At 55.4% G+C, this 56,797-nt stretch carries 46 protein-coding genes; 16 read left to right on the top strand and 30 right to left on the bottom strand.

Going from position 1 to position 56,797, the window contains the following annotated elements; translation table 11 throughout:
• Positions 1-210: 210 nt before the first annotated feature.
• Complete coding sequence (locus tag IGS16_RS13785) at positions 211-2,196, top strand: DICT sensory domain-containing protein (RefSeq protein ID WP_297086327.1); 1,986 nt, start codon at positions 211-213, stop codon at positions 2,194-2,196.
• On the opposite strand, the gene hpsN is transcribed toward IGS16_RS13785, so the two are convergent.
• Entirely contained in the window at positions 2,171-3,130 is a 960-nt protein-coding gene (gene hpsN / locus IGS16_RS13780) for a hormogonium polysaccharide biosynthesis glycosyltransferase HpsN (protein ID WP_297086325.1), read from the bottom strand. The genes IGS16_RS13785 and hpsN overlap by 26 nt on opposite strands.
• 73 nt (positions 3,131-3,203) lie before the next feature.
• Between hpsN and IGS16_RS13775 the strand changes: the two genes are divergently transcribed.
• Complete coding sequence (locus IGS16_RS13775) at positions 3,204-3,593, top strand: hypothetical protein (RefSeq protein WP_297086324.1); 390 nt, start codon at positions 3,204-3,206, stop codon at positions 3,591-3,593.
• Between the two features lie 208 nt (positions 3,594-3,801).
• Positions 3,802-4,455 carry a Coq4 family protein gene (locus IGS16_RS13770; RefSeq protein WP_297086322.1) on the top strand — a complete coding sequence of 218 codons (654 nt, stop codon included), beginning with the start codon at positions 3,802-3,804 and terminating at the stop codon, positions 4,453-4,455.
• A gap of 25 nt (positions 4,456-4,480) precedes the next feature.
• On the opposite strand, the gene IGS16_RS13765 is transcribed toward IGS16_RS13770, so the two are convergent.
• Positions 4,481-4,876, bottom strand: coding sequence for a VOC family protein (locus IGS16_RS13765; protein WP_297086320.1), 396 nt, complete (start codon positions 4,874-4,876; stop codon positions 4,481-4,483).
• 52 nt (positions 4,877-4,928) lie between these two features.
• Between IGS16_RS13765 and IGS16_RS13760 the strand changes: the two genes are divergently transcribed.
• The gene (locus IGS16_RS13760) at positions 4,929-5,054 is read left to right on the top strand and encodes a hypothetical protein (protein WP_297086318.1); all 126 of its coding nucleotides are present in this window, start codon (positions 4,929-4,931) and stop codon (positions 5,052-5,054) included.
• 139 nt (positions 5,055-5,193) lie between these two features.
• On the opposite strand, the gene IGS16_RS13755 is transcribed toward IGS16_RS13760, so the two are convergent.
• The gene (locus IGS16_RS13755; RefSeq protein WP_297086316.1) at positions 5,194-6,282 is read right to left on the bottom strand and encodes a redoxin domain-containing protein; all 1,089 of its coding nucleotides are present in this window, start codon (positions 6,280-6,282) and stop codon (positions 5,194-5,196) included.
• A gap of 97 nt (positions 6,283-6,379) precedes the next feature.
• Positions 6,380-6,952, bottom strand: coding sequence for a gamma carbonic anhydrase family protein (locus IGS16_RS13750; protein WP_297086314.1), 573 nt, complete (start codon positions 6,950-6,952; stop codon positions 6,380-6,382).
• Between the two features lie 169 nt (positions 6,953-7,121).
• Here IGS16_RS13750 and IGS16_RS13745 point away from each other — a divergent pair, with 169 nt between their 5' ends.
• The gene (locus IGS16_RS13745) at positions 7,122-7,634 is read left to right on the top strand and encodes a TIGR02652 family protein (RefSeq protein ID WP_068515812.1); all 513 of its coding nucleotides are present in this window, start codon (positions 7,122-7,124) and stop codon (positions 7,632-7,634) included.
• A 12-nt stretch (positions 7,635-7,646) separates the two neighbouring features.
• Positions 7,647-8,090, top strand: coding sequence for a VOC family protein (locus IGS16_RS13740; RefSeq protein ID WP_297086313.1), 444 nt, complete (start codon positions 7,647-7,649; stop codon positions 8,088-8,090).
• Here the strand turns inward: IGS16_RS13740 and IGS16_RS13735 are convergent.
• Positions 8,009-13,375, bottom strand: a complete 5,367-nt coding sequence (locus IGS16_RS13735; RefSeq protein WP_297086311.1) for a caspase family protein — start codon at positions 13,373-13,375, stop codon at positions 8,009-8,011. The two genes, IGS16_RS13740 and IGS16_RS13735, sit on opposite strands and share 82 nt — an antisense overlap.
• Positions 13,376-14,710: 1,335 nt before the next feature.
• Here IGS16_RS13735 and hflX point away from each other — a divergent pair.
• The 5 genes from hflX to IGS16_RS13710 all read left to right on the top strand — a co-directional run bounded on the left by hflX (position 14,711) and on the right by IGS16_RS13710 (position 21,762).
• Positions 14,711-16,474 (top strand): GTPase HflX, encoded by a 1,764-nt coding sequence (gene hflX / locus IGS16_RS13730; RefSeq protein WP_297086310.1) that lies wholly within the window; start codon positions 14,711-14,713, stop codon positions 16,472-16,474.
• 173 nt (positions 16,475-16,647) lie between these two features.
• Entirely contained in the window at positions 16,648-17,667 is a 1,020-nt protein-coding gene (gene galE / locus IGS16_RS13725) for a UDP-glucose 4-epimerase GalE (RefSeq protein ID WP_297086308.1), read from the top strand.
• A 320-nt stretch (positions 17,668-17,987) separates the two neighbouring features.
• Complete coding sequence (locus IGS16_RS13720) at positions 17,988-18,395, top strand: hypothetical protein (protein ID WP_297086305.1); 408 nt, start codon at positions 17,988-17,990, stop codon at positions 18,393-18,395.
• Positions 18,396-18,449: 54 nt separating this feature from the next.
• Entirely contained in the window at positions 18,450-21,023 is a 2,574-nt protein-coding gene (locus tag IGS16_RS13715; RefSeq protein WP_297086303.1) for a CHAT domain-containing protein, read from the top strand.
• Between the two features lie 85 nt (positions 21,024-21,108).
• The gene (locus IGS16_RS13710; protein ID WP_297086302.1) at positions 21,109-21,762 is read left to right on the top strand and encodes a type I restriction enzyme HsdR N-terminal domain-containing protein; all 654 of its coding nucleotides are present in this window, start codon (positions 21,109-21,111) and stop codon (positions 21,760-21,762) included.
• 151 nt (positions 21,763-21,913) lie between these two features.
• Here the strand turns inward: IGS16_RS13710 and IGS16_RS13705 are convergent, their stop codons facing one another.
• A complete protein-coding gene (locus tag IGS16_RS13705; RefSeq protein ID WP_297086300.1) occupies positions 21,914-24,022 on the bottom strand; it encodes an FAD-dependent oxidoreductase in 2,109 nt (702 codons plus the stop codon).
• A 138-nt stretch (positions 24,023-24,160) separates the two neighbouring features.
• On the opposite strand from IGS16_RS13705, the gene IGS16_RS13700 reads away from it, so the two are divergent.
• Complete coding sequence (locus IGS16_RS13700) at positions 24,161-25,969, top strand: tetratricopeptide repeat protein (protein WP_297086287.1); 1,809 nt, start codon at positions 24,161-24,163, stop codon at positions 25,967-25,969.
• 104 nt (positions 25,970-26,073) lie between these two features.
• Here the strand turns inward: IGS16_RS13700 and IGS16_RS13695 are convergent, their stop codons facing one another.
• From IGS16_RS13695 to IGS16_RS13620, 16 genes are all read right to left on the bottom strand, one after another.
• Complete coding sequence (locus IGS16_RS13695) at positions 26,074-26,937, bottom strand: FkbM family methyltransferase (protein WP_297086285.1); 864 nt, start codon at positions 26,935-26,937, stop codon at positions 26,074-26,076.
• A 16-nt stretch (positions 26,938-26,953) separates the two neighbouring features.
• Positions 26,954-27,313 carry a hypothetical protein gene (locus tag IGS16_RS13690; protein ID WP_297086283.1) on the bottom strand — a complete coding sequence of 120 codons (360 nt, stop codon included), beginning with the start codon at positions 27,311-27,313 and terminating at the stop codon, positions 26,954-26,956.
• A 49-nt stretch (positions 27,314-27,362) separates the two neighbouring features.
• Positions 27,363-28,241 (bottom strand): glycosyltransferase family 2 protein, encoded by an 879-nt coding sequence (locus IGS16_RS13685; RefSeq protein ID WP_297086280.1) that lies wholly within the window; start codon positions 28,239-28,241, stop codon positions 27,363-27,365.
• Positions 28,242-28,313: 72 nt separating this feature from the next.
• A complete protein-coding gene (locus IGS16_RS13680) occupies positions 28,314-30,533 on the bottom strand; it encodes an FkbM family methyltransferase (protein ID WP_297086278.1) in 2,220 nt (739 codons plus the stop codon).
• Positions 30,534-30,605: 72 nt separating this feature from the next.
• Complete coding sequence (locus tag IGS16_RS13675) at positions 30,606-31,577, bottom strand: GDP-mannose 4,6-dehydratase (protein ID WP_297086276.1); 972 nt, start codon at positions 31,575-31,577, stop codon at positions 30,606-30,608.
• Positions 31,578-31,582: 5 nt separating this feature from the next.
• Positions 31,583-33,394 carry a glycosyltransferase family 4 protein gene (locus tag IGS16_RS13670; RefSeq protein ID WP_297086275.1) on the bottom strand — a complete coding sequence of 604 codons (1,812 nt, stop codon included), beginning with the start codon at positions 33,392-33,394 and terminating at the stop codon, positions 31,583-31,585.
• Between the two features lie 95 nt (positions 33,395-33,489).
• The gene (locus IGS16_RS13665; RefSeq protein ID WP_297086273.1) at positions 33,490-36,186 is read right to left on the bottom strand and encodes a polysaccharide pyruvyl transferase family protein; all 2,697 of its coding nucleotides are present in this window, start codon (positions 36,184-36,186) and stop codon (positions 33,490-33,492) included.
• A 103-nt stretch (positions 36,187-36,289) separates the two neighbouring features.
• Complete coding sequence (locus IGS16_RS13660) at positions 36,290-37,501, bottom strand: sulfotransferase domain-containing protein (protein WP_297086271.1); 1,212 nt, start codon at positions 37,499-37,501, stop codon at positions 36,290-36,292.
• A 79-nt stretch (positions 37,502-37,580) separates the two neighbouring features.
• A complete protein-coding gene (locus IGS16_RS13655; RefSeq protein ID WP_297086269.1) occupies positions 37,581-38,270 on the bottom strand; it encodes a glycosyltransferase family 2 protein in 690 nt (229 codons plus the stop codon).
• Positions 38,271-38,502: 232 nt separating this feature from the next.
• Complete coding sequence (locus tag IGS16_RS13650; RefSeq protein ID WP_297086267.1) at positions 38,503-39,282, bottom strand: DUF4058 family protein; 780 nt, start codon at positions 39,280-39,282, stop codon at positions 38,503-38,505.
• Positions 39,283-39,382: 100 nt separating this feature from the next.
• Positions 39,383-40,843, bottom strand: coding sequence for an ATP-dependent DNA helicase RecQ (locus tag IGS16_RS13645; RefSeq protein WP_297086265.1), 1,461 nt, complete (start codon positions 40,841-40,843; stop codon positions 39,383-39,385).
• A gap of 293 nt (positions 40,844-41,136) precedes the next feature.
• Complete coding sequence (locus IGS16_RS13640; protein ID WP_297086263.1) at positions 41,137-42,006, bottom strand: hypothetical protein; 870 nt, start codon at positions 42,004-42,006, stop codon at positions 41,137-41,139.
• Between the two features lie 46 nt (positions 42,007-42,052).
• Positions 42,053-42,868 carry a hypothetical protein gene (locus tag IGS16_RS13635; protein WP_297086261.1) on the bottom strand — a complete coding sequence of 272 codons (816 nt, stop codon included), beginning with the start codon at positions 42,866-42,868 and terminating at the stop codon, positions 42,053-42,055.
• A gap of 288 nt (positions 42,869-43,156) precedes the next feature.
• Positions 43,157-43,552: a hypothetical protein gene (locus tag IGS16_RS13630; protein ID WP_297086260.1), complete on the bottom strand. Its 396-nt coding sequence runs from the start codon at positions 43,550-43,552 to the stop codon at positions 43,157-43,159.
• 13 nt (positions 43,553-43,565) lie between these two features.
• The gene (locus tag IGS16_RS13625; RefSeq protein WP_297086258.1) at positions 43,566-43,709 is read right to left on the bottom strand and encodes a hypothetical protein; all 144 of its coding nucleotides are present in this window, start codon (positions 43,707-43,709) and stop codon (positions 43,566-43,568) included.
• 422 nt (positions 43,710-44,131) lie between these two features.
• Positions 44,132-44,839: a DUF2232 domain-containing protein gene (locus IGS16_RS13620; protein WP_297086256.1), complete on the bottom strand. Its 708-nt coding sequence runs from the start codon at positions 44,837-44,839 to the stop codon at positions 44,132-44,134.
• Between the two features lie 143 nt (positions 44,840-44,982).
• On the opposite strand from IGS16_RS13620, the gene IGS16_RS13615 reads away from it, so the two are divergent.
• Together IGS16_RS13615 and IGS16_RS13610 are read left to right on the top strand one after the other, a co-directional pair.
• On the top strand, positions 44,983-45,219 hold the full coding sequence (locus tag IGS16_RS13615; RefSeq protein ID WP_297086254.1) for a hypothetical protein: 237 nt from the start codon (positions 44,983-44,985) through the stop codon (positions 45,217-45,219).
• Positions 45,198-45,530, top strand: a complete 333-nt coding sequence (locus IGS16_RS13610; RefSeq protein WP_297086253.1) for a type II toxin-antitoxin system VapC family toxin — start codon at positions 45,198-45,200, stop codon at positions 45,528-45,530. Before IGS16_RS13615 ends, IGS16_RS13610 begins: the two co-directional genes overlap by 22 nt.
• A 115-nt stretch (positions 45,531-45,645) precedes the next feature.
• Here IGS16_RS13610 and IGS16_RS13605 read toward each other — a convergent pair whose 3' ends face one another.
• Positions 45,646-47,157, bottom strand: coding sequence for a UbiD family decarboxylase (locus IGS16_RS13605; RefSeq protein ID WP_297086251.1), 1,512 nt, complete (start codon positions 47,155-47,157; stop codon positions 45,646-45,648).
• A gap of 170 nt (positions 47,158-47,327) precedes the next feature.
• On the opposite strand from IGS16_RS13605, the gene IGS16_RS13600 reads away from it, so the two are divergent.
• Positions 47,328-47,723, top strand: coding sequence for a hypothetical protein (locus IGS16_RS13600; protein WP_297086249.1), 396 nt, complete (start codon positions 47,328-47,330; stop codon positions 47,721-47,723).
• 143 nt (positions 47,724-47,866) lie between these two features.
• On the opposite strand, the gene IGS16_RS13595 is transcribed toward IGS16_RS13600, so the two are convergent.
• From IGS16_RS13595 to IGS16_RS13565, 7 genes are all read right to left on the bottom strand, one after another.
• Positions 47,867-48,535 (bottom strand): hypothetical protein, encoded by a 669-nt coding sequence (locus IGS16_RS13595; protein ID WP_297086247.1) that lies wholly within the window; start codon positions 48,533-48,535, stop codon positions 47,867-47,869.
• Between the two features lie 260 nt (positions 48,536-48,795).
• Entirely contained in the window at positions 48,796-49,062 is a 267-nt protein-coding gene (locus IGS16_RS13590) for a DUF1816 domain-containing protein (RefSeq protein WP_172356790.1), read from the bottom strand.
• A 353-nt stretch (positions 49,063-49,415) separates the two neighbouring features.
• Positions 49,416-50,372 (bottom strand): 23S rRNA (guanosine(2251)-2'-O)-methyltransferase RlmB, encoded by a 957-nt coding sequence (gene rlmB / locus IGS16_RS13585; protein ID WP_367185794.1) that lies wholly within the window; start codon positions 50,370-50,372, stop codon positions 49,416-49,418.
• Between the two features lie 630 nt (positions 50,373-51,002).
• Complete coding sequence (locus IGS16_RS13580; RefSeq protein ID WP_297086243.1) at positions 51,003-51,452, bottom strand: ribonuclease III domain-containing protein; 450 nt, start codon at positions 51,450-51,452, stop codon at positions 51,003-51,005.
• Positions 51,436-51,780 carry an STAS domain-containing protein gene (locus IGS16_RS13575; protein ID WP_068508265.1) on the bottom strand — a complete coding sequence of 115 codons (345 nt, stop codon included), beginning with the start codon at positions 51,778-51,780 and terminating at the stop codon, positions 51,436-51,438. Before IGS16_RS13575 ends, IGS16_RS13580 begins: the two co-directional genes overlap by 17 nt.
• A 476-nt stretch (positions 51,781-52,256) precedes the next feature.
• On the bottom strand, positions 52,257-52,451 hold the full coding sequence (locus tag IGS16_RS13570) for a hypothetical protein (protein ID WP_297086240.1): 195 nt from the start codon (positions 52,449-52,451) through the stop codon (positions 52,257-52,259).
• Between the two features lie 754 nt (positions 52,452-53,205).
• On the bottom strand, positions 53,206-54,753 hold the full coding sequence (locus IGS16_RS13565) for an NAD(P)/FAD-dependent oxidoreductase (protein ID WP_297086238.1): 1,548 nt from the start codon (positions 54,751-54,753) through the stop codon (positions 53,206-53,208).
• Positions 54,754-54,966: 213 nt separating this feature from the next.
• Between IGS16_RS13565 and IGS16_RS13560 the strand changes: the two genes are divergently transcribed.
• Positions 54,967-56,797, top strand: a 1,831-nt coding sequence (locus IGS16_RS13560; protein WP_297086237.1) for a cadherin repeat domain-containing protein, incomplete at its 3' end; no start/stop codon positions are given.

The raw sequence follows: 56,797 nt of genomic DNA, 5'->3' as shown, positions 1-56,797 counted from the left end.
CGTTCTTCCCTCTTCGTTCTTCCCTCTTCGTTCTTCCCTCTTCGTTCTTCCCTCTGCTAGCCAGACGACTTCATTCCATCCCCCAATCCTGCTTTAATCTAGCTATTCTCTAGATCTAAGACCGCAAGTTTATCCGAAAATAGGATCACTGCACCCTGCTTTAGCGGTCACCGCTGCTGGATTGTCCGGATTGGATTAAGCAAGCCCTGCATGAGCATTTCTGAATCCGTGCTGGATGCGCTATTGAAGCGATCGCCCCACTTGCGCCCCCAGCTTTATTTCAAATCGTCGCTCACTGCCCTCTCTCACGCGATGGAGGATCAGGTTCTGGCATCCTCCGGCCAACCGCTCATCATTGCCAGCTTCCAGCGCGAACGGTTCTATCGACAGGAATCTCACCGCTACCTCCGCATCGCCGCGCTCACACCCCAGGTCTACGTCCTGGCTGCGCCCGAAACGGACTTCATGAACCGTTCAGAAGAATATGAAACCGTCGCCTTTGACCCCTCTGACCAATTGAGCCAGGAATGGCATCTGGTGGTGATTGGGCAGCAGTATTCCGCTTGTCTGGTCTGTCGCGAGCGCACCAGCCTGCCCAGCGCCGCCGACGCCGCAGAAACGACGATGGATCAAACCCGCCGCTTTGAAGGCGTGTGGACGTTTGACCGCCAGGTGAGCTATCACGCCGCCGAAATTTTGCTGGATCGCATCCTGACCTATCGCCCAGAACTGGCGGAAAAAATCGCCGCCGCCAAGGCCGAAATTCTGCTGCCACAGCCCACCAAGCTGGAAGTAGACCCCGACCCCTTTGCCCAGCGCCTGGTGACTCATTTGCAGGCAGGGCAATACAAGCTGCTCAAGGCCTACCGCTCCATCGCCACGCAGGAGCGCAAAGAGCGCCTGGTGAACTCCATCACCACAGCCATGCGCCAGTCTCTCAACACCGACGACATCTTCCGCGTGGCGGTGCAGGAGTTGGGCAAAGCGATGCAGGTCTGTCGCTGCATTATTTACCGCTGCAAAGACACCGACACTAGCGCCAAAATCACCTACGAATATCGCCGCGATAAGCGCATTGCCTCCCTGGTGGATCAGGACTGGCCGCTGCGAGACAATCCCTTGTTTCAAGCCGTGGCCCAGCAGCAGACCTCAGTGGCGATTCGCGAAGTAATCCCTGCGGGAATCGCCAACACCAGTACCGACCCGCCGTTTGACCTGTCGCCGCTGAAGCCAATTTTGAAGCGAGCATCCATCCGCTCCTGGCTGATGGTGCCCGTGGTGAACCAGGGACGACTGCTGGGCATGGTGGAGCTACACCACTGCCAGAAGGAGCCACACCCCTGGACAGACGAAGAGCGATCGCTCGTAGAATCCGTCGCCTCGCAGTTGGGTGTTGCCATCATCCAGGCAGAGTCTTACGCCAACCTGGAAGACCTGAACGAGCAGCTCGAAGCGCTGGAGCGCACCCGCAGCAACCTGATCGCCATCACCGGACACGAACTCCGCACGCCGCTGTCCACCATCCAGGTCTGTTTAGAAAGCCTGGCCAGCGAACCCGACATGCCCACGGAACTGCGCCAGGTCATGCTCAGCACGGCCCTGTCCGATGCAGAGCGAATGCGGAAGCTGGTGCAAGATTTTCTCACGCTGTCGCGGCTAGAGAGCGGTCGCGTCGAGTGGCACTTAGAACCGCTAGCACTGCAAGAATGCGTCGATCTGGCCCTCAGCAGCCTGCGAACCCGCCAAGCCGACGAACCATTGCCCAAAATCCAAACCAACGTGCCGGGGGAACTGCCGCTGGTCAGGGCTGATGGGGAATGGCTGGTGGAAGTGCTAGCCAAACTGCTGGACAACGCCTGCAAATTTACCGAATCCACCGGAGAAGTGGTGATTGAAGCGCACCAAAACGGCGGCAAGATGCTGGAAGTGACGATCGCCGATACGGGGCGCGGCATCGAGCCAAACCGCCTAGAGGTCGTGTTTGACCGCTTCTATCAAGAAGAAGGGGCCCTGCGGCGGACGGCGGGCGGCACGGGGCTGGGGCTGGCCATTTGTCGGCAAATCATCCTGGCGCTGGGCGGACAAATCTGGGCGGAGTCGGGTGGGCGAGATAAAGGCAGTCAGTTTCACTTTACGCTGCCGCTGGCGCAAGAAGTGACCAGCACCTCTGCTAGGGCAAAGGGCGATCGCTCCTGAGGCTTGAAAACTTTGCGGCGGCGGCTGTGCCGAATGCCATCAGCAAACCCGCCAGATAAAACACCAGCCGGGTAGCGACTTTGAGCGGGTGGCCGCTCTTGTTGCAGGGCGGATTTCCCAAAACGTGGCAGTCAAACAGCTTGGCAAAAAAACGGAGGCACTGGGCCGCCGTTAGGTTTTTCAGCCCCAGCCAGAAATGATTGTGATAGAAGCTGATCTGATAGCGGGGCGATCGCGTCGAGAGGTCATGACAGCCGCCCGTTTCCTCGCCCAGATGCACCAGCCACGCTGCCGGGTCGTACCAGATCATCAGCCCCGTCGCCCGCAGCCGCAGGCACACATCCGATTCCTCTCGCACCGCGCTACCCCGAAACCGCTCGTCGAACCAGAGCTGGTGCTGGGTAAAGAGCGATCGCCGAAAGGACATATTGCAGCCCCGCGCCGACAGCACCCGCTGCGGCTGCACCGTATGCACCAGATCCAGGTGATACCAGGCGATCGCCGGATCGTTTGCTTGCGGCGGCAGTTGCTCGATTAAAAGATCCGGGTCGTCCGCCAGCTTCAGCCGATCCAGCACCCGGCCAGCGATCGCCCCAATTTCTGGCTTTTGATAATGCCGTGCGTGCCTTGCCAAAAAATCTGGCGGCATCTGCACGTCGTCGTCCACAAACACCACGATGTCGCCCTTAGCCTGCTGAATTCCGACATTCCGCGCCCTGGGCAGGCTGGCCCAGTCCACCCGCAGCCAGGTCATTTTGCCTGCTGCGCTGAGTTCTGCCAGCATTGCCTCGGTTTCGGGTTCATGCGCCGCCGTCTGATCCACCACGATGATTTCGTAGGCGGGGTACTCTTGCCGCAGCGCATCCCGCAGTGTGGCCCGCAGCACCGCCTCGCGCCGATAGGTGGGAATGATCAGGGAAACGAAAGGAAGCATCTGGAGAGAGGCGCATCAGCCTCCATCCTGTCGCATTTTGCGAATCTTCGGCTATCCTTCGGGTATATGAGCGTTGGAAATTCAAGGGTTTCGCAGAATGCAGGTGTGGGTGGCAGGCGTGGTGCTGTTTTTTGTAATGGCAGAGCTATATCCCTGGGTCGGGGGTCTGAACTTACCGCTGCCGCTGATGGTGGTGGCCGGGCTGGGGCTGGCGATCGCCTCCAATTTGCCTGCGCTGAAGGGGGGAGGGCGATCGCCCCGCCTTGCGCCGAAGCCTGCACCAAAGTCCGCGCCAAAAACCGCCTCCACGGAAGCCGCTCAACCCGCCAACCCAGCCTCTACGTCGCCCGCAAACCCAATGCCACAGCGCCCGCCTACCCAGCTTCCCAACGTCCACCCCGCGCCACCCGCACCCCCGCCGCGCCCGATTTCCTTCACCATCCGCAAACCGGGTAATTCGTAGTGGTAACTGATGTCAATTTTGGATTTTAGATTGGCGATTTTGGATGACCAGCCTAACCCTTTGCCAGGCTTCCAGCGATTATCCGTAGCGCTGTTTGAGAGAACAGAAAGCAGCCAAAATTCTGGAATCTGGCCCAGCCTTACTGTAGTCTTCCCCATTCCTCTCCCTGTGGACCCCTCTCCTCACCCAAGCTCTCCAGGAGGCTGCTGTGCTGTTTCAAAAACTTCGTCAGCTCAACATTGATTTGCTGAGCGTGGGCAAGGGCACCATTTCTCTGCTGCGGAATGCGGAAAATACAGACTCGGTGTATGACATTGAAGACGGTCTGCGATCGACCAAAGCAATGGCGCTGGCGGTGGAATATGTCAAGCGCGACGAGGCGATCGCCCGCCTGTTTGCAGAACGCTACATCGCGCCGCCCCCCGATTTGGATGCCCTGCTAAAGCTGCCGCCCGACTCCCTCGGCTACATCTACGCCGCCACCCTGACCGCCGCTGGGTTCGACCCCAACTTTTATCGCAAAGTCGAAGTCACCGACGACATCACCTACATGCTGCTGCGGCTGCGGCAGACGCACGACATCTGGCACTTGGTGACGGGCTTTGAAACCAGCGTCTTTGGTGAACTGGGGCTAAAGGCCTTTGAACTAGCGCAGACCCGTCGCCCCATGTCAATCGTGCTAATTTGCGGTGGGCTGTTGAAGACCCTCACCGATGCGCCAGAGTCCCTCGATGGCATCCTCAACGACCTGTCGAAGGGCTACCGCATGGGCATCACCGCCAAGCCATTTTTGGCGCAAAAGTGGGAGGAACATTGGGAGCGTCCGTTGGCTGAATGGCGGCAAGAACTGGGCATCGCATAGGCGCTGGGTCAACCCGAAACCGTGACTATCGCAGCGCATAGTCGGGCTGATACTCTACCAGTTCCACCTCGTTGCCGTCGGGATCGCTGACGTAGAGCCGCAGTCGCGTTTCGGGCGAAGTGTAGGTGTAGTATTCAATGCCGTGCTTTTCCAGGTGCAATCGCATCGCTTCGGCATCTTCGATCACAAAGCCGACGTGGTTGAACCCGGCGCTGGCATAGGCGCGATGAGCCGCCGCAGGCTCGTGGGCATTGTTCAGCGACATGTAAAACTGCTCATTGCCCAGGTGAATCCAGCGATCGCCCTCGTAACTGCCCTCCGCCCGCACGTACCAATCGGGAAACAGCGTTTGATAAAACCGCTGGCTCGCTTCCAAGTCCTGGCAAGATAGATTGACGTGTTCCATCCGTTTGAAGTTCATGACTGCCTCCAGCCATTGGTGTAAGGAGTGTAGTGCGAGGCGCTTTGTGGGGATGGGCGATGAACCGAATCTGACGCTCTGGAATCTGACGCTCTGGAATCTGACGCTCTGGAAGGGGGCGATCGCCAAAACCAAAAAGCCCTCACTTCTTAATCATACTCGTAATGAGTACGGATAGACCCTCCCCGGATGGGTACTTACTCGATAGGCGCTCCTGGATGGGGACTCAAAGGTCAACTAATCCCATAAAGGGCATCAGGCTCTGGACTCACGGTCTGACAAGCCATATTACGAAATTACGAGCTACCCATTACGGACTACTCGACGGCCAAAAACTGCCGATTCTCCTCGCGGATTTGGGCAGCGGCATCGTCGTAGAGGAAGGGCAGGTAGGCGTAGCGGAGTCCCTGCGTAACGGGCGTAGCCTCATGCAGCAGCGAGCAAGAGAAGACGACCGCGCCGCCCGCAGGGGCTTCATAGGTTCGCCTGCCAAATTCGGGAAAACGCAGCTTGCCGCCTTCGTATTTGCCCGTGTTGAGGTTGAGCGACACCGCAAAACGGCGGTGGGCCGTACCTTTGGTGGTGTTGTCGCGATGAGGCTTGAAAAAGCCGCCGGAGTGGCTATCGTAGCAGGCGACGATGTGGCGCTCGATGCGCGTGGCCCGAAACTGGAAGGCTTTGGCGATTTCGGGGACGAGGCGATCGTGAATCCGATACATCGCCGCATTCCGCAGGGGTTCGTCCAAAATTTCCTGGTCTTTTCGCCGCTTGAAGCTGTGGTCGAGTGCAGCAACGGTGCGCCCGCCCACCTCCCGCATAAAGCCCGACTCTTCGCCGCCGTGCTGATTGTAGTAGTCGATTAAGGCTTCGCACAAATCTGGCTCGAACACCCGCGGCACCACCAGCACGGGCGCTTGCACGGCGGCGGGTTCGGCAGGGTTGAGCGGCGGCAATTGTTCGAGGATTTTCACCAGCAGGGCGACGTGTTGTTCGGGCTGGTCGCCAAAGGGCAGCACCCCCAGCACCCGCAGCCGCTCATCCAGGATATACGTGCAGGGCGTGTAGCTCTGGGTGGCTTCGTCCAAAACGCCGTATTGGCGGCTTACCAACTGGTCAAAGTCCCAAAAGAAGCGAATGCCGGGAATGGCTTCCTGCACTCTGGCTTGCGCCTGATCTTCCGGGTCGATGCTGACTCCAAAAAAGCAGCAGTGGGTATCGTCGAACAGCGCCCGATGTTGGAACAGCAGCATCAGCACTTGCTGACTGACGGGGACGCTGGTGGAGGCGAAAAAGCACAGCACCACGTAGCGGCCGGCTACCGAGTCGAAATGATAGCGAGGGTTGCTGGGGGAAGGGGCGGTGAACCAGGGAGCCGGTTCGCCCACCGTGAGCAGTGACCTGGCCATGGCAACGCGTTTATTTTTCCATGCAAAGAACCTTACGTCGATTTTAGGTTTTGGATTGGGGATAGGTCGTCCAAAATCCAAAATCCCTAATCCAAAATCAAGATGACGCGGACGGCAAACGCTCAAACCCCAACTCTGTCCCTGTGCCTGCGTGAACCTGGGCGAGCTTTTCGTATTTTTTGGCGTGGTCGATCAGGTCGGCCACCTCTTCGTCGCTGAGGGAGCGCACCACTTTTGCGGGAATGCCCACCACGAGCGATCGCCCTGGCACGTCTTTCGTCACCACCGCGCCTGCACCCACGATGCTGCCCGCCCCCACGCGCACCCCATCCAGCACGATCGCCCCGATGCCGATCAAACAGCCCCGCTCGATATGGGCACTGTGGATGACAGCCCGATGCCCCACCGTCACGTAGTCTTCCAGCACCGTTGGCTGCCCTGGATCGCCATGCAAAATTGCACCGTCTTGAATATTAGTGCAGCGCCCGATCTCAATCCGTTCCACATCGCCGCGCACCACCGCGCCATACCAAACGCTTGTGCCCTCTGCCAGCAACACCTGGCCGACCACCGTGGCCCCCGGCGCAACAAACGCCGCCCCGGAAAGATCTGGGGCTGGCCAACCGCTGGTGCGATTTTGCTGTGAATTTTCCGTGAAACCCGTAGACAAGCTGTAAACTCCAGTCAAATTTCTTAAGATTGCCAGGATTCGCGCCCTTGCTTCCAGCGAATACCCGTAGAATTGTTTCTAGCTTTTAACTGAGAAAAGCCTAAGAAAAACCCAAAGTTATAATAGAGCCTTGCTGATGCTAGATGGAGACTACGCGGGTCGCGATTTCATGATGAACCCAGCCCTACAGTACCCAATCTTCGGCCCGGAGATTCAGTGTCCCCACTGTCGTCAGACAATTCCGGCATTGACCCTGACCGACACCTATCTATGCCAGCGCCACGGAGCTTTTGAAGCGAATCCCAAAACGGGCGAACTGATCCACCTCCAGTCTGGCCGACACTGGCGGCAGTGGGATAACGAGTGGTATCGCCAGCATACGCATCCCGACGGCATCCGATTTGAAATCCATGAAGCGCTCGATCGCCTCTACACCCAGGGCTATCGTGCGACCCGCGTAATCATTGCTCGTCGCTACCAGGATTTGATTAGCACCTACCTCGACCGCAGTGCCCCGTGGCGCGGACAGGCAGACGCTAGCACTCGCCCCCGCCTCTACGGGCTGCCCGTAGAGTTCAGCCCTGATCCAAAGGAAGAGCCGTGCTGGGATGTGATTAATTTTGACCTGGAGAAAGAGCCGGGTGCGCCCGTGCGGTATCCCTACTTTCGGCTGTTTGAATAGCCTGCGCCAGCCATGCACCACGCTTCGATTCGCACTGCCGATATCTTTCGGGCGATCGCCTTTTACGAGCGGCTGGGCTTTGCGGTATGTGAGCGGTTTACAGCGGGCATCACGCTGGGCTGCTGGATGGAGGGACTGGGCGGACGAATCGAGCTATTGCAAGTGCCCCAGCCTAAGGCCGCAGCAGATGCCTTTGAGGATGAGCATTACACGGGCTACTATCACCTGTCGTTTGACCTGACGGAAGCGGTCGAGAGTTTGCCGGATTGGTTGGAACAGTTGCAGCGGGACTTTGCCCAGGCTGCTGCCGCAGGCGAGGGCGATGCGCTGAAGGTGCTGCTAGAACCGACGCAGCAGATGATTGGCGATCGCATCTACGAAGTCGCATTTATCGCTGACTCAGACGGGTTGCCGCTAGAGTTTATCCGGGTGCTGGGGGAACGGGTAGGCGCGTAGTCGCTACCCAAGTCCACCTGGGGGCACTCGTTGGATGAAAGGCGCAGATAGCGGCGGCACTCGTCGGGGCTGAGTTGGCGAAACGTGCGATCGCGAGCCAGCTTCAGCAGCACGTCCCAGGTTGCCGCCCATAGATACAGGCGGCCGTTGCTGGCTAGCGTGGCGACGTAGTTGCCATCGGGCGTAAAGAACACCCGCTGAATGGTGACGGGCGACTCGGTGGCGGGCCGCAGTTGAGCCTGCTCTGCCCCTGTGTGGGGATTCCACAGGCGAGCCGTGCCGTCACTGCCTGCGGTGACGAGCGATCGCCCGTCGGGGCTGAACTGGGCATCTAGCACTGGACCTTGGTGGCCGCTCAGCACCATGCGCGGATCGCCCGTGGTGGCATCGGAAATTCGCACCGTGCCATCGCGAGTGGTGGTGACAAGGCTCAACCCGTCGGGGCTAAAGCTGGCGCTGGTGAGCGGGGCCGTGTGGCTGAGGATGCCCTGTCGCCGCCCGGTTTGGGCATCCCATACAATCGCGGTGCGGTCTGCCCCGGCGGTAACAATTCGCGTGCTGTCTGGGCTAAAGCGGGCCGTGGCGATTGCCCCCTGATGCCCCTCTAGTGCTGCCACCATCTCGCCCGACTCGACTCGCCACAGGCGCACACGGTCGTCGTTGCCCAGTCCCAACAGCAGTTGGTTATTCGGACTCAGCGCCAGGTGTTGAATCGTAACGGGAGCCGAGGATGAATTATCAGATGAGACCGTAGAACCCAGTGAAAGCTGGTGCAGCCGTGTGGCGGCGGCTGAGCCGGGTAGCGGTTGCTTATCAGCCGACTGAACCCGACGAATTTCAACCTGCCCTTCGCGAGTGGCGATCGCCATCAGTTCCCCATCTGCACTCAGCGCAAAACTGGTCAGCCCCGATGTGCCCCCTGCATCTGCCACCCGCGTAGCCAGCGCTGGGTTTTGCTGAAACCGGGACAGAATCTGCTGGGTGATGCTCGGCTGCTCTTGCGTCTCTTCGGCAACGGTTCCAGAAGGAGCGGGCTGAGATGCAGTTGCGTCAGCGCTGGAGGTTGGGTTCGCAGCAGGGCGATCGGGCGGCATCCAGGTTTTGATCTGCTGCCAAAGCGCTTTCGGATTGAGCCGATGCAGGTGGATCGCGTCGGGCATTTCCTGAGCCACAGTTTCAACGTAGGGAGTCATCGAGCGATCGGCGTAAAACGCCCAGTTTTGCAAGATGCCCTCAGCGGTGACCAGTGCCAGACCAAGTGTTCCAGGCAGGGGAGCCGTCGAGTCGAGCAGGCTGTCTGCGGATTCCGCCATCAGCGCATCGGCAGCGTCCTCCGCCCGTTTTGCGGCCAGGGTGAACTTGGGGGGTTGGCGCAAGCTCTGGGGAGCCGTATCACGCCGAATCGACAGCAGCGCCCCATTTGCCGGAAGCCCGATCTGTCGTCCGCTGCCCCGTTCGTCGCCAGAAGAGGCGGTTTTACTTTGCAACGCTGGCGCGATTCGCGAAGCGATCCCTGCGGGAATCGCCAGCTGCACCCCGCCATCGGGCAGAAACGCCAGCCAGGACACAGCACCTTCTGGAATAGCGATGCTGGGGAGTTCCCCGCCTGCCTCAGCCGACCACAGGTAGACATCACCTGCGTCATCTCCGGTTGCTAGGTGGGTTCCCCCAGGGTTAAATTGCAGGCGGGTTACAGGGCCGCTAGGATTTTGCAGTAGCGCCACAAGCTGCCCCGTGTGCGGGTTCCAAAGCTGCGTGGTGGCCCCGCTGACGGCGGCCAACAGATTTCCTCGCGGACTAAAGGCGATCGCCCGCACGATGGGCTGCGGAGTCTTCCCCTGCCCCACCGAGAGATCTTGCTGCACCTGGCCAGTCCGCAAGTCCCACACTCGGATGGGCTGCCCAGGCGACACCGCTGCCAGCAGGGTTTCATCGGGGCTGAACTGAAGCTGGCTGAGGGCGGGCGGCCGCTGAGCAGTCTGGGCAAACCCTGTGAGCGTCATTTCCAGCGTGCCCGTTTGGGGGTTCCACAGACGGGCAATGCCATCGGCTGCCGCCGTTGCAATCCACCGGCCGCTGGGGCTATAGGTGGCGTGCAAGACACCGCCCGTGTAGGGCAGAGCCACGTGCTGCTGGAGGTCGATGCTGCCTGTGAGCGTCAGGGTGGCCGGGGCTGGGGGCGTGGGTTGCGCTATGTCACCTGCTGCGGCAGCCGCTTCTGCTTCTGGGAACCCAGGCTGAGCAGGCATAATTTTCCAGATCTGCACCATGCCCGACTGTCCTGCAATCAGCAGGGATGGCTCCTGGGGGCTAAACTGGAGCGTCTGGATCGGCCAATCCTGTGTGAGTTGTGCCACCTGCTGGCCAGTTGCAACGTGCCAGAGGGAAAGGGTGCGATTCCCGTTGGGATCGCTTCGCGCACCGCCCACGGTGGCCAGCCAGTCGCCATCAGGACTAAAGCGAAGCTGAGTCGCAGGCTGGGCCATCGGCAGGGTTTGCGCCAGGGTTCCCGTGTCCACGTCCCAGAGGTAAAGCTGCATAGAGGATTTGGCAATCGCCGCTAGTGTCTTTCCATCTGGGCTAAAGGCTATTTCAAGAATCTCTGCCTGAGCGTCGCCCGGCCAGGTCAACACCCGCAGCGGCTCGGCTGTGGTATTGGCATAGATGACCTGATCGGGGCTGGCCCACAGGCGAATGCTGCCGTCGGCACTGGCTGTGGCGAGATAGCGGCGATCGGGACTGTAGACCAACTGGCGAATTGCGCCGCGATGCCCTGGCAGCCAGATTTGCAGCCGCAAGTCTTGGAGCGCAGCCCGCAGGCTCGATTCGGCTTCGTAGGTTGCGCCCTGGGCCGCTGCCAGTCGGCTGACCACGAGGGCCGCCATCGCGTCTTGGTCTGGCTCTTGCAACATCGACTGGGCGATCGCCGCCCGCGCCCGCGAGGTGGCCACCATCGTCTGGTAATCTTTCTCGGCCTGCGTTTTCACGGTGGTGCGATATTGCCCCAACGACAGCGCCACCGCCAGCGCCACGGCAGACGGCACAGACACCTTTACCCACAGGGCCTTGCGACGAACTCGACGGTTTTCGGCATCGCTGACGCTGAGAAATTCCCGGGCCAGGGTCGAAAGCTCCTGGGGATAGGTCTTTTGGAAGCTGATGGCATCCTGGAGGCGATCGCTCCCTAGCAAATACTCGTACCGGGTGGGTTTGCCCAGCTTTGCCCACTCTAGTGCCGCCTGCTCAATCCGCCGCTGGCGACGCAGCATCTCGCGGCTCTCATCCAGCCAGCCCCGCAGCAGGCTCCAGTTGCGAATCAGCGCCTCATGCACGACATCTAGCAATTCTGCCGATGGACGGTTCCGCGCTGCATCTTCCCCCCGATCGCCCTCGCCGCCCCGACTGGTGACCACGAGCTTGCTGGCGACTAGCTTTTCCAGCGTGCGCTCGATCAGCGGTCTGGGAAACGCGGGGCTAACTAACTCATCCTTGGCAGCCCGACGGCGCGTGTCTTCGGTGCCTTCGCCCAGCCGAGTCAGCGTCAGGAAAATGCGCCGCGCCGCCGCCTGCTCATCCGGCTCCAGGCAGTTGTAAATGTCAGTCGCCCGCTTTTGCAGCGTGCCGCGCACACCGCCCAGTTCTGTGTAGGCATTGAGGGTCAGCTTGGAGGGTGCGCCCTGGGGCGATCGCTCGCGTTGTTCCCACAGTTCCCGCAGCGTATATTGCAGCAGCGGCAATTCCCCCGGTGCCCCAATCACATCCAGCAGTATGGTGTAGACGAGATTGGGTTCGCAGATCAGCCCGGCCCGCTTGGCAGGGCGCACAATCGTATTTTTAATCTGCTCATAGCTCATGGGCAGCACCTTGAGAATCTGCCGCTTGATCTGAGCCGCCAGCCCCGCATATTGCAGGCACTTGCCAAAAAAATCCGCCCGCAGCACGACGACTATACTGAAGCAGTCTTCGGACTGGGCCAGAGCGCTGGTCAAACACTGGAAAAACTGCTGCCGCAGGGTCTCCGCCTGAGAGCCACAGCAGAGCGTAAATACCTCCTCAAACTGGTCGATAATCAGCACTAGGCGCGGACGGGCGGCCCCAGAGGGAAGCGTGGAGACTGGGCTGGAAGTCGGACTGTTGGGCAAGCTAGCCCGAACCAATCGCGCCAAACCCGTGCCGCCGCTTTGCAAAAAGGTCTCTGCCCGCTGGATTTGCTCTGCCCGCTCGATCTCTGGTGCATTTGGATCGACAAAAGCGCTGGCCAGGCTCCGCAGGGGGTTTTCGCCCGGCGTAATCAGCTTGAGCCGCCAGCGATCGCTGCCTGCGAGCCGCTGCCCTCGGCGCAGTTCATGCATCAGCCCGGCCCGCACCAGCGACGACTTGCCGCTGCCCGACGCACCCAGCACCGTGACAAAAGGACTCGTGCGGAGTCGTTCGACCAGTTGATGGGTCAGTTCTTCGCGCCCAAAGAAGAAGTCGGCGTGTTCTTCCTCGAAGCACTCCAACCCGCGAAAGGGGCAGATCTCCGGCTTTTCCGGGGTTTTGGGGAGAAGGGGGGAAGTAGCCGTGCCGCAGCGCGTCAGAATAATTTCGCTGCCAGAGTTTTCAAACAAGGGCTGCTGGAGTTCGTGCTTGAGGCGATCGCTCACCCAGGCCGTCAGGTAATGCGCCGTCACAGTGCCCGTGCTGGCGTGGCGCGGATCTAGCCCTTCCAGCAGCGCTTGGGTCAAAACGCTGTAGTCGCTATGGAGCGATTCGTAGGCGGCTTCATATTCCCGCGAGGCCGCAATGAACAGGCGATCGGTGCCGGCCCGTGCGCCGGGGTCTGCCTCCAACATGTTGAGCAATTCGCCGCTGTGGCAGCAGTCCAAAATCACAATTCGCTGCCGCACCGGGCTTTCTTGCAACAGCCGCCGCAGCCAGTAGAGCGACAGTCCGTAAAATCCCGCATCGGGGTGGGCATCGCTGACCGCGAGGTAACCTTCGTGAATCCCCGCTTCTTTTTGGATGCCATGTCCAGAGAAGTAAAACAGCGCAGTCTGGGGAATATTGCTGCCTTTGGGCTTGAATAAATTGACCAGCGCAGTTTCTAAATCTCGTAAGAAAACGGGAGTAGATTGACCGATTTTGGGTTGCCCCGCCTGCACAACCTCTGGCAACCGCTGCACTCGAAATTCGCCGTAGGTTTGCAACATTTGGGCGATCGCTTCTGCATCTCTAGCGGGGGCTTTGAGCGGCTGCAAGAACTGATAAGCATTAACTCCAACAACGAGTGCATCCCGAGACATGACCCAACTCCTCACACACAACAAACAAGGCTAGCTGTAGTAACTTCGACGGTGAATTTGACGATTGATGCTGCTATCCATAGACATGGAAAATAAGATGACAAGAAATAGGTGAAGACAGATGAAAGGAGAATTCTGGCGCTGTCAACCCATAGGTGATTCCAGACTTTGACTGATTTGAAACTGCTTGAGCCAATCAGGATAATTGAGGTTGAAAAATCAAGAAAACGCTCGAAAAGCATGACAGATTAGCAGTCATCGTGCCGCACGATCTCTGCATCTGGATATTCTCGGTTTCTAAAGTAATCTAGAAGGTAGTTATAAACTTGCGTAGCCCAGTTGCGATCGCAACCCCCACAGAGATTCCTTGTAGGATGAGGCGCGTTTGCCCAGGATAGACAAGGGTTGCATGATTACCCGCATACCTCACTCGCTTTAGAAGCGATATCAAAAGGCCAATCTAAGACAGTCAGTCAACACAGACGCTCAATAGAGTCGGATAACCTTGTCAAACGTCAAACTCTTCTCAAACTTAAGTCAATTCAGGAGGCCGAATTCAAATCATCAGAAACGATTTCACAACTCAGCTTCTTCGAGGCGGTCTTTGGAAACTACGAGGAACCCCTGATCCTCGAACAGCTTGAGTAGCTTTTGGGCACAGAAGCCTGCTTTTTCAAAGCTTGCTTGCCAAAATACCCCAAAGCTTTTAGGTTTTGCTGTTTATTGTTTCTTTATTTTTCCCTACCCGTATTTGTTTTTTTGTTTCATTGGTCAACACTGCGCTACTCTCAAGAACAAGATCAACTAGAATTGAAAAAACCTGAATCAGCTTTACTAATCCAACTATAATCAAAACCAAGTTTTAATAAAAAGAGGGCAAAACCCCTCATTTGAAAGCACTTCAACCCTTTATTAGTCGATATTAATTAGGTCTTTAAGGCGCAAAAAACATTACGTCAATCCGCCAAGACGCTGAAGGTTTTAGAACAATTTAGTTGATTACTATCGATCGTAAGATTAGTCTTGATGCGTTTATGTATTATCCCGGAGTTTCTCTCTTGAAACCTGGTGCGATGGCGATCGCCCTGCGTATTTTCTCTGAATTTACTTGCGTGGTATCCGTGAAATATGGCGAAATGAGTCAAGCTTGAATCTTCACAAAAGATTTGCACAACGCCTACACCACGCCTGATGGATCGTTTTGCTCCGCCATTTGCCCGAAGTTCGACTCAAATCGGCACGGATCTCAACTCTTATTAACCTCCACACAGCCATCCCAGACCTGCCATGTAAAATGAGGGAGTCGAGCTAAGGGGATCGGACTGCCGATCCGTTGTGCCTATCGAAACGATTTTTGGCAACTTGCAGGGACTCAAGCCCAGCCAGATCAAGCAGTTGCAGCGGCTCTATCACCAGCGACTTCCGGGCGATCGCCTGACGACCCCCGAATTTGCCCAGCGCCTCGCTGCCGTCAGCACTGAGATTGGTCAGCCCGTTTGCGCCTATATTAATCGTCGGGGACAGGTGATTCGCGTCGGAGTGGGCACTCTGCGACAAACTCAAATTCCGCCACAAGAGCTCCCGCGATATGGTGCAGAGCGTCTCAGCGGCATCCGCTGCGTGGCCACCAAGTTCAAACCCGAACCGCCCAGCAGCGCGGCCCTTACCGCAATGGCGCTGCAACGATTAGATGCACTGGTGCTGCTGGTGATGACGGGCGAAGGCTTTGAGCGACGCGGCGGCGGCGCAACGGGCTATATCCGCGAAGCCTATCTGGCCCACCTGATTCCCCATCCGGAGGCCAACTGGACCGTTTCGCCGCCTCTCAGCCTCGATCGGGTCAGCCAGCAAGACTTTCTGGAGCTAACCGAAGGGCTAGAGTCAGAATTTCGCCGCGAGTTTGTGGCGCAGCAGGTCGAAGTCGATCACGATCGCGCGTTGCTGGTGGGCGTAATGACCGACAACCTTTCGGCTCAGCAGTTTCAGGCTGGGCTGGAGGAACTGGCGCGGCTGGTAGAAACGGCAGGCGGCGACGTGGTGCAGGTTCTCTCGCAAAAGCGGGCCCACCCCCATCCCCAAACCGTTGTAGGGGAAGGAAAAGTCCAGGAAATTGCCCTAGCCGCCCAGACCGTTGGCGCAAACCTGATCGTGTTTGACCGGGACTTGTCGCCTGCCCAAGTGCGAAATCTGGAGGCGCAAATCGGCGTGCGGGTGGTCGATCGCACGGAAGTGATCCTCGATATCTTTGCCCAACGCGCCCAGACGGGGGCTGGCAAGCTCCAGGTGGAACTGGCGCAGTTGGAATACACCATGCCCCGGCTAACCGGACGAGGGCGCGACATGTCTCGACTAGGCGGCGGCATCGGCACGCGAGGCCCGGGGGAAACCAAGCTAGAAACCGAGCGACGCGCGATTCAGCGGCGGATTGCCCGGCTGCAACAGGAAGTCAACCAGCTCCAGGCCCATCGGGCCCGGCTGCGACAGCGCCGCCAGCATCGGGACGTGCCTTCGGTGGCGGTGGTGGGCTATACCAACGCGGGCAAATCTACCCTGCTGAATGCGCTAACCAATGCGGAGGTCTATACTGCCGACCAGCTCTTTGCCACGCTCGACCCCACGAGCCGTCGCCTGGTGGTGACGGATGCCGAAACTCAGGAACCTGTGGAACTGGTGCTGACAGATACGGTGGGCTTTATCCACGACCTGCCGCCGTCGCTGGTGGATGCCTTTCGGGCGACGCTAGAAGAGGTGACCGAAGCAGACGCGCTGCTGCACTTGGTGGATTTGTCGCATCCGGCCTGGCAAAGCCAAATCCGCTCGGTGATGAAGATTTTGAGCGAAATGCCGATTACGCCAGGGCCGGCGCTGCTGGTGTTTAACAAGATTGACCAAGTGGATGGCGAGACGCTGGCGCTGGCTCAGTCGGAGTTTCCGCAGGCGTTGTTTATCTCGGCGGGCGATCGCCTCGGTTTGGGCACCCTCCGACAGCGCTTGCTGCAACTGGTTCATTACGCCGTGTCGATGAACGCAGAAATGGGCGAACTTCCCGCATCGGATTCCCCCGCTCAGCAGTCTCGCCGCTCCTACGACTTCCCCTAGCGATAGGCTGAGATTGGAAGAATCAAGCCCGGATGACTCCTGATCCAGGCTTGATTCTTTCCGTAAAAATCGATAAATTCACTAAAACTTCATAAAAAAAATTAAACTTGCCTGGTGCTTTCCCAGTAGACATAGGTAAGTATCAGATGGCACTTCGCGTTAGGGGTTTAGTCATGGGTTCAACCAATCGACCGACGATCTTGGTGACGGGGGGTGCGGGGTATATCGGCTCCCATGCGGTGCTATCGCTCCAGCAAGCGGGATACGAGGTTCTGGTTCTGGATAATCTGGTGTATGGGCATCGGGAACTGGTCGAAGACGTTCTGAAAGCGGAACTGATTGTCGGAGAGATTGGCGATCGCCCTTTGCTCGACCAAATCTTTGCCAGCCGCACCATCGACGCAGTGATGCACTTTGCCGCCTATGCCTATGTGGGCGAATCGGTCAAAGAACCCGCGAAATATTACCGCAACAACGTAGTCGGCACGCTGACGCTGCTAGAAGCAATGCACGCCGCCGGGATCAACAAGCTGGTGTTTTCTTCCACCTGCGCCACCTACGGCATTCCCAACGTCGTGCCCATCCCTGAAGACTATCCCCAAAACCCCATCAATCCCTACGGCGCGACCAAGCTGATGATTGAGCGAGTGCTGAAGGACTTTGGCGCAGCCTACGGTCTGCAATCGGTAATTTTTCGCTATTTCAACGCAGCGGGGGCTGACCCAGACGGACGGCTTGGCGAAGACCACAACCCCGAAACCCACCTGATTCCCCTGGTGCTGCAAACGGCACTGGGGCTGCGCGATGCCATTCAGGTGTTCGGCACGGACTATCCCACCCCCGACGGCACCTGCATCCGCGACTATATCCACGTGACGGATCTGGCGTCGGCCCATGTGCTGGGGCTGGAATACCTGCTCAACGGCGGCAGCAGCAATATTTTTAACCTGGGGAATGGCAGTGGCTTCTCGGTGAACGAGGTCATTGAGGCGGCTCGTCGGATTACGGGCCGGGACATCCCGGTGAAGGCGTGCGATCGCCGCCCTGGAGACCCCCCCGCGCTCATCGGCAGCGCCGACCGGGCCCGGGACGTTCTGGGCTGGCAGCCGCAGTATAGCCGCATTGACGACATTATTTCCCACGCTTGGGCCTGGCACCTGAAGCGGCATGGAAGCACTCTGGTTGCCTCATAGCCAGGGTTCCAGATTATAGGCAGGACTTACGCACTTGCGGTAAGCTCCTTGGGGTTTGGACAACTTCTCGCGGGCACAGCCCGCGAGAAGTTGTCCAACTGCGTAAGTCCTAATAGGGTTCATCAGGTTTCCAGAAGCAGGGCCCAACGTCTTTGAAGCCAGATTGCGATAAATCTACTCGTCAACCCGGTATTCTAAGCAGCAAGGGGCAACTGACCGTTTGAGTGATGCCTCTCGGAGTGATACTACTCGTGGCGATCGCCCTCCGAGTGACAAGCCTTTTGTAAGGCTAGCAAGGTATGCAGGCGGCGGCGAAGCCCTTGTCTTCTCCGGACAGCGCCTACCCTACCCTGCAAAAAAATGTTACGTCCGGGGCGATCGCCAGCAGCTTGTTAGACAAATCGGTGTGGGAACCTGTGAAGTATTTTTTTCTATCGGACGGTTGGACGGTGGGGCGCGTGTGGGAATTTGGCGGGCTTTGGGATGAGCGGGCCTGGCGGCGACCGCCCCACATCCAGCGGATGCAGCTTTCTATCGTGGAGCGGGGCGAACGTCTCTGGCTGCACCAAGTTGAAGAGTCGGTGCTAATGGTAGAAGTCTGTCCATCGCCTACGATCCAAGCAGACGGATCGAGTGCATCGATTGGGCAAGTGGTGCTAAAGCGGCTGATCACAGCAGAGCAGGTGCTAGAACTGTTGTGTGGAGCCGATCTGGAGGCAAAATCCTAGTCTCCACTGGACTGCGGTCAACTGCGGTCAACGGTCAACTTTACGGGTTCAGCCATGACGCTTCCGTCCATCGATTCCCACGATTCCCAGTCCAGATCCCAATCTTGGCTGCTGTTGCTGCTATTCACCAGTTTGATCGGCGGTCTGAGTTTGCTATCTGCGCTGGTGGGGCAGAGCGCTCAGGCTCAAACCCCAGACCTGTCGCAGACGCTAGAAGCGGCAACCCGCCAGGATGAGGCCGATCGCCTGCTGCGAGAGGGCGTGCAGGCCTATAGCGCCAGTCAGTTTGCCGTTGCGCTAGACAGATGGCAGGCGGCCCTGGCGATCTATCAGGAGTTGGGCGATCGCCCCGGCCGCACGGTTGCGCTAACCAACATTGGCGAAGCCCACCGCAGCTTGGGGCAATATGTCGAAGCCATCGCTGCCTTTACCCAGGCGCTCCCCATTGCCCAGGAAACGGGCGATCGCCGTCGGCAAGGGCTGATTTTGGGCAATTTGGGCGTGACCTATTATTCCACGGGCGACTATACCCTGGCCCTAGAAAATTTGCAGCAGGCGCAAGCTATTGCTCAGGACTTGGGCGATCGCGAGGGCATCGCCACAGCGCTGCTAAATCAGGCGGTCGTCTATCGGGCGCTGGGCCAGCCAGAGGAGGCCGATCGCCGCGTGCAGCAAGCTCGGACGGCTGGCGGCGAGGGAGAGGTGGCTTCGCAGCCCACTGGGGACACGATGACTCAACTGGAACGAGAACTGCGAATTGCCCAGGAACAGGGCGATCGCCAAGGCGAGGCTGCGATTCAGGGCGCTATTGGCGTGCTGTGGCTCAACCAGCGCCAGTATGACCGGGCGATCGCCGCCATGCAAAGCCAGTTGGACATTGCCCGCGAGATTGGCGATCGCTCCCTCGAAGCCACTGCCCTCAACAACCTGGGACTGGTGCATGTCGAGCTTCAGCAATATCCCCAGGCGATGGACATGCTGCAAGACTCGCTGCTGGTGAAGCAGGAAATTGGCGATCGCGAGGGTGAAGCCCGCACCCTGGCAAATCTGGGGCGGCTGTTTCTGGAGCAAGACCAGCCCGCAATGGCGATCGTGTTCTTGAAGCAGGCGGTGAACCTGTGGGAAGCGCTGCGGGCCGGGCTGCAACAGACCAACCCCGACATTCAACAAACCTACACCGACCGGGTATCCAGCACCTATCGCCTGCTCGCAGATTTGCTGCTGCGCCAGGATCGGGTGCTGGAAGCGCAGCAGGTCTTAGATTTGCTCAAGGTGCAGGAACTGGACGACTATCTGCGCGACGTGCGCGGCAACGAGCAGACGGGGCGCGGCATTGCCCTCTCTGAGGAAGAGCGAAACATGCTCAACCTCTATGATCGGGCGATCGCCCAGGGGCGAGAACTGGCCAGACTGCGGGCGATCGCCCCCGACCGCCGCACCCCCGCCCAGCAGCAGCGCCTCGCCGTGCTGGTCGCCGCTGAGCAAAATTTGGCCCGCACCTTCGACGATTTCCTCAATCGTCCAGAGGTGATCGCCGCCCTAGATCAGCTTAGCCGCACCACGCGCCGCCAAAACATTGACCCGGTGCAGTTCACCGCGCTGCAAAACAATCTGCGAAACCTAAATCAAAACGCCGTCTTGCTCTATCCGCTGGTGCTAGACGATCGGCTAGAGCTAATTTTGGTTACGCCCTTTTCGCCGCCCATCCGCCGCACGGTGAACGTCCCGCGCAGCCAGCTCAATCAGGCAATTTTGGAACTGCGGCAATCCCTGACCGACATTCGGGTCAACCCCAGACCCAGCGCTGAGCGCCTTTACAATTGGCTAGTGCGGCCGCTCGAAGCAGACCTGGCCCAAGCCAACACCCAGACGATTGTCTATGCCCCAGACGGGCAACTGCGCTACATTCCGCTGGCGGCGCTGCACGACGGCACGCAATGGCTAGCCCAGCGCTATCGGGTTAACTACATCACTGCCGCCTCCCTCACAGAGTTTGATCGACGGCCCCAGCGCGACTTGCGGGTGTTGGCAGGGGCGTTTGTGCAGGGTGAAGTCAGTGTGCGAGTGGGGATGCGAGAACTGCGGTTTCCGGGGCTGCCGTTTGCAGGCATCGAGGTAGAGAATATTGCAGCCCAGATCCCCAACACGCAAAAGCTGATTGATGCCCAGTTCAGCCCCCAGGCAACCATACCCCGCATGAATGACTATACGGTGGTTCACCTGGCGACCCACGCGCAGTTTGTGGCGGGTTCGCCGGAGGAAACCTTTATTGTGTTTGGAAATGGCGATCGCGTCACGCTACAAGATGCGTCGCGCTGGTCGTTGCCCAATGTGGAACTGATCGTGCTGAGCGCCTGCCAGACCGCCGTCAGCGGCGAGAGCAATGGCGAAGAAATTCTGGGATTTGGCTTCCAGATGCAGCGCACCGGGGCCAGAGCGGCGATCGCCTCGCTGTGGCGGGTCAACGACGAAGGCACCGAAGCGCTAATGACCCAGTTTTACCGACTGCTGAATCAGAAAACAATCTCCAAAGCAGAAGCCCTCCAGCAGGCCCAGATCAGTCTCATTCAAGACAACCAGCCGCCGTTTTTCTGGGCCCCGTTTATCCTGATCGGCAATGGACTTTGAAGCGAGATTTTGATATCTGATAAAAGATTTGTTTGATAAAAGATTTGTCCCTAATGAGATAGGATTCCGGTGAAGGGAACCCATAATGGCAAAAGTCATTGCAGTCACCGACGCGGTTAAAAGCTTATCTGAAATGGAAGCCCGGTTTGGATTACGCCGGGTTGAGGATGAGCAATTTTTTACCGAATGGCAGCAAGAGTTGCCGGAGTTGAATGATGCTGAACGGGCAAAGCTGCAAGTTTTGCGTCAACGATTGCTTTATCATCGGGCTGAAGGGGATTTGCTGGAAGGCTTGGTGATGCTGCTAGTGGCTTCGCCTCTTCTGGAGCAAACCGGATTCTATGATCCGCCCTTTCGGATGCAGGCAGAAGCAGGCGTGGAAGTGACGGTTATAGATGGCGAAGAGATTTTGCGGGGGCGCATTGATGTTTTGATTATGCAGCGGCAGTTTTGGGCGCTGGTGTTGGAATCGAAGAAAACGACAATCTCAACGCGATCGGCATTGCCTCAGGCATTAGCCTACATGATGGCAACCCCTGAGTCAGACCAGCCCCAGTACGGAATGTTGACCAATGGGGATGATGTGCTGTTTATCAAGCTAGTGCTGCGACCAGAAAAACAGTACAGTTTGTCGTGGGTATTTTCGCTCTATACGCTCACTCAAGAGTGGCAAGGGGCATTACAGGTACTAAAGAAGCTAGCGCGGATCATGGAATCGGCCCAAGGTACTTCTGGATGATGATTTCGCAGGGTTGAAGAGAGCGAGCGGGAAGCCTCCCCAATCACTTGCAAGTTTTGAGTGAACAAGCTTGGATTGGTTTATTTTGTTCAAATGCTTGCCTGCCCGGTGCAGCATAGCGATCAATCCGGGCGATCGCCCTCATGATTTTCTAATTCTTCAACACGACTTTCATCACTTCGTACAGCACCCGCGATAGCTCTCGGCGGCGCAGGGATTGTTTGTCAATGGGCGTGTGGGCAAAGGCCCGGTCATAGGCCTCGGGTGCGGCTTTTTTCACCAAAAAGGACAACTGCTCGCGGGTGATGGGCGACTCTGGCGCAAAGCGGCCGCGGCCGACTCCGGCGATCAGTCCGGCTGCGGCCAGGGCCTCGATATAGGGATGGGCCCAGTGGTTCTTAGGCACGTCGGAAAAGGTGGGCTGGTCGGGCGTGGTGGGCGACAGGTTGAGTAGCTTCACCATTGCGGTAGAAACGACGGCGCGGGTGATGGTGTTTTCGGGGCGGAAGTGCAGGTCGGTGGCGGTTTCGCTGCGGACGATGCCTGCGGTCGCCATCACCTGAATCGGCTCGAAGTCGGGGTCGCTGTGGGATACATCGTCGAACCAGAAGATGGGAATGCCGTTGCGGGTGATCAGCCCTTGCAGCTTGCGGAGGAGGGGTTCTTGCAGGGCGATCGCCCTCGGCTGCACCCCCGCCCACACGGCCAGCGCCGCCAGATAGCCGCTGGCTTCTCCGATCGCCCATTCCACCGGATGCATCCGGTAGGCCGCATTTGTAATATGCGTTGTGCCGATACTTTTGGAGGACAGCACCAGTCCGTCGGTGTCGATGGGTACGAGCGACCCCACGGGCAGGGTGAACGGCAGCGCGATGACCTTGTCTCCCGGCAGGCTGGCGTGGCCCTGGCGGTCGTTGCCGTGCAGGTCGAGGTAGTGATACTGCCCAATGCCCACGCTGTCGGCAAAGCAGCGGGCCCGCGCTTGGTTGGGGAAAAAGGCCTTGGCTACATCTTCGTGAATGATGGGGGTGAGGGCGATGCCTCGCCTCGCCTCGCGGATGTAGGGTTCTAGGGCGATGCCGTCGGCGGTCCAGGTGAGGTCGCCCCGGGGTTTTAGCGGAATGCCGCGCTGCTGCAAATAGTGGACGTAGGCCCGAGCGCGATCGCGCCCTTGCTTTAGATGCAGCTTGCGCTCCTCCCGGCTCACGCCGACCAGTTCCCCCACGCGATAGTCATTGCCGCAGAGCATGGGGCCGCCCTCGCCGTGCTGATGCTGGCCCCAGTTCAGCACCGACACATCCCCCGGCTTGACCAGCTTTTCCTGGGTAGACACGCGAATCAGGCGGCGATAGCGAAAAATGCCAAAGGGATGTAAAAACGGGCGCGGGTGTGGCTCCCATTGGCCGCCGGACTTCGTCCAAAAGTCGCCTTCAAAGTCTTTTGCCAGCAGCCAGGGAGCGACGTTATATCCCGGCGGTGCGCCAATGGGCTTGCCTTTGCCCGGTTCTGCCAGTTCGATGATCGCGCCGTAGGTAAAGGACTGCTGACACTCCGGCAGGGGCCGTTTAGGAAGCGCCTGTTCGCCGGTTTCTTCGCGGGTTTCCTGCCCCACGCGGGAGGGAATGTTGCCGACTTCCAGCAGATCCCCCAGATCGGTTGCCTCAATGGTGATCTGTGCCAAAACCGTGAAGCGATGCCCCTGCTGGAGGTCTTGAAACACGACACCCGTCACCCGCCGCCGCCCATCTGGAGGGGTGGCAAACCGCACCTCGACGGGTTCTGCAAAGGGGATGAAGCGGAGGGTGCCCCGTTCTAGACAGGGGGCGATCGCCTCATTCAGGGCCGTTGCAGCCACCACCGGACTGGTGCAAATTGGGCTGACCCAGCCACCGCCGGGGTTTTGCAAAATTTCGCCCTGCACGGGTTGGAGCTGTCGCTGGCGATCGCGAAACCAGCGCTGCAACGGCGAAATCGCAAATTCTTCGCCCGCTCGATGAAATGCGCTTGCCCGTTCTTTCAGCAAGTCGCCATCGTCCGACGCGGGCAACGCCTGTACGGTGAACTGTCCCCCCAAAATCTGCGTCGGCTGCACTAGGCACACAGACAGATTAGCCCGCGCCGCCACCAGCGCCGCCGTGTAGGCCGCCGTCGATCCCCCCACAACCAGGATGGCGCAGGAGAGTTCGCTGTCTCGCAGGGGACGGGTAAAGGCGCGGTCTTCAAAAATGCCGTTGTGCTGGCGCAGGGGAGGGGTGAGCATGGATGGATGGAAGCAAGGTAATCTAATCATCGCATTCCAACCGTCTAGCCCTTCAACCCGCCAAAACCTCAACCTAAAATAGAGGCATTGCCAAGAAATAGAGGCATTGCCAAGCCGTCCTGCCGTTGAGTATGTTGCATGTACGCTGATTCTGAGTTTGATTCTGAGTTTGATTCAGATTTTTCGGATTTCTCGTTGTTTGGTGATGATTTGGCTCGATTCACTCCGGCAGAATGTGGGCAGCGGCTGAGGAATGCTGAGTTGCCAGAGGCAGAGCGGGCGGGATTGCTGTGTCGGTTGGGCTGGTGGCAGTTGCAAGAAGGGCAGTTTGAAGGGGCGATCGCCCAGTTTGACCAGGCGTTGCTGCTGCGGCCAGACCTGGTAGCGGCCTATCACGGGCGGGGGCGGGCGCTGGATGGGCTGGGGCGGTTTCGGGAGGCACTGGCAAATTTTGACCAAGCGATCAAGCTGGCGGCCAAGCCGAGGGCAAGGCTGTGGCGCGATCGCGGCTGTACGCTCCGCAGTCTGGGGCGCTATGGCGAGGCGCTGACCAGCTTTGGCAACACATTGGAACAACAGCCCCAGGATGCCCTATCGATGAGCGCGAAGGGGTCTTTGCTGGCGGTGCTGCGGCGACAAAAGCAGGCGGCGATGCGGCTTTGCGATCGCGCCTTGCAGCTTGACCCAAACCTGCCAGAAGCGTGGAATAGCAAGGGCGTGGTGCATTCGGTGGCGGGGCAATATGCCGAGGCGCAGCGGTGCTATGAGCGGGCGATCGCCCTCGACAGCAGGCTAGACCGGGCCTGGAGCAACCGGGGGATTGCGATGCTGCGGCAGGATCGGGTGCTGGAGGCGATCGCCAATTTTGAGCAGGCCCTGGCGCTGGCTCCGCATCGGCAGGAGGCGTGGAAAGCGGCTGCCTGGGCGCATCACGGGCGGGCGCTGATGCGGCTGGGGCGCTATGAGCGGGCGATCGCCAGTTGCGATGAGGCGCTGCGGCTGCAACCCGGTTACGCTCCGGCGGCGCTGAACCGGCTGCTGAGCCTGGGCATGGCGGGGCAGGGGTGGAGGCACTTGCGGGGGGGGGAAACGCGCTGGGAACTGCTGCGAAATGTGGGCGCAGTGCTGAATGCGGCTAAGCTGCGGCTGCTGATTGTGACGGCGGCGGTGCTGCTGCTGGCGCTGGGGCAGGGGCCGGCGGCAGAATTGCTGCGGCAGGGGGTGTCGGTGCTGCTGTCGCTGGGCGTGCTGGGGCTGATTGTGGCCGATCTGTGGCGGCATCGGTCGCGGCTGGGCTTCGTCTGGCAGACCTACTTTGGCACCCACTGGCTGACCTACGGACGGGCGCTGGGCATTGTCGTGGCGACGCTAGCGACCTATTCGATTGCCGATGCGATCGCCCCGCCGATTTTGCGTCTGGGCTGGTCGGATCTGGTGTTTGGGCGACCGGGCAACGTTATGTTTCAGCCGTTCAACCTGATCAAAGATGCCGCCCCTGCCCCGTCGCCTGTGCCAGACCTCCCCGCCCCGCCAGTGCCAGGATTGGAGCCGCCGCCCGTGCCAGAAGCGGTGTCCCATTTCAACTGGGCAACGCTGCTGATTCTGCTGTTTTGGCTGGCGCTGCTGCTGGGCATTCCCTTTTGGGCGCGGCTCGAGGAACGCCTGTTTCGGCGTGGGGCCAATACTTGGCGGCAAATCGGCATCCGCTCTACCTGGTTTGGGCTGGCGCACCTGCTGGCGGGGATTCCCCTAATCGGCGGGCTGGTGCTGATCTTGCCGGGGTTCCTGTTTGCCTGCCGCTATAAATATGTGCGCGATCGCCATTTGCGGCAAACCGGCAACGCCTTCCAGTCGGAAGAGGCAGGCGTGCAAGCCAGCACCGCCGACCACGCCGCCTACAACGCCATTCTGATCACGCTAGCCGCCGCCGTGATGATTTTTCTTTAGCAATAAAGCTTTTCGATTTTTCAGGCCTTGATTGATGCGGTCAGGTTTGCCTAATCTGTTGAATCGGGCACCACTTTCCAAATCTAAGATAATCTATGCCTCTGCTATGGAAGAGGATGCCAGTGGGCGGGATCAAACATGGGAGGACGTAGTTTCTCATTCATCAGATCATTCCTTAGATAAACCAAGTCACACTGCCACAAAACTTGTCCATACATGACCCGATCCACAATATCAATCAGCTCAAACCCGTATTCCTCAAGAATCTTTCCTCTAGCCGTCAATGCAGCCCAATGTGCCTCCACAATCACAACGGAAGCATTGCTGATGCAGCCAGAGGCTCCTTTAAGAACTTCCAAATCTTTTCCGTCAACATCAACCTTGAGCAAGTAATCCTTTTCAAGTAAATCAGAATATGAGTCAAGTCTGTCTACCTTGATCTCCTCACAGGAAACAATCTCTTGCCCATCCGGTATTACTGGTACTTCGCTGATTCTTGCGTGAGTGGCAACTCCATCCTTCAAAAGCGCCGTCTGAATAAGCCACGCAGATCCTATTTCATCTGACAATGCAACAGGGTAAAGCGTATTTCTGATGGCGGAATAGTTCTTCTCTATATCTCCATACCACAAGGAAACAGGCTCAAACAGATGGTGATGTCTTTCCCGAAGTGGCTCCATCAATTCTGGAGTACCTCTTTGAACACCCACATCAACCACTGCATTGATAGGAACGCCTAATGCAAGTAGCGAAATCACCCTATCTTTCTTGTTAGCAACTAGCTGCTGAACAGGAAGCGTTTGATCTGGGGTTACTTGAGACACTGTAGATCCTTGAGCAGAAGCTCCTTGAGCAGAATCAACGTCAGCAAGCACTTCTTGAACAGACTCAGTTCGACGGAGCATCGATCTTAAGCTTCTGAGCATATTTTCTGAACCTACAGACTCAAGTTCATCAAGTTTGGTCACAAAATTGATTTAAACCCTACCCATGTACATGACTTTTTTCCGAACTCTTCTCAAGCCGATCGATCCTATCTTGGAGGGCGCTAACTTGCTCTCTTATATCACGGATTTGAGATATAGCCTCGCTCAGCAACTCATGCTGAGCCATCCCTTGGCGGTGAATTGTATTGATCTGATGTAAAAGCGTTGTTTGAAAATCTTGATTCAGCTTTTCCTGGCGCTGCATCGCGTCTACTAAAAACACTGAAGAGCTTAATAGGGCAGTCTCATTTTCAGAGGTGGCAGAAGAAACCTGCTCAAACTGCTCAACCTTCGATTGAATCAGATCTAATTTGTTTAGAATTAGGTCTTTAATCGTTTTTAGTCTACCAACTACCATTGCTTCCTCCGTACCTCTAAGAACCCGTCAATTGAATCTGAACCTTGTACTAAAACTGCTTTCTAAGCCGTCTTGGATTGATTTGGCAATAGTAAACCCAATTGTCTATTGGCAGGCATTCAAAGATTCTCGATTCAAACTCAGCATAGTTTCTCCAAGACTCATACAATCTAGAAATGAGTGCCTGATTGCTAGAACCAAAGGTGTACTCTGCAAAATAAGCGTACATTTTATCTTGGGGAATTGTGGAACCGTTATAACGCTGATGCAGTTTGGCAATCTCAGGAAGTCCTACAGTTTCCCAGCGGGACTTTGTTTTTTGATCAGGATAGTATCGAAAGAAGCCAAAGGTCTCAGGTGCGGCGTAAAATCGAGCATCATGTTCCAGAAACCTAAACCAAAGCTCATAATCCATCGCGAAATCGAACTCTTCGTTTATCCACTCGCCTGCTTTCCTAAAGATATCTCTTCCCCAAAAAACACACTCTTGAGGGATATAGTCTGTCCAAACTAGATACTCTTTTGAATACTCTCTGTAAGGATGAAAATTTGTTTGATAGCCATCTTCTGAAATGAACTTCCGACAACCATAAACAACATCTGCTTTGGTTTCCTGAAAGTATTTGATGACCGTAGAAACAACATTTTGATCTGCGTATACATCATCAGAATTCAGATAGGCTAGGATATCCCCTGTAGCCAATCTAAATCCCTTGTTTAAAGCATCGGACTGACCCCGATCTGGCTCAATGATTAGGTGATCAATAAAATCCCTGTAGTATTCCAGAATTTCAATGGTTCCATCGCTTGAGTTTCCATCAACCACGATGTACTCTATGTTGGGATAATTTTGGCATAGGACACTAAGCAGAGTCTTCTCAATAAATTTCCCTTGATTATACGAAGGGGTGATAATGCTAACCTTCATGTTAAGTCTTGACTCTGTAGGTTTCTGTAATCCTATTGCCGCCCCAACTAAGTACACCTCAAGCAAGAGGAATCAATACATAAAACGCTTCTTTAGGTCATCTAAATCTTGCTTCATCGCAAGCAACTCATCGTGGACAGTCAGTGTATATTTTGCTTGATAATCAACGTAATATCGATGTAGACGCTGGACTTCGTTGATGAGTTCGCCAAACATCTTGCTATAGATCATCTCGCCTTCGTAGTAAGAAGGTAAAGCAGGAGATGATTCGCCCAGGCGAAAGCCTTCATCCTCAGAGCGGACTGAGGGTTTTATGAAGGATTTCTCGTCTAGAAGAATGTCGCTGGTTTCTGAAGGGATCAGCCCTTCGCGAACGAAGACAATGTCTTTTTGGAGTAAGGCTCCATCAACGGGCGATCGCCATTCTCCAGCATCATCGTAGTAGCGAAATCCTAAATCCGAGATGATGCCTACCATTTCGGTAAGTGTTTTAGCATCTGAATCATACTGAACGAGGGATAACTCTACAACCAGAATATCGACTTTGGACAAAAACTGGGTTGCTCCTTCTAGAACCAAATGCTCAGCGCATTGGACATCAATCTTTAGAACACCCCGTCCTTCAATCGACAGTTCCTCAGAGACTTGATCGAGAGTTTTGACTTCGACTTCAACAGACTCGTAAGAGCGAAAGTCAGCAGGCTTTAGTAAAGAACTGCCGTAGAGATCTTGAGATACTTGCAAGTGTGTTTTCCCAGACTGATTGGAAATTGCTGCTTCTACTAAATCATGATGTCTTAATGATCCAGCGAACTGACGCAATAAGTTAGCATCATGTTTTGCCAACAGTGGATCAATGAGGATGTAGCGAACGCTGGGATATAGCTTACTGATGGTAAATGACCAAACACCAACAGAACAGCCTACGTCAATGACAAAATTAGGTTCATACCCTCGCCGCTTTAGCCGACGAAATGAATTGAATGACGGAACAAACTCCGGAAACAAATCTCGTGGGGTGGGTGGTTCAATGAAATAAAGCAGGTCGCTAGGGCGATGCGGGCAGAGTTCCTCAAATCTAAAGTCGATTGGCTGTCCTGCTTCTAGAGATTTCCACAACCAGGTGTCAAATTTCTTATCTGAAAATGCGTCAGCTAACATAGCGGCCCGCTGCCGCATTTCACGCTGATTGTCGGGAGCAGTAACGTACTCCACAGCTTGATTGAAGCTGGCAGGATCATAATCTGAAACTACTCCTACACCAAAGCGCTCAATGAACTTGGCGGCTGCGGTTTTTGGGCTGCCTACCACAATCATTGGGATATTTGTGGTGGCCAGCAGGTAAGGAATGCGACTGGGCAAGCTAAGATAACCAACCGGAAGATGTTCATCTTCCTGATCGAGCGTGCTGGAGGGTATGACGGCATAGGGGTATTGCCGCAGCTTTTGCACGAATTCAAACTCATCTTCAATGAAGTTTTGCTCACGAAGAATGCCCTGTTGCAGAAAAGCTTGTTTATCAGCAAGCCATTCAAAATCTTGAACCTGTCCGCTGCGGAACCAATCAATGTGATGCGGGAAACCAGTCAGAAGCTTTTGCAGATTGTTGAACCATCGCTCATTCCAGACGTTCCCAATTAGTACGCCCGTCTTGTCATTGCTTTTGTCATCGGCGGCGGGTTTGAAGTAGTTCTGAATTAGATCACTAGGTACAACGGGTGGAACGAACCAAAACTTTAGGCGATAGCGCTGTTCGTAAGCATCTCTCATTTCAGGAGAAACGGCTAAACGAAGTGAGGACTTTTCTAATAACTCGCGCATCAAGCCATCTGGAATATTCTTAACGTATATGTTCTGATCGTCCAGAATGTAAGTGCAAAGTTGGACGTTGAATATTTCCTTAAGGGCGATCGCCGTAATTAGGTCATCCTTGAAGAAGGGGATGCAAAGAATTCGACGAATGGTTACGTCCTCTAGTTGCTTCAGTAGCTTCTTAAAAGACTCTGGTCGAGAACAGCCTCGATGAGAAATTGACAAGCTGAGATCCCCAAACTGATGATCGCCAGCGTAGGTATCCGCAGAGCGAATTGAGATTGTATTCGCCCCTGTGCCAAAGATTCGTTTTACGAGAAGGCCTGTGCCGTGTCGAGTATTGATCTCGTTTGGTGTGATAACAACATCCGCTTTTGTCAGCGTTTTGCCCTTAGGAAATGCAGAGTAACCAGTTAGTAAAGTCTCTAAGCGTCGGCGAAGTTTAGCCTGTTTTGCTGGAAAATTAACCTTCTTCTGCATCTCAAACTGCCGCCTTACGGAATCCTAAATCTGCGATCGCCCAAGATTTGCTTTGATTCGCTCCGTCCTAGCTTACGCATCTGGACTAGTATCGCACAGAATGGCATCAACCATTCCCCGCGCCACGTCTTTCATCTTTTTCTGGGCCCGCCAGCCTAGCTTCTCATGCGCTTTTTGGGGGCTGCCTCGGTTGACGGCAATTTCAGACGGTCGAAACAGGGACTTGTCTACCTCAACATAGGCTGTCCAATCTAACCCCACATAGGAAAAAACTTCGGTCACGAAATTTTCCAGGCAATGGGTTTCGCCTGTGGCAATCACATAGTCTTCGGGCTGTGGAGCCTGCAACATGAGATACATGGCTTCGACATACTCTGCTGCCCATCCCCAGTCCCGCCGAATTGAGATATCGCCCAGGTACAGTCGCTCTGCGCGACCTTTTGAGATTTCGATCGCAGTGGTCACTACCTTTTGAGTGACGAAGCGTCTGGGACGGAGCGGAGATTCGTGGTTGAACAAAATGCCAGAGCAAGCAAAGAGGTTGTAGGCTTCCCGATAGTTGGCAACCTGCCAGTGGGCAGCGGCCTTGGCAATGGCGTAGGGACTGCGTGGAGAAAAGGCAGTGGTTTCATCGGCTGTGCGATCGCCCGTGTTGCCAAAGCATTCACTAGAGCCAGCGTTGTAGAACTTGATGGGCGCATTGACAAAGCGAATCGCCTCTAGCAGATTGAGCGTGCCCAGCGTGATGCTTTCCATCGTTTCTACGGGCTGCTCAAACGACAGCCCAACCGAGGTCTGCCCAGCCAGGTTATAGATTTCGTCGGGTTTGACCCGATGAATCACTTGCAGGACGCTGCGGAAGTCATTAAGCGCCATTGAATGCAGCACCAGGCGATCGCGGATGCCCAACCGATCCAAGTTTTTAAACGACGAAACCTGGGCATCGCGGGAGGTTCCATGAACCTCATAACCCTTTTCGAGCAAAAACCTCGCCAGGTATGCTCCGTCTTGCCCCGAAATGCCGCAAATCAGCGCCGTTTTCATATCCGCTATGAATTCAAACGCAATCGGTTTTTCAAAGAAACCCATGCTGTGCGGAGCTTCCAAAACTTGCTGCTTTGCATAGCTTCGACCTGTTGCTGCAAGTTGCTGATCTTGAGCTTCGCTTTTTGTAGGCGATCGCCCAATTTCTTCTTGTCTGCCCTCAGTTGGTCGATCCGCGATTGTCGTTCGGATAGTTGTGATTGCAGTTGTTCCGATTGCGATCGCAGTTGAAGCGTTTGCACCTCTAGAGTCTTGGCATAAGACTGAATTTGATTCAGATACAGTTGTGTTTCGTAAAGTTTTTCCTGCTGTTGCTGAAGCTCTTGCTGGAAATGGGCCTGCTGCTGTTGAATTTGGGCTTGCTGCTGTTGAATTTGGGTGTTGGCAGCCATTAACTCAGCAGTTGTTTGTTGTAACTGAGTTTCTAAAATAGGCCGGGCGATCGCATCCAGCACAGGCCGACTGTGGAAACCCAAACTAGTCTCAGCAGAGGCAAAGGCAAGGTCGGCCGCTGAGAGAAGATCTGGGGCAGAGGGTTGTTGAAACTCATGACCTAGCAAGTCTTGATACAGCGCCAGATAGCGAGTTGCTTGCACCAATAATGAAAACTGGTCTTCCATCAAATGGCGACAGTCAGCCCCCATCGATCGGGCCGTTTCTGGATGCAGCGCAATTTGCAACAGCGCTTCTGCAAGCTGGTCGATATCCTTTTCTGGCACTAGCCATCCCGTTTTTCCCGGAACCACGACATCTGGAATACCGCCTACATTAAACGCCAACACAGGAGTTCCACAACTCATCGCCTCCAGCATGGTATTGGGTAAATTGTCTTCTAGCGAGGGTAAGACAAACACATCCGCTGCCGCATAAAGCACGCGCAGCATATCATCTGAAGCGACTTTGCCATAGGCCTGTACTGGAATGGGCAAAGACTCGAGCGACGAATCGGGATCACCAAAACAAAGCAGTTGCAAACGCTGGTTTTCTGCTAAATCGCGGAACTCAGGATTCGCCAAACACTGCTGGGTTGCCTTGAGGAGATGTGCAAAGCCTTTGCGATGTTCCTCAGTTGTAAACGCGCCAAATAGCAGCGTTACCGTCTCAGGAGCGATATCTAGCTTCTGCTTGGCGATCGCCTTTTCTACCGGAAAGAACACATCTGTTTCCAAGGAGTTCGGAATCACCTCAATTCTCAAATCACGGAACAGGCGACTTCTTCGCGCACAATCTGCCAGCCACCGGCTTGGGGTCACAATCGTTAAATTCGCCTCAGCAAAAAACTCAAGCTTGTCCTGCAACGCCGCCGTGGCCAACCCGTATAGATCGGGAACCAACTGGGGACAGTTGCCGCAATCCGTCTCATAGTTCGAGCATCCCGCCGAATAGTGACAACCGCCCGAAAAGGCCCACATATCGTGTAGAGTCCAGACCACTGGCTTGCCCAGGTCGAACAGCTTTTTCAGAGTGACAAGAGACTGAAATCGTGCAACCCAGTGCAAGTTAATCACGTCTGCGGATTGAACGATGGGTAAGCCGCTCACATCCCAGCCGGGATAGGGAAACGAAAATAAGGTATTAGAAAGGGGAGTACGCCCTTCGTTGATGCCATACCTTTGAATGAGGTCGCTCGATAAACTGTTGGGTTGATGGTCAATAGGCTCCGCTGCAATTTCTAGAACTGCATCATCCTCCGAACTTTTTGCCAGACAAATCAGCGTGTCTTGGTGTCCCTCCAAAAGCAGTCCCTTGTGCAAGCGATAGGCCGCTCTAGCAGCCCCGCCATCAATATCCCAAGTGTTGAGTTGAACGATATTCATGGCGTGATCTGCACCAAAGGCGGGATAGCAGTGGAATCAAAAGCGTGCAAGCTATTAACGCACAATGCGGCGCACAATGCAAAGGAATCAACTTTCTAAAACTTGTCGAGAATCGCCTGGAAACGGGCTTCCCACGCGCCAGAAGCAATTTCTCGCAAAGAAATCAGTTGATCTAGCTTTGATCGAGTCTTTAGGAAGGCAGCAATCTTTCCTCCAGAGGTGTAATCGATCGCAACATAGGGAATGCCCAGGGTTTCTGCAAACAAGACAGAATGAAACCTCATGCAGAGATTTAGCCTTGAGCGCTGCATAACTTGCAGAATCTCCACTGGAGAGACAGGCATTCGTTCAACGTCAATCGATAACTCAGGCAATAACTCAGGCATAGCCTGATCAGACTCCGGAACCTCACTAGCAATCAATCGGGAAAAGCGTCGATTGAAGCAGCGATCATCCCAACCCACATGGAAAGTGTGCATCGGGAAAAGCCCAATATTGGATATTCCCAAGCGTAATGCAGCAGTCGAGACGAGACGAGCGAGTTGCATTTCAAAAGCGCATTTTGTCGGCTCATAATCTGCCGGATCTACATCAGCCAAATATTCGGGAGTCCACTCCCTTAAGAAACAAGAGATCTGTGGCTGACTAGAAGCTCTATCGTCTTGTCCTGTAAGCCGGGATGACTGATATAGCACATACTCAACAGCCGGGTCAGCGATTTCAACCGCGTCTTTTCTGCCAAACTCTTCGTGGCATCGTTCAACCGAAGGCAAATCTCTTAGAGAAATATGGTCTGAAAGCCTGAAAATTTCGGAAACAACCTGAGTATAGAGCGGAGATTTCAAAGGGCCGATGCCGCAACCTTCTACGCGGGCGATCGCCCGTCGCTTTGCCGCCCTAGAAAACGCATAAAGGATATGGTTCAGTGGCTCAATATCCATCAGCGGGCCACCCCCAACCACAACCTCATCAACTTGATCACAAACGTCTTCAAATTCTTTTGAATAGGTTTCTAAAATCGCAATTTCTCCTAGCTCCATTTCACGAATCGTCCAACGCGAAACGAAGGGATAGAGACTCGCCAGATAAACCCTATTTGGCGGCTGAATCCGATTCCTAAGGCGCTGGATCACAGACCAGAGAATTGCTTTGTCTCCGACCGTCTCGGTTCCATACCAACCCACGATCAGCACTGACTTAGAGGTCAAAGCAGCAATATCCCTAATAGGTTGGACAGCTTTTGAAACCTTTCTAACTGCTTCTAGTAAAGAAGAACACTCATATTTCTTTCGTCTGCGGGTTTCTCGCCGACTCGCAAGGGTTTCGCGGATAGTAATGGGCTGGTGATAGTCGTGAATACAGTTATCGCAATGATTTTTGATAACTTCGACCCGCTTAGCAATATTAGAGAAGTACAGAGAGCTAGCGGGCTGCTCTAGCGCATTTCCTAAAATAGGCGACTTTGGCGAGCAATAGAGCAAGTCACCACGCGCCGTCAGCACTGCTCCCCTTGTTTGATACTGACATCCAATTTGCCGGGGCTTTTGTTCGCCTAGCATCGCCCGAATATTTCGATAGGTCTTCTGAAACATGGGAGTTGTTTCATAATCATGCTCTAGGCGAAAGAAGAATAACGCTAGGTGATATGCGGTTCTATCATCAAAGGCGCGAATAAACTCCGATTGTGGCTCGTTATAAAGACGATCGATAAACTCTGCAATTCTAAATCGACCGTATAAGCCCTGCTCTTTTACATAATCAAGAAATTCATCCACATAGGGAGCATTGGATGAGGTAATAGTGCAGCCGAAGGAAACCGGAATATCAGTCTCTTCCTTAAAAAAATGAATAAGAGACAGAGCGCTTTTGAAGTTATTTTCGCGTCCTCGGACGGCATCATGAACGTCGCCGATGCCGTCTAGCGAAATCATGACATTAAACGGTACACCCTTCGATCTGCAAATTTCTGCCGACTTCAAAACCTGTTGCCTGACAGTTTCTTCAATGATTCCGTTGGTAATAATCCCTGTACCAAGAATCTTGGGTTTCTTATTGCAGATGACTTCAAATAGCTCAGGCAGGTCTTTTCTCAGCGTTGGTTCTCCTCCGCTGACCCCAACGTATTGCAGGTTAGAAAAGAGGTTTTCATTGAGAACTTCTGTTAGTTCGCTTGGACTAAACTCCTTATCTTTTTTGTTCTTCCAAATCAAGCACATCTGACATCTGGAATTGCAGACATCATTCACCATTAGGTTTAGAATCGTTGGCTTTATGGGCAAAAGCTGGCTAAAATACTCTTCTCTAAGTTCTTCCAGAAGCAACTTAGAAGTTCCCCGGTACGCTTTTATCTTAGACTTGAGTCCAGCTTCTTGCTGCTGGAACGAATGAAGCTTTGACTTCAGCAGAAGCTTGGGAAACTTTGTAATGATTGACAATCCCTGACGAGCCTCTATCCACTCAATAGAGCGCAACAGAGATTTCAGATTGGGGTGTTCGGGATAGATGGCTACAGCATTGGGATTGCTAGTGAAAACAATATAAGTTTGATTGGTATAAACAGGCAGCATTCTTTTTGGAATGCTTGATAAAATTCGAGGGCTAATCTGACCCAACTCGCTTTCGCTAAGAATTGCCCATTGAAATTTAATATCCTGACTTTTTCGGCTAGCTGAATAGGTCAGGAGAGTTTTAAGGTGACCTGAGAATTTATCAGACGCAAGAACAGTGTCACTAGGAGAACTATATTGCTTTACGAAGCTCAGCACTTCCAATAAGTCCTGCTTGGAACTCATAGCCAGTTCTCGCTATTGTGGAAATGAACAAGGTGCTGGACCGAGAAGCAAAAACAAGAAAATCTCATAAAATCCCTCACCTAGTAGAAATCTTTACAGAAAGCTAAATGTCTATCAAGCTTTTAAGATGTAGAGTTTTCAACCTCATCCAAAGCTCCTTAAGTTTCCAAAACTTGCTATTCCTCATGTCCTCGATAATATCTCTAGCCCTCTGCAATCTGAGTTCTCTGTCGTCTAACAACTCCCTATGACGTAGGAGTTGCTTCTTCACACTTTGCAGTTTCTTCTGTCTTTGAGATAAAAGCAGTCTCAAAGTTTGCACTTCATTTTTATACTCTTCTAATTGTTGATTAGCTTCGGATAACTGCTGACCAAGCTCAGCACACTCCTGATCACTTCTAAATAGCCTATCTCTGGTATCTCTCAAATCGGCTCTAACACACTCTAACTGGGCTTCGGTACTGGCAAGATCACTCTTGGCTTGTTGCAGATTTTCCAGATTCCGAACTGAGAGATCATAATAGAGAGATACATGCTCCCTCAGAAGTTCATCTTTTGACTTATACCCAAACCGCTGAGGTAAGTCCCCTGCAATCTCCTCAAAGACTTCCAATAGTTCATCGTCAAAAAAGTTGACCCAATCTCCTTCAATACCTTTTCTCAAGTGAGAGTTCTCATCTGCAAAACCACGCTCTCTTCCTGTAAGCCTCTTAAAACTGTAATCTTCCAGAACAGACCTTAAAACTTCCTCGGAAATTTCTATCTCAAAATGCTCAAACAATCTCCTAAAGCTACTTAAGCTAGCTTTTCCCGTCAAGTCCTCATACTTAACTAGAAGGATGTTATTATTTTCGCTTGGTGCATCAGCCCAAGAGCCTAGAGCATTAAAAAAACCAGCTCTGCTGACCCTATGAATGGCTTCCTTCAATCCCTCTTTTTCGGGGATAGAACGAAAGTATTCTCTATCTCTAGCAATGTAGTCAGCAATAACAGCATGAGAATACTTTGTTGAGAAGTACCAAGAGATGACAATATCTCTCGGATCTCTTGTCACAAAAAAAGCCTTATAGCTTGATCCTTTATCAATTTCTTTGAAAGCTGGATAGCTAATGTAGAGCGGAGTGACAAACGTATTATCCTTCAGCGGCTTAGGAAACAGTTTTTTGTTGAGTGCCTGAGGTCCTATTCTGAAAAATGCATCTCTCTCGTAGTCATATACACGCAATTTAGAAAACTCAGTAATCCTTGGATCTGAAAATATTGACTTAACCCATTGGCTAGCAGTTTTGTAAATACAACAATGAAAGATATTCATAACGAACCCTATAACTTCAGACATTCTTGTAATCAGAGGCTCGAAAATCGGATGCTTAAAGCGTGCATCGCCTCAGTATTTACCCAAACAGGTTATATCTCAAAATGCAGTAAATCGCGCGGAAGCCGTCTTTCCAGCCGATTTTTTTGCCTTCTTTGTAGGTGCGCCCGTAATAGGAAATGCCCACCTCGTAGATGCGGCAGCCTGCCTTGGCGACCTTGGCGGTGATTTCTGGCTCAAAGCCAAAGCGGTTTTCCTGAATGCGGATAGACTGAATCACCTCGCGGCGGAAGGCTTTGTAGCAGGTTTCCATATCGCTGAGGTTAATATTCGTCAGCATGTTCGACAACAGCGTCAGGAACTTGTTGCCCACCATGTGCCAAAAGTAGACCACGCGGTGGGGACGACCGCCCATAAAACGAGAGCCAAACACCACATCCGCTTTGCCATTCAAAATCGGCTCTAGCAACAGGGGAAACTCCTGGGGGTCGTATTCCAGATCAGCATCTTGCACCACGACGATATCGCCCGTTGCCGCCGCAAATCCGGTTCGCAGGGCGGCTCCCTTGCCGCGATTTTTGGGATGATAAACCACCTGGTCTACAAGTGGTTCGATTTGAGATTGCAGCAAGTCTCGCGTGCCGTCAGTGGAGCAATCATCCACAATGATGATTTCGAGATCTTGGATGGGCGATCGCCTCACTGCCGCCACCACCTGCCCGATGGTTCCCAACTCGTTATAGCAGGGTATGACAACCGACAGTTTCACGTTGTTTGCCCTCCTTCCCCACAAACCTGACTCTGCTAATCATTAGCAATTTGCTATCTGAATATAAGTACCACAAAAGCGGGGGCTTCTGCTGCGGGGTTGAGAATTGCTGGAGAATTGCCGTGGAGATTTTAGCGATTTTGGGTTTTAGATTGCCGATTTTGGATATTGAGCCGAAGCTTTGTCAGACTTCTCGCGATTCTATGGATGGCGCTGGCTCGATGAATGACAATTATTCCCGCGATCCAGGTTCCGATGAGATCAGCGTTTGCAGCCAGCGCTGGTCTTCCTCTGGTAGCGGCGGCACTGGGGGCTGATCATAGGCGATCGCCAGCGCCAGCGCAGCTTCTGTATAAACCTGATTCAAAATCGCCTCCAGATCCACGACTGGCTCTTCGTCGCTCGGTTTCAGCGGAACTGGGAATCGGGGAATCCGATCTCGCAGATTAAACGCATACAGAGATGCCGCAGGCCGCTCGTCCGCCCGACTTACCAAGATTCGATAGTCCGATGGCACGCCCCCCAACATTGGCTTTGGCTCTCCTGTCCGCAGCAGATCGATCTCAACCAGATTGGCGCTGCTGCTCAGCAGGGCTTGACGCTTGCGGTCATATTGAGTCTGTCCTTCGCCCGGTCGCTTGTTCTTGGGCGACAGCACTTCCACCACAGTCACAACCGTTCCCGTACCCACTTCCCGAATTTCCAGAAACCGCTCCGTCACCTCTTCCAGCATCGGCACGGCAACCTGAATTGGCTCGCTGGCTGGCACAGCGGTTTGTATGCGCGTCACACTTGGTGAAGCTGGTTCTGCTCGACGAGTGGCGATCGCCACATCGGGAATGCCCACCAGAAGTGCATCCTGATAAACTCGCTTTTCCACCGCTGCTCGATATTTCGGCGTAATGATCCCATTCAAAAACCGCGCCAACCCCCCAATCAGCCCAAAGTGAACCTCTGTCCACAGGTCTGGGTTTTCCAAGTAGGGATTCATGCCGGGGAAATGGGGCAGCATGAGAGGGGTTAGGGGTTAGGAATTGGGGGTTTAGGGGTGCTGATCAGCGCCTCTTCCTTAAATCTTAAATGGCTTCAGTTTAGCAAGGGCGACTCAAAGATTACGATCGCCCCCGACAACGATCGCAGGTTCCGCAGCCCATCCCTAGTGCGTCTTGGGCAAAGCCGAAGCAATGCAGCAACACCTTCCAGCGACACTCGTGAGTATAGAGGTAGTCCTGCATTTGGCGGATGGCGGGGTCTGCCCGGAAGGGCTGCGGTGTCGCGCCAGGCAGGATGCGGTAGTGAAACGGATCGTCCCAGACCAGCTGACCGTTGCGGTGGAGCAGGGCCAGGGCGATCGCCCCATCGGGAAACTGGCGGGCCACCCCGGCCACGGGCCCCGCTTTTGGCAGCTTGCAGATCAGCGATTGGGCAGTTTGGTGCTGCGATCGCGCTTTTTCGGTGAAAAACTGCTGCCGCTGGCGATCATCCGGGTTCAGCCAGCCGGGGCGATCGCTCACCAGGGTTAACGCTTCGGCGGGTTTGCCGTCGCGCCCGGCCCGCCCCACCTCCTGCACATACTCACTCAGCAACAGCGGCGCGTGATAGTGAATCACCCAGCGGACGTGGGGATGATTAATCCCCATGCCAAAGGCGCTGGTGCAAACCACAAACGGCATTTCTCCACCCAGCCACGCCTGCTCAATCCGTCGCCGCTGCGCCGGAGCTAGTCCCGCATGGTAGGCCGCCGTGGGAAAGCCTTCCTGGGTTAGCCAGTCCGCCAGTTCCTCGCCCTCCCGGCGCGATCGCACGTAGACCAGCCCCGCCTTGCCCTGCCGTGCCCGGATAAATCGCAAGAGCGATCGCCTGCGCCCGCGTGGACTCCACACCGGTTGCACGGACAGCGCCAGGTTGGGGCGGTAGGGATTCTGCAAAAACACCTGCGGCTGGTTCAGCCCCAGCACTTCGGAAATCGTCCGCTGCGCCTGCGGGTCGGCGGTGGCGGTGAACGCGGCGATCGCCAGTGTTGTGCCTGCGGGTTTCGCTGCTAGCAGCGCCGGTCGCACTGCCCCCAGCCGCCGATAAGCCGGCCGAAACGAGTCGCCCCACTGCACCAGGCAATGCGCCTCATCCAAAATTAGCCCGCGAATCTGCACCTGCGGCTGGCTCAGGAGGTTCCACACGGGCGCACTCAGCAGCGTCTCCGGCGACAGATACAAGAGTCGCAGCCGCCCGTGTTCCAACTGCCACAGTGTTTGCTGGCGCTGGCGGGGCGGCAGTTCGCTATGCAGCAGGGCGGCGGGCAGCCGCTTTTCGCGCAACTCCTGCACCTGGTTTTCCATCAGCGCCACCAGCGGCGACACCACCAGTGTCAGCCCTGCTTGCAGCAGCGCCGGAAGCTGGAAGCAAATCGACTTGCCACCCCCCGTCGGCATGACCACCAGGGCATCGCGCCCAGAGAGGAGCGATCGCACGATGTCGCCCTGTGGCGGTCGAAAGTCGTCGTAGCCCCAAACCTGCTGAAACGTCGCCCGGACACGCGCCCACTCTGGCGCAGAAACGGAATCGGTAAGATGCATCGCGGAGGGAATGGTGGAGGGAGTGCTTTTAGGATTCCCAGATTGACGCGGGGGGAGTGATGGGGTGTTGGGGTGTTGGGGTGTTGGGGCGATCGCAGTCTAAGAGAACGTTTGAAAATTCCTACTGTTTGTAGCAAAGTGTGCCAGATCCCCCTAAATCCCCCTTAATAAAGGGGGACTTTGAGATCTCCAATGCGTTGCTAAAACATCTGGATGGGAAGTTCTGAGAGATACGAGATCGGGTTCTGTAACTGCCAATATAGCTCTGCCAGAGCGGGGTTTTGGTTCTCGGCCTATGCCCGCAGAGCGCCTGCTTGGGTCTGTGTCAGGCAGCTATCCGTGCGGCAGATCGAGGTGACCAAGGCGACGAGTTCCCAGTCGCCGATTTTGGCAGCGCTGGCGGCGATCGCGCTCAATGATCTGGTTTTGGCATCCTCGTCCTGGATGGTCTGTGCGATGGCGATCGCCTCCTGGAGGACAGGCCGGGCCAGGCTGGCGTCGCCAAATTCGCCTGCTGTAAATGCGACCTCACGCAAGAAATCTGCTCGGCTAAACTCATCCTGAGTAGTTTTGACGAACGCCAGCGCCTCCTGCAAGGCTGCCTGGGCTAGACTGGCTTCTCCAAGCTCATTCGCTGTGCTTGCGATCGCGCTCAAGGTGTTAGCTTTGGTTTGTTCATCCTGAATGGCTTTCGCGGTTGCTAGCGCTTCCTGCAAGATCGGCCGAACCAGGCTGCTCTCGCCAAGTTTGCCTGCCGCAGAGGCGATCGCGCTCAGGGTGTAAGCTTTGGACTCTCCATTCTGCATGGCTCTCGCGGTTGTCAGCGCCTCCTGCAAAACGGACTGGGCAAGAGTCGCGTCTTCCAGGTCGCCCACTGCAATGGCGATCGCGTTCAAGGTCGCATACTTGCCATACTCATCCGGTATGGCTTGCGCGATGGCAAGAACCTCTTGCAAAACGGATTGGGCCAGGCTGGTTTCTCCCAGGTCGCCCGCTGCAATGGCGATCGCGCCCAATGCATAAGCAGTATTGTCCGGCTGCACGGTTTTCGCCGTAGCCAGCGCCTCTCGCAAAATGGGCTGAGCCAGGCTGATGTCTCCCAGGTCGCCCACCGCAATGACGATCGCCTTCAAAACCATGATTTTGTGGTTTTCACCTTGCATGGGTTTTGTCAAAGCCAGCGCCTCTAGCAGAACGGGTTGGGCAAGATTAGCGCTCGCCTACCGCTTCTGCGATCGCCCGCAACACCCAGGCTTTATGCTGCTCATTTTGCATGGGCTTTGCCATCGCCAGAATCTCCTGCAAAATGGGACGGGCCAGGCTGGGGGTTTCCAGCTTGCCCACCGCAGACGCGATCGCGTCCAGGACAGCAGATTTGCCCGCCTCATCTGGCATGGATTTGGCAATGACCAGCAGCTCTGGCAGCGTGGATTGGGCCAGGCGGGTGTCTCCCAATTCGCTCACTGCAAAGGCGATCGCCCGCAAAATCGTGTTGAACATGATGCCATTGGGCCCGTCCCCGTCCTGCATGGGTTTCGCGATGGCGAGCACCTCCTGCAAAATGGGCTGGGCCAGGCTGGCATCCTCAAAATCACCGGCGGCGACTGCGATCGTCGCCAAGGCTCCCGGCTTGCTAAACTCATGGATTCCTTTTGTGGTGGCGATCGCCTCTTGCAGGGCAGCTTGGGCCAGGCCGGGTTCTCCGAGTTCGTTTGCCGTAAACGCGATCGCGCTCAAAACCTGAGGTTTGGTCTCCTCTGTCCAATCCTCATCTCCAGGAGGAATCGCCCTCGCGGCTGCCAGCGCCTCTTGCAAGAAAGTAAATACCGTACTGGCACCTCCCACCTCACCCGCGATCGCAGCGATCGCCTGCAAGGTCAGGGCTTTGTCAGGCTCACTCTGGATAGACCGGGCGATCGCCAGCGCCTGTGAAAAATTGCCATCTGCTGCCAGCGCCAGGGCCGCCGACTTCGCATCAGCATCTCCACTGGTGCCCAGCTCAGCCAGGTCGCGGCGGATTTGCAAAAGCGGTTCGGGTGGGCTGGCGAGGCTGCTTCAGCCGACAGTGAGCGCCAGTCCGGCGGCAACCAGTCCACTCGCCAGCCTATGTTTCCGAGTGACAGTGTTCCGAATGACGTTGCCAAGAGTTGGGGACGTTTCCTGACTCATCAAAAACTCCTGATTAAGGGGTGTGAGGTGCTTCTATCTTCTCCTGGCTTCCATATATTGCCACCCGTAGGAACCTATGCAAAAAACGGGTGCCTTGTGAGGGGCACCCGACGCATCAGGAAGATTTGACTATCGAGATCGCCGCTATTCTTGCGCCCATTGGAAGGCATCGCGCTTGGCGTAGATATTGTGGACGTGCTTTTTCACGGTGTCTACGGTGATGTGCAGATTGGCGGCGATCGCCTTATATTTCCAGTTCAAGTGGCGCAACAGCCAGACTTCCGCCTCGCGTTCCGTCAGACCGTAGCGTTCCCGTTCGGCGATCGCCCGTTTGCGGGCAGACTGCATCCGGTCTTCTAGCGTCACGCGCAGGCAGGGCCGCTCTACCGATTCCAGCGCGATCCACTCCACCCGAATCCGCAGCGGACTGTTGCTACTGGTGAGAATTTCATCTTCTAGAATCACCGTCGTATCTTGATGCAGCGCCCGATTGTTGACCAGCATTTGGCAAACGCGCCAGATTTGGCTGGGCAATTGCATGGCTTTTAGCCCGTCAGACGACAGTATCCGGCAAATTTCGTGAGCCGAACGGTTGGCGTAAACGGTTGGCGTAGATGACTTCGCCGCGATCGCTCACAATCAGCACACCATCAATGAAACTCTCGAAAATCGCTTGCAGTAAAAAATTGTTGTTCATGGGGGGCTTTCCAAAAATACACTGCATTGCGACGCAATCGATTAGATCGATTAGCTTGTGAGATGCATTTTATGAGCGCGTCTCACAAAATGATTTCAGGATGATTTCAATCAGCGAATTCAGAAAATTGATATAGCCAGAAAAGCCACGAATCGAAATAAAATGACGAATTCAGGTGCTTGAAGCGATCGCATCGCAGGTTGTTCAATCATTCTTCAGCTTGCTGACCCAGGTTGCGAAGGCGATCGCCCAGGTGAAACAGAGTCGGCTTCGTACTACAAAGTATTACATTTTCACGATAGGCTATTCCGGAGAGATTTGTTAATATCGTTTTGCGATATCAATCTGAACCTCCATCGCAGCGATCGCCCATCTCAAGGTCTCAGCCGTCTCAGCCGTCTCAGCCGTCTTAAATTTAATGTTTACTGTTCTTCCAGCAAGATCCGCACCCAGCGCGGCGGTTCGGGAATAGCGTTGCCCAGCCGCCCCAGCAGTAGCCACGCTGCCAGGTGAATCGTAAACACATACACTAGGTCGCTGAGCAAAAACGCGCCTACCGTCAGCGCTTGCACCGCAGGCAGATTGATTTGCCCCAGTGCGCCCACGCCTAGCAGCCCCCAATCCACCAGACGAGTCACCAGCCACTCCAGCAGATCGGCGATGCGGCGTGTTAGATACACCCACAGGTCTTCGCCCACAAAGGCAGACGTGAGCAAGACTCGCGCAAACAGGCCCAACGTCGCCAACATCGCGCCCAGGCCAATCGACACGGGCCAGCCCGCGCCCCGCCGCCACAAAAAGCCGAGCTGTACACCCAGCAGCCCGTAGGGAATGATAAATAAAGCGCTAAGAAACGGGCCCATCAGCACCGACAGCAGCAGCCCCGTCACCAACAGCGACATCCAGGCTGCTCGCGCTCCCCAGCGCAGATACACCAGGGCGATGGGCAGCGGAAAGACGATCCGCATCCAGGGCACCAGGCTGAGATAGTAGCTCACCAGCCACAGCAGCCCCGCCGTGCTGGATAAAAACGCTGTTTCCACTAGCTTGAGCGGGGCTGGCGCTACGTTGACCTGCACGGGCGAAGGTTCAGGCGAGTCGGCGATCGCCAATTCGGGTTCGGCGCTCATTGCCTTTAGCGCCGCGTCCCATTCTGCATCGCTGGACTTGAGGCGATCAGACGATGGACGAGCGGGCGATCGCCAAAGGCAAAATCTGCAAGCTTAGCGTGTCTGGATTAGAGTAGGACTACATCAACTGTTGAGAGACTTCTATGGCACCCAAAAAAGTTGGTGACATGACGATAACAGAGCTAGAGTCGCTCATCATCAAAACCGTAGACATGAAGTTTAGGCTTGTTTTGCGTCCTGCAACACCCGCTGAGCCAGACCAAGTGCGGGCACTTTTGAAGGCAATTGCTAACCGTCGTTGGACACCCCCGGTCGGCGCTCCCACAGCCAGCCAAATGATTTTAGAGGAGCGCAACCAGTGGCGGCAAGGTATGTCGTAGATGCCAGTGTTTTAGCCCATGACCTGAATCCTGATCGTTACACAGCTGAAGCTGCCAATCTTTTATCGGGTTTAGTCGATGGCCATGAACTTTACATTCCAGAGTTTTGCCTTTTGGAATGCACAAATGTGTTGTGGAAACAGGTTCGCTTCAACGGATTTCCCCAAGTAGACGCAGAGTCGATCATTGCAGATTTTCTCGATCTGCCTTTTCAAGTGGTCGCAGTTTATTTGCTCCTGCCAAACGCTCTCAAAATTGCGCTTAGTCATGGTTTGGCTGTGTACGATTCGCTCTATATGCCCTCGCCCTAGAATTGGGCTGTCCGCTAGTAAGTGTAGACGATCGCCAGGTCAAAGCGGCGCTCGCCATTGGTGTAACCCTTAAACCCATTGCCGACTTTTCAGACCAATAGCGCTGCTAGACCACTCACTTCATGTCATAGCCAAACAGATTGGGGTCTACCTCGTCCAGATTCAGGTCAGCGAGGCCATATTCAGCCCAGCGGCGCGACACCAAATCCGCCGTGTCGGGGTCGGGTTCGAGCTGCTTACCCCAAGGGCGATCGCTCTCTGGATAGATCTTGGTGGTCGCGTCGATGCCCATTTTGCTGCCGAGGCCGGGGCGCTCGGTGGCAAAGTCCAGCGAGTCGAAGGGATTGTCCGGCAAGATGAACACATCCCGCGCTGGGTCCACCTTTGACGTGATCGACCAGACCACCTGGCGCGGATCGCGGACATTGATATCTTTGTCTACCACCACCACAAATTTCGTATAGCTAAACTGCGGCAGCGCACTCCAAAACGCCAGCGCCGCCCGCCGCGCCTGCCCCGGATAGGACTTGTCGATGGACAGGACGGCTACTTTGTAGCTCAAGCCCTCCATCGGCAAGAAAAAGTCCACAATTTCCGGGACTTGCTGCCGCAGAATGGGCGTGTAAATCCGGTTCAGCGCCAGTGCCATCATCGCGTCTTCCTTGGGTGGGCGACCGCTGAAGGCAGTGAGGTAGATCGGATTTTTGCGATGGGTTATGCAGTGGAAGCGGATCAGCGGGCCGTTGGGGTTGGCAGGGCCGTAGTAGCCCATGTGGTCGCCTGCGGGGCCGTCCATCGCCACTTCGCCGGGGGTAATCGTACCCTCTAGCACAAATTCTGAATCGGCAGGCACTTCCAGATCCACCGTTTTACACTTTGCCAGATGCACACCGCCGCCGCCGTAGAGTCCGGCAAAGAGCCACTCCGACATATCAATGGGCAGCGGGGTCGCGGCCGCCATCACCAGCATCGGGTCTACCCCAAGGGCGATCGCCACTTCCAGCTTTTCGCCCCGCTCGGCTGCCTTCCGCAAATGCCGCGTCGCGCCGCGCACCGAGAGCCATTGCACCGTCATCGTGGTTTTGGATTGCAACTGGAGGCGATAGACACCCACATTCACAATCTTGTTTTCGGGGTCTTTGGTAATCATCAGCCCCAGTGTGATCACCTTGCCCGCGTCGTCCGGATACACCCGCAGCAGCGGCAGCTTGGTCAGGTCTACTTGGTCATCCTTCAGCACCACCTGCTGACACGGCGGCAGCAGCTCCCGTTGGGGTTTGGCCTTCACCACGTCAAACAGGGCCTTGCCCAAGTCAACCGCCTGAGAAATCTTCTTGGGCGGGCGGGGTTGATACAGCAGGGCCAGCTTCTTGCCCAGCGCTTCCAGTTCTTCGGGCTGCTCCATGTTCATCGCCCAACAGACGCGCTGCACCGTGCCCATCACGTTCACCGCGACGGGATACTCAGCCCCCTTCACGTTTTCAAACAGCAACGCCGGACCACCGCTTTGCAACAGCCGATTGGCAATTTCGGCAATTTCCAGTTCGGGATCAACCAGCGCCGTAATGCGCCGCAACTGCCCCCGCTGCTCTAGCTGAGCCAAAAATCCCCGCAGGTCTCGCGCCATGATGAAGAACTGTAACGTGTCCTTTCTCATTATCAACGAGATCGGGGCAGTGGTTTTGCGGTGCAGAGATCCACACCCAAATTTGCCAGAAACGTAAACCCGGCAGACTGTAGCCCTCCAACATCCACAAATTGCACGTTGGCAAAGTTTGACCAATTCTGAAAATCGTTATGGACACCAATTACCACAGCGCAAGATCTCAGGTTCGTTCGGGCATTTCGGAAGCAGAAGATGAGGAGTTAGTCCGTCAGCTTTGCACGCTGCTGAGGGCTGAGTGCGCCAGAAGCGGGAGTCCGTGGGTTCAATGTTCGCACCTCGCTGAACTGTATTATTTGCAATACGGTAAGGTGCTGGGGCAACAGTTCCAGCGGGCAGGCTATCCAGCTTCGTGGATGTTTTGGCGGGATCATCGGCAGGTGTTTTCGACCTACGCCACACCGGAGCCAGACAATCCTTACGTTGCAGTGTTTGAAATGGTGAACCCGACTCAGGATTTTCGGTGGAGCGATCGCCCCCACGCCCGTCGTCGCCGCCGCCCATCCACCCAACTCACCCGAAAACTGTAGCAATCCCTATTAAAACGCTCCATCAACTAAGGGTTTACTCTTGCCGATGGAGCGCTGAACGAGAGACATTCGCCATTTCAGTCAGCTATTTTGAGCAGCTTTGAGCAGCGACTAGTTGACTAAACCGGGGGCGATCGCCCGCTCTACCGATAGCTGGCAATGGACGGCACGACTCGGCTACAGTTGCCAAACTGCCAGGAATTCATGAGCGTATGCAGGTCTTCTCGACCACGAGTATTTCCCCCATCCCCAAATAGCGCCGATGGTAACGGGTTATTCAAATAGCTGTATACCGCTGGAGCATGTTCCATAAACGGCTGAACATCCGCCAGACATTGACCCATTAGTTGGGTTGTGGTGCGCGTCTGTTCCAGTTGGTTGCCCAAAGACCAGCGGGCCTGCTGGCTTTCCGCCAGACTGCGCTGGGTTGCATCAAGCTGGCTGCCCAGGCTTTTTATCTGCTGATTGGCATCATAAAGGCGATCATTAAACGTTTGCGCCAGTTTTTTCGACTCTTGCAGCGCTAGCTTCGTGTCATACAGCTCATCGTTCTTCTGCTTGCCATATTCCTTCGCGCTTTGCAGGTCTGTTTTAGTGCTATTCAGTGCTTCGGTCGCGCCCTCAAGCTGCTGGGTGAGATCCGAAACCGTACCGTTTAACTCAGAAAATGCGAGGCGCTGTCCGTAATAACGATACTCTTGAAAACCGAACACCGCAGAACCGACACCGAGCGCCAGCAGGGAAGCTAGCAAGATTGGGCGGAGATGAGACTCTTTGAGAAAAGCAGGATGGAAATCTGTGTGCAGCGTCATGGCAGGCACCCTCCTCCTGATCAGCGATCAGGCTTTCTGGTAGAAGCCTTGCAGATAGAGAGTTTGAAGCGTTTTCTATAGGCTTTGGCTTCCACCCTGATCCTACCTCTGGTAAGCAGAATTGCTCAGTAGGTGCAATTTTTCTTAAGCAGAGCTTATGTACTAAGCTGGGACTGGGTGAACCAAAAGCGATCGCCCTCCTCACAATTGCCAGAAGGAGGGCGATCGCTCAATTCTGACAAAACCCGGCTTCGCTCGACCTAGCCAAACGCAGCCGCGCTGCGAGTGGGCATTTCCTGCTCATCGTCGATCGTCAGCTTGTGGGGCTTGCAGCGCTTGATGCTGAGCTTGATTCCCTGTGCGCCTTCTTGCACTAGATCTTCGACGTAGCCGCCCTTGTGTTGTTCTGCTTCCGTTGCACTGGCAAACGGGCCGAAGTAATAGGTGCAGCGGGGCGAGTCGGTTACAATTTCCACCCACCAGGCCGCACCCACCGTTTGCAAGATTGAGGTCCAGGTTTCTTTCATAAGGCGTTGGGATGTAAGTCTTTGGCTTAAACTGTAGGGTTCTCTTCAGGAAAATTCAATATTTATTACAATCCTTTATGAACCAGCTTCAGCAAAATAAGGCATCCTATGAGCCAGTCTGTTCAAGGGGGCTAAGCTTCTATCCCCTTCCATCCCTAAGACTTCTAGCTCAAGTTTTGTCCCGCCTACAGCATCCCTTGAAATCTGCCCCCCAGATCGTATTGTGTGTGACGTTTAGGCAAAAATTCTGATCACTCCGGGTTTCACTCTATATTTTGCCTCTGCGTTTTTTTCTGCATTTTTTGGGGCATGTTTTCTTGTTTCGGGGGGCAGATGTATACCCAGGTCGTGAATCACTTGGCGATCGCCGGACTGAGCGAGAGCGTACTCGTCCAGCGCTGGCGATAGACCTCATACAGCGCCATGCCCGCGGCCACTGAGGCATTCAGGCTGGCCGTTTTGCCCCGCAGCGGAATCGACACCAGCACATCGCAACTGCGCTGTGTCAGCAGGTTCAGCCCGTCGCCTTCAGAGCCGACCACCAGCACCGTCGCCTTGTGAAACGTGACCGTGTTGATCGACTGCCCCGCTTCTGCGTCGGTGCCGTAAATCCAGAACCCTTCGGCTTTCAACGCTTCGAGCGCTCGTCCCAGGTTGACCACGCGGGCGATCGCCAGGTTTTCCAGCGCACCCGCCGCAACTTTCATCACCGTTGAGGTGACCCCGACCGATCGCCGCTGGGGAATCACAATCCCTTGAGCGCCCAGTGCTTCGGCAGTGCGAATAATTGCGCCCAGGTTGTGGGGATCGGTGATGCCGTCCACTGCCACCAGCACAGGCTGTTCGGTAGCGGCTTTGGCCTGGGCAATCAGGTCGCCCAGTTCTAGATATTCATAGGGAGCCACCTGGGCCACAATGCCCTGATGCGTTGCGCCATGGGTCAACTGATCGAGCCGTCGATTGTCTACTTCGTCGATGACGGCTCCGTTGCTCTTGGCCTTTTGCAGTAGCGTATGGAAGCGGGGATCGTAGCGCAGGCGCGGCGTGACCCAAATGCGGTTAAGCTGGCGATCGCCCTCCAGGGCCGCCACCAGCGTATGACGACCATAGATCAAATCGGGGCTGGCTTCTTCGGATTCATGCAGTTCGTTGCCGAGGCTCTCTGTGGCCCCATAGCGGGCTTCCGAAACGTCCCTAAAGTCCCTCGGCTGGGATGCGCTGCGATCGCTCTCCCAGGCTGGTCGGGGCGGTTTGCGGCCGGGGCGATCGCTCCCGTCTCTGTCTGGCGCAGCGGCCGGGCGGCGGGAAATAGGTCGAACCTGGTCACCGGAAAGGCGGACGGGCCGGTCTGGGCTAAATTTGGCTTTGGCGGGCTTGTCTGCATCACTGCGACGACGGGGAGGGCGATCGCCTGCGGATTGCTCTGACCGCCTCTGATCCGACGGTCTAGCGCTGTAGGAGTCTCTGGCAGGACGAGCGGGGCGATCGCCCGAAAACTTTCTGCCCGCAGGTTTGCCGTAGCGATCGCCAGAGGGCTTTCGACTCGTAGATTCCTCACCGTAGCGATCGCCCGAAGCATCGCCTGCGGCCCGCTCACCGGAGTAGCGATTGCCTGCCGACTTGCTGCCCGCCGACTTTCCGCCCGAAAACTTTCGCCCGCCCCCGCCTACACGCGGCTTGCCCGGTCGGGATGAACCCTGTCCTTTGCGCGGGGACGACCCCCGATTGGAATCGCGGTTTTGAGCAGCCATGAGTCTCCTTCCCTGACGTAGTCGTAGTGTCTAAATGTCTAAGACGCGCCGGGCAGTAAAACCGTCAGCATCTCCGGGTTTCTAGCATAGCGGAGCCAGCCCCGAATTGGGGGAAAACCAACACGATTCCCTGACCAAAGATTTCTTGCAATTTTGTTGCGGTTGCTTAAGCTTGCTGCATCTAAACGGTCAGGCTTTTTTGCTGCCCTCTTCAGGCAAGTCTTCTAGCGGCTGCATCCGTGTCAGCAACTCCTGCAACCGCCCTGGGTTGCTGAGATACAAGTACCCCAGCAGCGTTTCTAGACCTGTGGCCTGACGATAGATTTCGGCATCCACCCGCCGTGGGCCTCGCTGAGCCGCATTGCGCCCTCGCCGCACAATGTCTTGCTCCTGTTCGGTGAGATGGATAGAGAGCGATCGCACCTGGGCGGCCTGGCTTTCGGCCCGCACCTGCTCCACGACTTGCCGATGATAATCTTGAATGCGTTTGGGCGGCAGCAAGCAGGCTACCCGCACATGCAGCTCGTACACTGCATCGCCCACGTAGGCCAGAGCAGCCGGAGAGAGCCGCTGGAGGTCTTGCTCCCGGAGTCCCTTCTCAGCGGGGCACGACCCAGCCGCATCAAGACCGCTTAGCATTCTCTAGAGCCGCCTCGACGTTGGGTTGAATCTTGAAAAATTGCTCCAAACGCACCATTTTGATCGTCTGCATGACGCGGGAGTTGGCGATCAGTTGCAGCTTGCCACTTGCCTGCTGCACTTTCTTTGCCACCTGCACCAGCGCCCCAATGCCGGAGCTATCAATAAAGTCAATCTGGGACATGTCGAGGATGACGCTAGACGGCCCCTCCTCGATATATTTATCGACGACTTTGCGGAAGGTGGGTTCAGAAAACGCATCGAGAAGCCCCGCGAGGCGGAAGACCTGGCTGTTGTCTCGCACCTCCCGAGTGCCGCGCAGGCTCACCGTTAAAGTAAGTGTCTCAGGAATAAGAACCTCCCCGCTGGCGTTCAACTCAGCGCTGTGTCTGGGTAAGTGAATCGAGGCTTAAGTATACTCCAAAGTGAATTTGTGGCCAATAGAACTTTTAGCCGCGTGAGCCGCGCTGTCTATAATCTGCAATCTGCGCCGATACGCCGATGAGTCGATACGCCGATGCCGATACGCCGATGAGGAATGGGGATTTAGCTTGGGTATTTGGGGTGGGGGCGATCGCCCCAAATACACCTTCGACACACTCTGCTAAAAGGCATGAATGTACGGGGCAAATTGAAAGATGGCATCAACTCGAAAAACCAATCAGGGGATGGCTATTTTTGGGCGATCGCCCCCACAGAAAAAGGTCGTCAAGCAATTAGAACCCTCGCGTTTATTGAGCAGCCATCCATCCATATTTTTCGGCCAATCAACCGGCCGATCAATCAGATTTCCTGAACCGAACTTCAGGACGGTTTTTCGGCTTTTTCTCCTTCGGATGTGCCCTTGATCCTTACAGGGATTCCCTCGGTCATGAAGTGCTTAATCAGATCAGCAAACTCTTCTTCCTTAGTTTTTTCCTTTTTCTTCTCAGCAGGCTTGTTGAACAAGAATGAACACGCAAATGCAAACCCAATAAAGATCCACTCTGCACCTGTCATAGATTATAGTGATCCAAATTCAACAAAACATTAAGAATACGGCTCAGGCAAAGTAAATCCCTGAGTTTGCGGAACTTTTTCCAATTGCAAGGTGGTCGCGAGGCTACGCCAAAGCCCCTGCCCCAGGCTGCTTTCACGGAGAGACGCTAGACCAAAAAGCACTAACTTCAGATGGGAGCTAGAGCATAGGGGCTAGGCATTGCAAAATGCAACAACAGTTCTAAAGACAGCAACTAGCTACAGTCAAGACAGTCAAAATCCTGCTTCAAAAATCAGATCCCTTAAAGATAAGGTATGATTCTGGATTTCGATCTGCTAAATTCTCAATCATTCTAAGACCGTATTTGCCGAACGAATCTTAAGAACTGTGTTAGAAAGAACTGTGTCAGAACATCAATCCGCACCTACCTAAGTTGATGTCCTCAATTAAATTTCATTCCTGAATCTTTAGCGATTGCCCCTGGCTTGAGAGTAAACCGATTCTTAAGAAACTTTCCTAAGAAACGTTTTCAATAAGTTCAGCGGGCTGGAAGCGGATAGCATCCATTCTAAGCACAAATTTTAAAAAATCAAGAGAAAAACAAAAAAGTCTTTTATCGTACTGCCTTTTTTCGTGTCATGGAAGAGGGGAGAAAGCCTTGGCTTTAGGCAGCGGACTGAGTTTGCACTTCCTTTTGCACTTTCTGACGAAAGCGCTTTGCCCACTGGCGTTTGCCCCCTCTAGCCAAATGCCCCCTCTAGCCAAATGATGGAGTCAGGCCAGTTCCCTGAGCAGTGCTGCTGTAGCGATAGGCGTTACTAGCGTATTGGCACAGAGAATCCCCGACGCAGCGGCCGCCGGAACCCCAATCCCTGGTAGGGTACTGTCACCGACGCGATAGAGGCCGCGAATGGGCGTGTGGGTGCTGGGAAACCGGCCCTGATAGGCGGCGATCGCCGGGCCATAGGTCCCCCGATGGCGGCGCAGGTAGCGGGCATGGGTGAGCGGTGTGCCGATTCGCTCTAGCACGAGGCGATCGTGCACGTCGGGAATCACCCGCTCCAGCGCTCGATAAAGCGGCTCTGCCCGTTCTCGCTTGCGGGCTTCGTAGGTTTCATCGCGCTGCCAGCCATCGTAGGGTTCCAGCGTGTAGGCATGGACGACGTGATGACCTGACGGCGCGAGGCTGGCATCCCACACCGAGGGAATCGAAATCATGCAGGTGTGGCCCGGCGCAGCCAGGTCGTAGCGCTCAACCGGATCTTGCACCACGACATGATGGCCAGTGAGTCCCTCTAGCCCGTCGGCGCGGATGCCCAAGTGCAGGTGCATAAAGCTATCTACAGCGGGGGTTTCCAGAGCGCTCTGACGGTAGTCTTCGGGCAAATCACCGGGCTTGAGCAGGTGCGTGTAGGTGTCCCAGAGGGTGGCGTTGGAAATGACGGTCTTTGCAGCGATCGCCTCGCCCGACCGCAGCCGCACGCCCACCGCCTGCCCGTTTTCTACCAAAATTTGCTCCACATGGGCATTCAGCCGCAGCCTGCCGCCCCATTTCTCCAGCCCACGCACGAGGGCTTGCACGATCGCCCCGCTGCCGCCCAGCGGATAGTCCACCACAGAATTTGTGCGTTCGCCAAACATAAACGCCATCTCTGGCGCGACCGTTCCCGCCGCAGGCAGCCCCGACAGCAAGAAGCATTCCAGGTCTACCAACCGCCGCACCCACGGATCGCGCACAGTTTGATCCAGCAGATCACCCGCCGAGGACTGGAGCGATCGCACTTGGGGCAGCAGCTTGAGCAGCGCCCAGGGATAGCGGCTTAGCAAAACTGGCACCAGTTGCCAGTCTGCCCGCAGCGCCAGGGTGGGGATGTCGCGCAGCCCGTTGTAAATCTGGAGGAACCGCTGCTCTAGCTGGGCAAGCTCTCGCGCACCCTGGGGCGTGATCTCGGCCACGGCAGCCCGATAGCGATCGCCCTGGCAATGGACCGGAAACGTGCCCTCTGGAAAGTGGTAGTGACCCAGTGGGTCGTAGGGTACGGCAGTTACCGATTCGCCCAGCACCTCCAGCACTTGCTTGAGCGGATTGAGCGATCGCCCGTCACTCAGTCCGCAATAGAAAGAGGGGCCTGAATCAAAATGAAAGCCCTGCTGCGAAAAGCTGTGGGCCGCACCACCCGGAATCGCGTGGCTTTCGCACACCAGCACCCGCCGCCCATATCGCGCCAGCAGCGCCGCCGCCGTCAGCCCGCCGATGCCGCTGCCAATGACCACAACCTCATACAGATTATCGATTTGTTGATTGGGGAATGAGGTATTCATGGGAGGCGAATCGACGGAACCTGTTGAGAGCGCAAAAATAGACCGGAAAATACGGAGAAAGGGCGATCGCTCCCTGATGGGAAAATATGCCGATTTGGGTACGATGTGTGCGGATCTTCCTCATTTCGACGGTTTGCTGCCGTCCAAACCTCAGTCTAGCGCCTGCTTTAGCCTCAGTCGGTCGTCTACCCAGCCCATTGCGAGCAACCTGCCATGTCATCTGTAAACTTCGTCGGCTCCGAGTTTCCCATCAACACGATTACAACAGGCAGTCAGAGTACGTCACTACTCACCGCTGAGGCATTCTCGACGAGGGCGATCGCAGTAGACGGCAGCGGCGGGTTTGTGGTGGTGTGGACGGGGCCAGACGGCAGTGGCTCAAACACGGGAATTTACGCCAGACGGTTCGATAGCGCGGGTGTGGCACAGAGTCTGTTTGATGCGGCCTCCAGTGCCCTAGTCAGCACAGATGCCCGCATTAATACGACAACCGCTAATATCCAGCGACTTGCCAGCGTCGCAGCGGATGCCGACGGCAACTTTATTGTGGTGTGGGAAAGCATCCAAGACCCGGTAACGGGTGATTCAGGCGTTTATGCTCAGCGCTTTGATAAAGATGGCAACCGCATCGGTGGCGAAACCCAGATTCACACTAACGTCCTGGGCGAACAGACCGAGGTCAGCGTGGCGATGGCTCCCACGGGCGAGTTTGTGGTGACCTGGACTAGCGATGTGGGCGACGGCAGCGGAACTGGGGTGTTTGTGCGGCGCTTCAACAGCGCGGGCGCGGCGCAGCCAATCGAACCACCGATAGGCCCTGCCAGCACCGACGATGTCCAGGTCAATACAACGACAGACCTGGATCAGCGTTTTTCTAACGTGGCGATCGCCCCCGACAGCAGCTTTGTCGTCACTTGGTCGAGCGTTGGGCAAGACGGCAGTGGCTTCGGCGTTTATGCCCAAAAGTTCAGCAGTACGGGCGCACGAGTCGGCACGGAATTCCCTGTCAACAGCACCACTGCCAGCAATCAGCAAAATTCCCATGTGGCGATCGCCCCTGATGGCAACTTTGTCATTACCTGGTCGAGCGAAAACCAGGACGGCTCTAGCTGGGGCGTGTACGCCCGCCTGTTTGACAGCAATGGTGACCCGCTGACGGGCGAAATCCTTGTCAACCAGTTCACCACAGGCGAGCAGCGTTATTCCACGGTGGCAATGGATAGCGACGGCAACTTTGTCGTCACCTGGCAAAGCTTTAGCCAGCCTTCTGAAACTGTGACGACCACGGGCATTGTGGCGCGGCGCTTCAGCAGAACGGGCACTCCTCTGGGTGACGAGTTTCTGGTCAACACCACCACCCCAGGCGATCAGCGCTTCCCTGCCGTTGGTGTTGCTCCCAGCGGCAATTTTGTCGTCGTTTGGACGGGGCCCGACGCTAACGGCACCGGTGTCTATGGACAGCGGTTTTCGCCGCCCACCAGCACCGCGCCGACCGATATCCTGCTAACGCCTGCCAGTTTTCCAGAAAACTCCCCGCTAGATACCGTCATTGGGAATCTCTCCGCCATTGACCCCGATGGAGATACTGTCACCAATTTTGAACTGATTGATTCAGTCAATTTTCCAGATAACGCTAGTTTTGAAATTCAAACTGGGCCCGGCGGGCCGATTTTGGTGCTGCGGGCGGCGGCGGATTTTGAGACAAAGAACAGCTACACCATCAAAATTCGGGCAACCGATCCGAGTGGATTGAGCTACGAAAAAGAAGTGGTGGTGGCGGTGACGAACGTCAATGAGGCACCCACTGCTATTAATCTTGATCCGCAGTCTGTGGATGAGAACTCGCCCATTGGCACAGAAGTTGGCATATTCACAACCATTGATCCTGATTTTGTTGACACCCACACCTACACACTCGTCTCCGGCACAGGCGACACCGACAACGCCAGCTTCACGATTGTCGGCAACCAACTCCGGCTGAACGTTTCACCCGACTTTGAAACGAAAGATAGCTATACCATTCGCGTCCGCACGACTGACAGCG

Source organism: Thermoleptolyngbya sp. C42_A2020_037, assembly GCF_015272455.1.
In the GTDB taxonomy this organism is placed as follows: Bacteria; Cyanobacteriota; Cyanobacteriia; order Elainellales; family Elainellaceae; genus Thermoleptolyngbya.
Note: the sequence above shows the minus strand (reverse complement) of the source record. Positions and strands in the feature narration are given on the sequence as shown.

Coding starts and splice junctions, on each gene's coding strand:
- IGS16_RS13785 (WP_297086327.1), top strand. CDS start 211: ATGAGCATTTCTGAATCCGTGCTGGATGCGCTATTGAAGCGATCGCCC.
- hpsN (WP_297086325.1), bottom strand. CDS start 3,130: ATGCTTCCTTTCGTTTCCCTGATCATTCCCACCTATCGGCGCGAGGCG.
- IGS16_RS13765 (WP_297086320.1), bottom strand. CDS start 4,876: ATGAACTTCAAACGGATGGAACACGTCAATCTATCTTGCCAGGACTTG.
- IGS16_RS13760 (WP_297086318.1), top strand. CDS start 4,929: ATGGGCGATGAACCGAATCTGACGCTCTGGAATCTGACGCTCTGGAAT.
- IGS16_RS13755 (WP_297086316.1), bottom strand. CDS start 6,282: ATGGCCAGGTCACTGCTCACGGTGGGCGAACCGGCTCCCTGGTTCACC.
- IGS16_RS13745 (WP_068515812.1), top strand. CDS start 7,122: ATGATGAACCCAGCCCTACAGTACCCAATCTTCGGCCCGGAGATTCAG.
- IGS16_RS13740 (WP_297086313.1), top strand. CDS start 7,647: ATGCACCACGCTTCGATTCGCACTGCCGATATCTTTCGGGCGATCGCC.
- IGS16_RS13735 (WP_297086311.1), bottom strand. CDS start 13,375: ATGTCTCGGGATGCACTCGTTGTTGGAGTTAATGCTTATCAGTTCTTG.
- galE (WP_297086308.1), top strand. CDS start 16,648: ATGGGTTCAACCAATCGACCGACGATCTTGGTGACGGGGGGTGCGGGG.
- IGS16_RS13715 (WP_297086303.1), top strand. CDS start 18,450: ATGACGCTTCCGTCCATCGATTCCCACGATTCCCAGTCCAGATCCCAA.
- IGS16_RS13710 (WP_297086302.1), top strand. CDS start 21,109: ATGGCAAAAGTCATTGCAGTCACCGACGCGGTTAAAAGCTTATCTGAA.
- IGS16_RS13705 (WP_297086300.1), bottom strand. CDS start 24,022: ATGCTCACCCCTCCCCTGCGCCAGCACAACGGCATTTTTGAAGACCGC.
- IGS16_RS13700 (WP_297086287.1), top strand. CDS start 24,161: ATGTACGCTGATTCTGAGTTTGATTCTGAGTTTGATTCAGATTTTTCG.
- IGS16_RS13690 (WP_297086283.1), bottom strand. CDS start 27,313: ATGGTAGTTGGTAGACTAAAAACGATTAAAGACCTAATTCTAAACAAA.
- IGS16_RS13685 (WP_297086280.1), bottom strand. CDS start 28,241: ATGAAGGTTAGCATTATCACCCCTTCGTATAATCAAGGGAAATTTATT.
- IGS16_RS13680 (WP_297086278.1), bottom strand. CDS start 30,533: ATGCAGAAGAAGGTTAATTTTCCAGCAAAACAGGCTAAACTTCGCCGA.
- IGS16_RS13675 (WP_297086276.1), bottom strand. CDS start 31,577: ATGAAAACGGCGCTGATTTGCGGCATTTCGGGGCAAGACGGAGCATAC.
- IGS16_RS13670 (WP_297086275.1), bottom strand. CDS start 33,394: ATGAATATCGTTCAACTCAACACTTGGGATATTGATGGCGGGGCTGCT.
- IGS16_RS13665 (WP_297086273.1), bottom strand. CDS start 36,186: ATGAGTTCCAAGCAGGACTTATTGGAAGTGCTGAGCTTCGTAAAGCAA.
- IGS16_RS13660 (WP_297086271.1), bottom strand. CDS start 37,501: ATGAATATCTTTCATTGTTGTATTTACAAAACTGCTAGCCAATGGGTT.
- IGS16_RS13650 (WP_297086267.1), bottom strand. CDS start 39,282: ATGCTGCCCCATTTCCCCGGCATGAATCCCTACTTGGAAAACCCAGAC.
- IGS16_RS13645 (WP_297086265.1), bottom strand. CDS start 40,843: ATGCATCTTACCGATTCCGTTTCTGCGCCAGAGTGGGCGCGTGTCCGG.
- IGS16_RS13640 (WP_297086263.1), bottom strand. CDS start 42,006: ATGCAAGGTGAAAACCACAAAATCATGGTTTTGAAGGCGATCGTCATT.
- IGS16_RS13630 (WP_297086260.1), bottom strand. CDS start 43,552: ATGCAATTGCCCAGCCAAATCTGGCGCGTTTGCCAAATGCTGGTCAAC.
- IGS16_RS13625 (WP_297086258.1), bottom strand. CDS start 43,709: ATGAACAACAATTTTTTACTGCAAGCGATTTTCGAGAGTTTCATTGAT.
- IGS16_RS13620 (WP_297086256.1), bottom strand. CDS start 44,839: ATGAGCGCCGAACCCGAATTGGCGATCGCCGACTCGCCTGAACCTTCG.
- IGS16_RS13615 (WP_297086254.1), top strand. CDS start 44,983: ATGGCACCCAAAAAAGTTGGTGACATGACGATAACAGAGCTAGAGTCG.
- IGS16_RS13605 (WP_297086251.1), bottom strand. CDS start 47,157: ATGGCGCGAGACCTGCGGGGATTTTTGGCTCAGCTAGAGCAGCGGGGG.
- IGS16_RS13600 (WP_297086249.1), top strand. CDS start 47,328: ATGGACACCAATTACCACAGCGCAAGATCTCAGGTTCGTTCGGGCATT.
- IGS16_RS13595 (WP_297086247.1), bottom strand. CDS start 48,535: ATGACGCTGCACACAGATTTCCATCCTGCTTTTCTCAAAGAGTCTCAT.
- IGS16_RS13590 (WP_172356790.1), bottom strand. CDS start 49,062: ATGAAAGAAACCTGGACCTCAATCTTGCAAACGGTGGGTGCGGCCTGG.
- IGS16_RS13580 (WP_297086243.1), bottom strand. CDS start 51,452: ATGCTAAGCGGTCTTGATGCGGCTGGGTCGTGCCCCGCTGAGAAGGGA.
- IGS16_RS13570 (WP_297086240.1), bottom strand. CDS start 52,451: ATGACAGGTGCAGAGTGGATCTTTATTGGGTTTGCATTTGCGTGTTCA.
- IGS16_RS13565 (WP_297086238.1), bottom strand. CDS start 54,753: ATGAATACCTCATTCCCCAATCAACAAATCGATAATCTGTATGAGGTT.